Source organism: Pseudomonas sp. JV245A, assembly GCF_032424515.1.
Lineage (GTDB): Bacteria > Pseudomonadota > Gammaproteobacteria > Pseudomonadales > Pseudomonadaceae > Aquipseudomonas > Aquipseudomonas protegens.
Map to the genome: position 1 here is coordinate 1 of NZ_VYKE01000046.1, position 42,162 is coordinate 42,162.

The window sequence follows — 42,162 nt, forward strand, 5'->3', positions numbered from 1 at the left end:
GCAACTGCTCGGCACAGGCTTCACGCTGCTCGGCGGGCATGCCGCCGATGGCGTCCAGGGCCTTGGTCAGCGGGGCGCTGGCGTCCCTGCGCAGGTGCTCGATCAGTTGCTCAAGGGCCGCTTGCCAATAGGCCGAGCGCGGCAGGCGCTGCACATCCAGCGGCGCGCCATCACCGATCCGCGCCACCAGCGCCTGCAACTCCTCGGCCGCCACCGGCGAACGCTCGAATATCGCCTGTTGCGCCTCGGCCACCCGCGCGGCAAACCGCAGGTAGTCGGCCTGCTCGTGACCTTCGGCCAGTTGGCGCAGGCGCGCTGCGCGCCGGCTGAAGTGCTGGCGCAGGTCCGGCAGCAACAAGGCGCTGATTTCTTCCACGCCGCCACTGGTGGGCTCCAGTGGGGTTAGCTTGATGCTGCTCATTTCTTCTCACTCTTGGAAATCTGCTGGTACCAGCGGTCATGGTGCGAGCGGGCCCAACTGCGCGATACGTAGCCGGTGACCATGCCGCGGATCGAACCCTTGACCCAGAACGCCAGGTAGGCGTGACCGATGATCAGCAGCATCAGCGAGATCCCGGCCAGGGCATGGGTGAGCAGGGCGATGCGAATCAGGGGAATGCTGAAGTACTGGGCGAACCACGGCCGCCAGATCACCACGCCGCTGAGCAGCAACAGGCTGATCAGGCCCATGATTCCCCAGAACAGGATCTTCTGCCCGGCGTTGTACTTGCCAATCTGCAGCGGTTGGCTGTGGTCCCCCGAGAGCACCGTCTTGAGGTTGCGAAACCAGATCGCGTCCTGGCGTTCCGGCAGGTTGTGCTTCACAAAACGCACGAACAGGAACATCAGCAGCAGGAACACCACCGTTCCCAGAAACGGGTGCAGGATGCGCGCCAGCTGCGGTGTGCCGAACACGCCGTTGAGCCAGTTCAGCGACGGGAAGAACCACGACAGCCCCGACAACGCCACCATGAAGAAGCAGATGACCATGAACCAGTGGCTGGCGCGCTCGATAAAGCGGGTACGCAGGATCAGCTTGTTCTTGTTCATCACGGGTTCTCCTTGAGGTCTTCTTCGACTTCGTTCGGGCCGACGCCGATGTAGTGGAATACCGTACCGGCCAAGGTGGCGAAGAAAGCCACGGCGGCCGCCGGCTTGAGCCAGCCTTTCCAGCCTTCGATCGCGCTGCTGATGCGCGGGTCAGGGTTGAGCTTGTGGTACAGCTGCGGCTGGTCGGCGTGTTGCAGCACGTAGAACACATGGGTTCCGCCCACCGCTTGCGGGTCGTAGATCCCCGCGCCGGCAAAGCCGCGGCCCTGCAGTTCGGTGACCCGTTCTGCGGCCTGCACCAGCATGTCGGCCTTGCTGCCGAAGTTGATCGCCCCGGTGGGGCAGGTCTTCACGCAAGCCGGCTCCTGGCCCACCGTGACCCGGTCAACGCACAGGGTGCACTTGTAAGCCTTGTTGTCCTTCTTGCTGATGCGCGGCACGTCGAACGGGCAGCCGGCGACGCAGTAGCCGCAACCTATGCAGTGCTCGGACTGGAAGTCGACGATGCCGTTGGCGTACTGGATGATCGCTCCCGGTTGCGGGCAGGCTTTCAGGCAGCCAGGGTCGGCACAGTGCATGCAGCCGTCCTTGCGGATCAGCCATTCGAGCTTGCCGGCTTCGTTCTCGTGCTCGTCGAAACGCATCAGGGTCCAGGTGTCGGCGCTGAGGTCGGCGGGGTTGTCGTAGACCCCGACGTTGTGGCCGACTTCGTCGCGCAGGTCGTTCCATTCGTTGCACGCCACCTGGCACGCCTTGCAGCCGATGCAGATGCTGACGTCGATCAGCTTGGCCACTTCGGCCTGGTGATCGCGGGCCCGCGGCGCCGGGGTGAAGGCGTTGGTGGCCGAACGGCGGATGATGTCTTGGGATTGCATGGACATGTCAGTTGCTCCGTCAGGCCTTTTCCACGTTCACCAGGAACGCTTTGTATTCCGGGGTGTTGGTGTTGGAATCGCCGACGCCCGGGGTCAGGGTATTGGCCAGGAAGCCCTTGCGGGTTGCACCTTCGTAGCCCCAGTGGCAAGGAATGCCGATGGTATCGACCGGCTGGCCGTCGATCTGCAGGCGGCGGATGCGTTTGGTCACCACCGCCTTGGCCTTGATGTAGCCGCGCTTGGTGCTGACGCGCACCAGGTCGCCCTGGACGATGCCTTTTTCCTGGGCCAGCACTTCGCCAATCTCGATGAACTGTTCCGGCTGGATAATCGCGTTGAGCCGGGAGTGCTTGGTCCAGTGGCGGAACAGTTCAGTGATCGAATAGGTAGTGGCCACGTAGGGGAATTCCTCGCGGCTGCCCATGCGCGTTCGGTCACTGTCGTACAGCCGCGCCGTGGGGCTCTTGCTGACGTTGGGGTGCAGCGGGTTGTGCGCCAGCGGGCTTTCGGTGGGCTCGTAGTGCTCGGGAAACGGGCCGTCGTTCATGGCGCCCACCGAGAACAGCCGGCCCAGGCCCTCGGGGAGCATGATGAACGGGTTGGCCTGGGTGCCCGGCGCCAGGTTGACCGGGAAGTCCGGCACATCGATGCCGCTCCAGCGACTGCCGTCCCAGCCGATGATCTTGCGTTGCGCATCCCAGGGGTTGCCTTGCGGGTCGGCCGATGCGCGGTTGTAGAGAATCCGCCGGTTCTGCGGCCAGGCCCAGGCCCAGCCCGGGGTGCAGCCCAGGCCGCTGTCGGCGTTGTCGCGACGGGCCATCTGGTTGCCGGCCTCGGTCCAGGAACCGGCGAATATCCAGTTGAAGCAGGCGGTGCTGCCGTCGTCGCGCAGTTGGCCGAAGTTGTCCAGCAACTGGCCCTTGCGCAGGATCAGGTTGCCCTGGTCATCACGCACGTCGGCCAGGGCGTAGCCGTTGGATTGCTTGGCCACTTCCTCGGGAGCGGGGTCGTAGGGGTCGCGGTAGTCCCAGGCCATATTCAGCACCTGCTCGGGGCAGGCGCCGCCTTCGCCGCGGTACAGCTCGCGTAGTTTCATGAACAGGTGGCCGAGGATCTTGCCGTCGTGCCAGGCCTCGCCGGGTGGCGCAGCGCCGGCCCAGTGCCACTGCAGCCAGCGCCCGGAGTTGACGATCGAGCCGTTTTCCTCGGCAAAGCAGCTCGAGGGCAGGCGGAACACTTCGGTCTGGATCTGCGCCGGGTCGACATCGTTGGACTCGCCGTGGTTCTGCCAGAAGCTCGAAGTCTCGGTGGCCAGCGGGTCGATGATCACCAGGAACTTGAGCTTGGCCAGCGCCGCGGCGGCCTTGTTCTTGTCCGGGAAGGCGGCAATCGGGTTGAAGCCCTGGGCGATGTAGCCGTTGACCTTGCCTTCATACATGCGGTTGGAGAAGTTCAGTACGTCGTAGCTCTCGTCCCACTTGGGCAGCCAGTCGAAGCCCCATTGATTGTCACGGGTGGCCTTGTCGCCGTACAGGCTCTTCATCAGGCTGATAAAGAACTTGGGGGTGTTCTGGTAGTAGTTGACCTGGCCGGGCAGTTGGGCGTTTGGGGTCGTTTCCTTGAGGTAGGTCGCCAGGCTGGCCTGGTTGTCGGACGGCAGGTTCATGTAGCCCGGCAGGCGCTGCGAGAGCAGGCCAAGGTCGGTGTAGCCCTGGATATTGGAGTGCCCGCGCAGGGCATTGACGCCGCCGCCAGCCATGCCGATGTTGCCCAGCAGCAGCTGGATCATGCCCGAGCCGCGGATCATCTGGGCGCCGGTGGTGTGGTGTGTCCAGCCCAGGGCATAGAGGAAGGTCGCGGTCTTGTCCGGCACGCTGGTGCTGGCCATGATCTCGCAAATCTCCAGGAAGTCGGCCTGGGGCGTGCCGCAGATCTGGCTGACCCGCTCCGGGGTGTAGCGGCTGACATGCTGCTTGAGCAGGTTGAGCACGCAGCGCGGGTGGCTCAGGCTCAGGTCGCGGCGGGCGTGACCTTGTTCGTCCAGCTCGTAGGCCCAGGAGCTGCGGTCGTATCGCCGAGCCTTGGCGTCGTAGCCGCTGAACAGGCCGTCATCGAAGCGGTAGTCGCTGCGCACGATCAACGAGGCGTTGGTGTAGGCGCGCACGTATTCATGCTGGATGCGATCGTTGCTGAGCAGGTAGTTGACCATGCCCATGAGGAAGGTCACGTCGGAACCGGCGCGCACCGGCGAGTAGATATCCGCCACCGCGGCGCTGCGGTTGAAGCGCGGATCCACCACGATGACCTTGGCGCCATTGCGGATCTTGGCCTCGATCACCCACTTGAACCCCACCGGATGCGCCTCGGCCGGGTTGCCGCCCATGATCAGCACCACGTTGGCGTTCTTGATGTCGACCCAGTTGTTGGTCATGGCGCCACGGCCGAAGGTCGGGGCCAGCGCCGAGACCGTCGGCGCGTGGCAGACCCGGGCCTGGCTGTCGGTGCCGAGGATGCCCAGGGCGCGGGTGAAGCGCTGGTCGAGCGAGCCGGTCTCGCTGCTGGCGGCCGACGAGCAGAGCATGCCGGTGGACAGCCAGCGATTGACCGTGACGCCCTTGGCGTTTTTCTCGATGAAGTTGGCGTCGCGGTCGTCCTTCATCAACCGCGCGATGCGTTCGATGGCGTAATCCCAGCTGACCCGCTGCCATTGGTCCGAGCCCGGGGCGCGGTACTCGGGGTACAGCAAGCGTTGCTCACTGTGGATGTAGTCGACCAGGCCGGCGCCTTTGGGGCACAGCGAGCCGCGGCTCACCGGGTGGTCAGGGTCGCCTTCGATATGGAAGATCCGCGCCTTGGCGTTCTTTGCGCCATCGCCCAGGCTGTACATCAGGATGCCGCAACCGACCGAGCAGTAGGTGCAGTTGTTGCGGGTTTCCCTGGCGCGCAGCAGTTTGTACTGGCGCGACTGGCTGGCATTGGCCGTGGTGGGCGCGAAGCCCAGGGATACGGCGGTGGTGGCCACGGCACCGGCTGTACAAAGTTTAAAGAACTGTCTTCTGCCAAGTGTCATGACGCATTCCTTATGCAGGCATTTTTCAATCACGGGTGATCAGGCAAGGTGGCAAGGGCCACTCTTTTAATGGGGGGCACAACGCGTGTGGAATAGAACGGCAAGTCTTGTGCTGATTCTGCTGTGTGCCGGCGATTTTATGGGCCGCTTGCGTAGGCGGCTAATAGGCTGGGTCGATGGCCTGATAGGTCTTGTCGATGAAGGTGCTGAACGCTTCGAATAACCCGTCGAAGTATTGATCTGGATCAAAAAATGGCCGCCAAAACATACTGTTGGCGTTACGCAATACGACCAAAGTCACTGCCGGGCACGACTAAAGTTTTCTCGGGGCGGGTGGTGAAAGGGCTCAAGGCGTGGGGGTGGCCGTCTGCAGACTCCTTGAGGGGCAGGGCAGGTGCGCGACCCTGCTGGGCAGGACAGGGCAGAGCATCTGTCCAAGGGTGTCCTACGTGGTACAGGGCCGCGGAGTCTGGGGGCGTTTCGGTAGATCAGTGAGCCGTTGGGGAAGGCTCAGAGGCTGTCGGGGTCGCCGAAGAACATCTGAATCCGCGAACGCAACCAGCGCTCCCCTGGATCGTTGTCCTGTGAGCCACGCCAGGCCATGTGCAGCTCAAAACTTCGCACCGGCAGTGGCGGATCTTCGGCGCGTACGCCGCCGGCGGCGGTGAGGGCGTCGGCGGTGTAGTCGGGCACGGTGGCAAGGATGTCGGTGCCGGCCAGCAGGGTGCTCAGGCCGTTGAATTGCGGTACGGCGAGCACGACGTGGCGCTTGCGTCCGAGCTTCTCCAGCTCCTCATCGATGAACCCGCTCAGGTCCCCGGCGAACGACACCAGGGCGTGGGGGCGGGCGCAGAAGTCGTCCAGGGTCAGGGGGCCGGGCACGGTGTCGGCCCGCAGTAGTTTGGGCAGGCTGCGGCGCAGGACCTTGCGCTTGGCGTTGGCCGGCAGGTCGGCGGTGTAGCTGACGCCGATGGAGATTTCGCCGGAGGCCAGCAGCGCGGGCATCAGCAGGTAGTTGGCGCGGCGTACCACCAGCACGATGCCCGGGGCTTCGGCGCGCAGGCGTTTGAGCAGCATCGGCAGCAGGGCGAATTCCACGTCGTCGGAAAGACCGATACGGAATACGGCGGTGCTGGTGGCCGGGTCGAATTCGGCGGCGCGGCTGACGGCGGTGGAGATCGAATCCAGGGCCGGCGAGAGCAGGGCGAAGATTTCCACTGCCCGGGCCGAGGGCTCCATGCTGCGCCCGGTACGCACGAACAGCGGATCGTCGAACAGGTTGCGCAGGCGCGACAGGGCTGCACTGATGGCCGGCTGGCCGAGGAACAGCTTCTCGGCGGCGCGGGTCACACTGCGTTCGTGCATCAGTGTTTCGAATACGATCAACAGATTCAGGTCGACACGACGCAGGTCATTACGATTCATCTGGAGTCCTGGCAGAGTCAGCGAGCTTGACGGGAGCGACCATATCGGAACAATGGCCGGCGTGAATCTTACGGGGAAAGGCTGGTACTCTGCATCGGCTAAATGTTGTTTGTTTGTAGCCGGGCAAGGTTCGAGCACGCTGTACGCCCCGATTTTCAAGGGCACGAAATCAATGCCAGGCATGTCGACTATTAATAGGCACTGATAGTCTTGCTTGCAAAGCCCGGATAAAGTTCGCGGCATTAGAGGTTAATTTGACGAGGTTTGCGATGTCCCGCACGATTCGTTTTCACAAGTTTGGACCGGCCGAGGTGCTCAAATGCGAAGAGCATGCGGCCTCGTTGCCTGCGCCAGGCGAAGTGCAGGTACGAGTCGAAGCCATCGGTATCAGCTGGTATGACGTGCTCTGGCGGCAGAACCTGGCGTCGTCCCATGCGCGCCTGCCCTCGGGCCTCGGGCACGAAATGGCCGGTGTGGTCACGGCCGTGGGCGAGGGCGTCGACGACCTGGCGGTAGGTGACAAGGTGGCGAGTTTTCCCGCCGAAAGCCCCAACGATTACCCGGTGTATGGCGAGCTGATCGTCCTGCCGCGTTCGGCCCTGACCCGTTATCCCGATGTTCTCAGCCCGATCGAGGCTGCTGTTCATTACACGCCGCTGCTGATCGCCTATTTCGCCTACGCCGACCTGGCGCGGGTCAAGCCGGGGCAGTTTGCCCTGGTCACGGACGCCAGCCATTGCGCCGGGCCGTCCTTTGTCCAGTTGGGCAAGGCCCTGGGTGTGCGGGTGATTGCCGCCACCAAGACCGCTGAAGAGCGTGAATACCTGCTGTCCCTGGGTGCCGAGAAGGTGATTGTCACCGAGGAACAGGACCTGCTGATGCAGATCAACAAGCTCACCGACAACCGCGGTGTCGACGTGGTGTTCGACGGCCTGGGCGGCCCGCAGATGTCCATGCTCGGCGATGTCCTGGCGCCCCGTGGCAGCCTGGTGCTCTATGGCCTGCAAGGCGGCAACCAGACGCCGTTCCCGGCCTGCGCGGCGTTCCAGAAGAACATCCAGTTCTTCGTCCATTGCATCGGCAACTTCACTGGCAAGCCGGAGTTGGGAATTGTCCAGGATCAGGTCGCGCTGCAGCGTGCGTTGCGCGACATCAACCAGCTCACCGCGGACCGGGTGCTGCTCCCCCTGAAGACCCGGGTATTCGCGTTCAACGAGTTTGTCGAGGCGCACCGCTACATGGATGAATGCCCATGCCGCGAACGGGTCGCGCTTCAGGTCGAACCGGTCTGATCCCAACGCCAGGCAAAGCCTGGCGTTTTTTATTGCCTCGATTTGCCGGCCCTTGCGCCGGCTTTTTAGTTTTTCCCCTGGCAGTCCTTTTACCGGCAAGCGGCTGCTGCATAAAAGGGCCTGGGCGCCGGGATAGATTCCATCGCGCTGCGGTCAAACTGCCAGTAAACTGCGGCCCATTTCCGAACCATCCTTTTCCAGAGGTTTTGCATGACTCTCAGTCCTTTTGCGGGCAAACCGGCACCGGCTGAATTGTTGGTCGACATCCCGCGACTGGTTACGGCTTATTACACCGGTCAGCCTGATGCATCGGTGTCTACCCAGCGTGTGGCCTTTGGCACCTCCGGGCACCGTGGCAGCTCGTTCGATCTGAGTTTCAACGAATGGCATGTGCTGGCCATCAGCCAGGCCATTTGCCTGTACCGCGAATCCCAGGGCATCGACGGCCCGCTGTTTGTCGGCATCGACACCCATGCCCTGTCGACCCCGGCCGGGGCCAGCGCCCTGGAAGTGCTGGCGGCCAATGGCGTGACCGTGATGATTGCTGCCGGCGACGAGTACACCCCGACCCCAGCGGTGTCCCACGCCATCCTCTGCTACAACCGTGGGCGTACATCGGGCCTGGCGGACGGCATCGTCATCACCCCGTCCCATAACCCGCCACAAAGCGGCGGCTACAAGTACAACCCGACCAACGGCGGCCCGGCCGACACCCACATCACCAAGTGGATCGAAGCCAAGGCCAATGAATTGCTGGCAGCCAAGCTGGCCGGGGTCAAGCGCATCAGTTACGAACAGGCGCTGAAGGCCGACACCACCCATCGCCACGATTACCTCAACACCTACGTCGCCGACCTGATCAACGTCATCGACCTGGACGCCATCCGCAACGCCAAGCTGCGCCTGGGCGTGGATCCGCTGGGCGGAGCAGGGGTGCGCTACTGGTCGGCGATCGCCGAGCACTACCGCCTGGACCTGGAGGTGGTGAACAAGCAAGTGGACGCCACTTTCCGCTTCATGTCGGTGGATTGGGACGGGCAGATCCGCATGGACCCGTCCTCCAGCTACGCCATGCAGGGCCTGATCGGCCTCAAGGAACGCTTCGACGTGGCTTTCGCCTGCGACCCCGATCACGATCGCCACGGCATCGTCACCCCGAGCGGCGGCCTGCTGGCGCCGAACAACTACTTGGCGGTGTCCATCGATTACCTGTTCCAGAATCGCCCGCAGTGGCGCGCTGATGCCGCGGTGGGCAAGACCGTGGTCAGCAGCGGCCTGATCGACCGGGTCGCTGCACGCCTGGGCCGCCGTCTGTATGAAGTGCCGGTGGGCTTCAAGTGGTTTGCCGATGGCCTGTTCGACGGCTCACTGGGCTTTGGCGGCGAAGAAAGCGCCGGTGCCTCTTTCCTGCGCCGTGACGGTGGCGTCTGGAGCACCGACAAGGACGGCCTGATCCCGTCCCTGCTGGCGGCGGAAATGACCGCGCGTACCGGTCGCGATCCGAGCCAGGCCTACCGCGCCCTGTGCGACGAGCAGGGTGAGCCGTTCTCGGTCCGCGTCGATGCCAAGGCCAACCCGCAGCAGAAGGCCCTGCTCAGCAAGCTGTCGCCACAGCAGGTGACTTCGACCCAACTGGCCGGCGAGCCGATCCAGCAGATCCTCAGCCATGCACCGGGCAACGACCAGGCCATTGGCGGCCTGAAAGTCATGACGGAGAACGGCTGGTTCGCCGCACGCCCGTCGGGTACTGAAGACATCTACAAGATCTACGCTGAAAGCTTCATCGGCGACGACCACCTCAAGCAGCTGGTGCAGGAAGCCCAGACCCTGGTGGACACCGCCATCAGCGGCAACTGAGCGGCGCTCCGGGCCCGTCAGACAAAAAAAGGGGCGGCCATCACGGTCGCCCCTTTTTATTGGCCGCTGTATTTCACGCCAGATCCACCAGCACGATCTCGCTGTCCTGCAGGGCCGTCACCCGCAGCACCGGCTCATTCTCAACCGCGACGCCGTCTCGAGCTTCGGCGCGCAAGCCGTTGACTTCAATCGCGCCGGTCGCCGGAACCAGGTAAGCCCGGCGCCCGTCGTCCAGGTGATACTCGGCCGTTTCCCCGGCCTTCAGGTTGGCCGCCACCAGCCGCGCATCGGCGCGAATCCGCAGGCTTTCCTCATCGCCAGCCTTGCCACTGGCCAGGGTCACGAAACCTTCACGCTGGCCCTTGGGAAAAGGCTTGGCACCCCAGGAAGGCGCAGAGCCTGCCTGGTTGGGGATGATCCAGATCTGGAAGATCTTGGTTGGCGTGGCTTCCAGGTTGTACTCGCTGTGGGCGATCCCGGTGCCGGCGCTCATCACCTGCACATCACCGGCTTCGGTGCGGCCCTTGTTGCCCAGGTTGTCCTGGTGGCTGATGGCCCCTTCGCGAACGTAGGTGATGATTTCCATGTCCCGGTGCGGGTGCTGGGGGAAGCCGGTGCCAGGGGCGATCACATCATCGTTCCAGACCCGCAGGTTGCCCCAGTGCATGCGCTTGGGGTCATGGTACTCGGCGAAGGAAAAATGGTGGTGGGCATCCAGCCAGCCATGGTGCGCGCCGCCCAGGGAGCTGAAAGGTCTGAGTTCAAGCATGATCTTCTCCTCATTAAGGGCTCGTCATGGCACGTTGTACCCGGGCCAGAAAACGATAACCGTTGGTTGATGGCGAGCATCTTCCATCAGCTATAGATCGATAAAAAGCGCAAAAAATGCCGTAATCCAATCGTAAAATTAGATGATTATTTTGTCGCAAAGCTGGTGTTAAACCTTCGGTTCATCGCTTAAGTTAATGACCTGCAAGCAATTGGCTGGATACCGTGGAACAATCCGCCGAAGATTACCGCTCAGCCTCACACCCTGGAGTCCGCGTGTCGCAACACACCCCCGATCTGCCCCCCGAGCTTTTGCCCCTGGCCCAGATGCCCTTGTTGAAACGCCTCGCGGCGCGCTTCTTCGGCCATGGCCTGAACCGCCTGCGGGCCCAGCATCGGGCTTCCTGGCTGCATGGTCAGGCCGATGGCTTTCGCAGTGGCCACACTGCCGGCGTGGAATACGGCTACCAGGAAGGCCGGCTCGAGGGGCTGGAGGAAGGCCGCCAGGTGCTGTTGATCCGCGACAGCCGCAACACCGAGCACCGCCCGCCCGGGGTGGATGACCGGCTGTTCGATGACTGGCGCCTGCCGTTGAGCGCCGAGCTGAAAAAGCGCTTCAAGGCCGATGTCGCCCGCCTGCTTCCCGCCGCGGCGCAACCCAGCGCCGCGCAGTGGAAGATGATTTTCAGCGACACACCCGCCACCGCGGTGATCGCCGGGGCCGGCGCCGGCAAGTCGACCTCGCTGGTGCTGCGCCTGCTGCTGTTGCATCACTATCTGGGCTTCGAACTGGACGCCATGACCGTGGTGACCTTCACCCGGGAGTCGCGCAAGGACTTCATCACCAAGCTCACGCAAGTCTTTGCCCTGTGGGGGCGGCAACTGGGCGCCAGGGAAGCCCGGGAGCTGGTGCGAACCTTCCACTCGCGGATTCTGCCCATGGTCCGCAGCCTGCCGGGCTTCGAGCGCCTGCAGGCCTTCGAGAACCTCAGCGATCGGCTCCAGGGCGGCGAAGACGAGGTGGACAGCAACCCATTCGATCTGCGCATCAACGACGCCCAGCGTCGGCACCTGAATGCCTGCTACCAGGCACTGTACCGCGATGACCCGCGCTTTCGCCTGGCGTTGCAGCCATTGGTACGCCACGCCCTGCAGCTCAAGGAACTGGAGCGCGATCACCCGGACGTGCAAAAGCGCATGGCGGTGACCGAACTGGCGGCCAAGCGCGATGAAGAACTCTGCGACACCGTGGAGGACCTGTGGTTTCGCGCGGGCGCCTGGCCGATCAAGGGCATCGAGCCGCAGCGCCAGCGGTTCGAAATCAACGGTGCGACCTTTCACAGCCATGGCTATTGTGCGGAGCTGGACGCCTGGGTGGTGCTGGGTTTCGACCCGCGCGAGAGCCCGCAGCTGACCCGGCCCGGGGCCAAGCTGACGGTGCGGGCGGAGTGGGCTGTAAAACGCACCCTGTTTCAAGCTTTTTGCCGTAAGCCATTGATTTGGCTTGATAGTTACGAAGCTTCAAAGCGTTCTGCCGGCGCCTTTTCGGCCCAGGTCAATGGCGGTCCGGGTTTCGATTACAAGGTCAAGGGCGAGCTGGCGTCGGCGCCGCTGCTCGATTGCTTTGTCGCCGCCGCAGGCTTTATCGAGAACCTGGGCTTGGAAGTGGGCGATGCCGTCGCGGGCATGAGTTTTGCCCAGGACGATCCGGACCGGTTTTTCTTCGAGGCCCTGAGCCTGTTCTGGCGAGCGCTGGAGGACCATCTGCTGGATCAGTCGCCGCCCATCATGAGCTACAACCGCATGTTCGCCCTGTTCAGCGAGCGCTCGCCGGAGAACTTCAAGTTGCTCAGCGATGCCTGCCTGCGCCCGATGTCACACCTGATGATCGACGAGTTCCAGGATGTTTCGCCGCAGATCGTTTCCTGGATCAGGGCCAGCCTTGCGGCGATCCGCAGCCGAGGCGCCGCCTTGCACATCGGGCGCGCCGCCCAGCATTCCTCGCTGCTCTGCGTCGGTGACGACTGGCAGTCGATCTACGGCTGGCGGGGCAGCTCGCCCAAGTACTTCATCGAGTTCAACAAGGAGTTCCCGTCCCCGGGCACCACCCGGGTCATGCTCAGCGAGAACTACCGCAGCCATCAGCATGTGATCGATGCCGCGGAGCATATTGTCCGCGCGGCGCCGGCCATTGCCGGAAAGAAGGCCAAGGCCAGCGGCGAAGCTACAGAGCTGTGGCCGGTGCAGGTGCTCGATCGCGATGATCAGGGCCTGGCCCAGCGTCTGGCTGAGCACTATGAGCAGGGTGATTCGATCTTGATGTTGTTTCGAAAAAGTAGTGATAAGTTATTGATTGAAAACGTTATTTCACAAATAGTTAATGTTGATTCTAACCTGCCTCCAGGGTCGCGACGCCTGAAACAGCTGACCTATCACAGCGCCAAGGGACTGCAGGCGGATGCGGTATTCCTGCTGGGCGACTGCCAGCATCTGAGCAGTTCGCCGTACAAGAACCAGGTCTATCGCATGGCCGGGTTGGGCAAGGACGGCGATGCCGAGCCCTACGACAGCGCACAGAAGGACGAGATCCTGCGGCTGGCCTATGTGGGCATCACCCGGGCCGCCAAGCATTGCTACTGGTATGTGGACCGCCAGGAAGGCCCCTCGGGCAATGCGCCCAAGGCTTCGGACCGGGTACCGCGAGACAAGCCGTACTTCCAGGACTTGCGCCAGGCGACATGAAAAAAGCCCGCTGGCGAGGCGGGCTTCGGGTGAGGCAGCGGGGCTTCAGGCCTTGAGTGCCAGGGACGGGGAAAAGGCCTCCAGTTCATCTTCCACCGCCTCGATTATTCGTTCGACATCCGCAGCGCTCATCACCGTGGCACAGGGAATGCCGGCGATGGCGATCATGGTTTCGCCGCTGGCGCGATCAAAGAGCCGGGCGATCATGCTGCCGGGCGCATCCATGCTGGCTTCGAAACCCATGGGATGAAAATGCCAGCGCATCAGCTGGCAGGCGTTGGGAAAGGTGACTTTACTGGCCCAGACTCTGTTCATCGGTGGCCCACCTTGATTCATTGAGCGCTTCCTTGTGCTCGCGGTAGGAACGACCGGATCGTCAATGACCCGATCGGTTGAGGTTTTAAAAATAGCATTGGCTTGTGACGGTTCGCAGTTTTTTTGCCCACCGTCCGGCGGTTCACTCACGGATTATTGATGCAAGTCATGTCATCTCCCAGGCACCCCCCGGCGGCTGCCGTATCTGGCCGGCGGCCGGTCGTTGAAGCCCTTGGCGAAGTTCGGCAAGCTGCGCCTTTTCCTGTTCGAGAAACCTATGTCTGCCCCCGATGACGGGCCGCTGCACACCCAGGCCACCGGTGAAACCGTGATGCGCTACCACCTGTGCTGGAAGCACCGGGACCTGGATGGAGTAATGGCGCTGTACCACCCGGACATCCAGTACAACGACTTTTTCCAGAACCGTACCCTGGGCCTGGAGGAACTGCGCGAATACGTGCGGGCCAGCATGCCCCGGGCTCCCGACGAGGCCCTGGAGCACAGCGATCGCATCCGCCTGGATGGCAATACCGCGTTTATCCAGTACCAGGTGACCCTGCGCGGCGGCCAGGGCCTGGTGTCATTTCGCTCCAGTGAAGCGATCACCGTGCGCGACGGGCTGATCTGGCGGGTCAACGAGTACGCCTCACTGGTCCGGGAGCCGGCACCGAGCAAGTCCTCCGCCAGACTGCGCCCGGCGGCCAGCCGGCTGGGGCTGTCGCCGCGCCAGTTGAGTTTCATGGCCGAGGACCTGCAGCAGTATTTCCAGCGCCAGCAGCCGTATCTGGACCCCGAGCTGGACCTGCAGCGGGTGTCCCGGGAATGCGGTTACAGCCGCAACCAGATTTCCTACCTGCTCAATCAGGTGCTGGGGCAGAGCTTCTACCGCTACGTCAACCAGGCGCGCCTGCAGCATCTGCTGGCAGCGCTGGACCAGGCCACGCCGCCGCTGCGCATCGACGAGCTGGCGTTTGCCGCAGGGTTCAACTCGCTGTCGGCCTTCTACAGCTGTTTTCGCCAGCACACCGGCCAGTCGCCCAAGGCCTACGCCAAGCAAATTTCTTTGCGTGCACGCGCGCAAGACAGCCCCTGAGGCCAGGCACTAGGATCGCCGCATTCGAAATTCGGGTTGCGGAGTGCTTGCATGCCAGCGTGGCGCAGTATCAGTTTGTGGATGGACCAGCTCGACGAGCCGCTATTGCCGCGGCCGCAGCTTGCGCAAGACCTGGACCTGGACGTGGCGATCATCGGCGCCGGCTATACCGGGCTGTGGACCGCCTATTACCTCAAGCGCCAGGCGCCGCAGTTGAATATTGCGGTGATCGAAGCGCAAACCGCCGGTTTTGGTGCCTCGGGCCGCAATGGTGGCTGGCTGATGGGCAACCTGCTGGGAGAGGACCGGCTGCTGGCCGCTCTGTCGCCGCAGCAGCGCCGGGCCTCCTTCGACCTGTTGCACGGCATCCCTGATGAAGTGGCCAATGTCATCGAACGTGAGGGCATCGACTGCGATTACCGCAAGGGCGGGGTGCTGTATTGCGCCGCCCGCTACCCGGAGCAGGAAACCAGCCTGCGCCACTATCTGGACAAGCTCTATGCCCAGGGCCTGAACCAGGACGACTACCGCTGGCTCAACCCCGAGCAACTGGCCCAGCAGATCCGCCTGGCCAAGCCCTATGGCGGTATCTATGCCCCGCATTGCGCCACCATCCAGCCTGCCAAGCTGGTGCGCGGCCTGGCCCGGGCGGTTGAGCGCCTGGGGGTGACCCTCTATGAAAACAGCCCGGTGACCCATTGGCAGTCCGGCAGCCTGCAGACGGCCCAGGCTTCGGTGCGCAGCCGTTGGATAGTGCCGGCAGTGGAAGGCTATTCGGTCACCTTGCCGCCCCTGGGCCGCTACCAGTTGCCGGTGCAAAGCCTGCTGGTGGCCACCGAGCCGCTGGCGGAGTCCGTCTGGGAAGAAATCGGCCTGAGCCAGGGCCAGGCCTTCAGCGAAAGCAGCCGACAGGTGACTTATGGCCAGCGCTCGATGGACAACCGGCTGGTGTTCGGTGCCCGGGGCGGCTATCAGTTCGCCAGCAAGCTGCGCCATGACTTCGACCTGACCCGTGACGAAGTGGAACTGCGCCGCTACCTGTTCGGCGAGCTGTTCCCGCAACTCAAGAACGTGCGCATCAGCCATTCCTGGGGCGGCAACCTGGGCATGTCCCGGCACTTCAAGCCGCACATGCTCTGCGACCGGCGCAAGGGCATCGCCCTGTCCGGCGGCTATGGCGGCGAGGGCGTGGGCGCCAGCAACCTCGGCGGCCGGACCCTGGCGGACCTGATCCTGGAACGCGACAGCCCTCTGGTACACCAGCCCTGGGTCATGCCCGAGTGTGGCCTGGAGGCCCTGCGGGCCTGGGAGCCGGAGCCGTGCCGCTGGCTGGGCTACAACGCGATCATTCGCAGCTTCGTCCACGAGGACCAGACCCTGGCCAACCCGGCCTCGGCTCCATGGCGGCGCAGGATGGCCAGCCGGATCGCCGGCTTCATGGAAGGTTTCATGCACTGAGCCGGCCTCTATGTACCGAACGCTGTCTGTTCGGATTTCCCGTCGAAAGGTAGAACCATGAGCATCACCCAATTCAAGCAAACCGCCACCGCCACCCTGGCCGAATCGGCACCAGTAGCGGTGCCCCTGGGCACTCCGGTGGCCGTGACCTCGGTGACCGCCGTCGAACGCAACGACGGGGTCGAGACCGGCATCTGGGAATGCACCCCGGGGCGCTGGCGGCGGCAGATCGTGGCCCAGGAGTTCTGCCACTTCATCCAGGGCCGTTGCACCTTCACCCCGGACAACGGCGAAACCCTGCACATAGAAGCCGGCGATGCACTGATGTTGCCGGCCAACAGCACTGGGATCTGGGATATCCAGGAAACGGTGCGCAAGACCTACGTCTTGATTTTCTGATCCCTTGATTGCCTGCCAACAACAAAACCAGCCACAGGTATCGACTCATGATCCGCAAGACTTGCGCGTTGCTATTGCTCAGCCCGTTGTTCCTGGCCACGTCCCTGGCCCAGGCCGATACGGTGAAGATCTACAACTGGTCGGACTACATCGCCCCGGACACCACCAAGGCCTTCCAGAAGGAAACCGGGATTGGTTTCACCTACGACGTCTATGACAGCAACGAGACCCTGGACGGCAAGTTGATGACCGGAAAATCCGGGTATGACGTGGTGTTTCCTTCCAACCACTTCATGGCCCGGCAGATTCAGGGCGGGGCACTGAAGAAGCTCGACAAGAGCCAGCTGCCCAACTGGAAGAACCTCAACCCGGTGCTGCTCAAGGCCCTGGAGGTCAACGACCCGGGCAACCAGCACGGCTTCCCCTACCTCTGGGGCAGCACCGGCATTGGCTACAACGTGGCCAAGATCAAGGAAGTGCTGGGCAACGATGCCCCACTGGATTCCTGGGACCTGATCTTCAAGCCCGAGTACATGCAGAAGCTGCAGAAGTGCGGGGTGGCGATCCTCGACAACGGCCCGGAACTGATCCCTACCGCTCTCAATTACCTCGGGCTGGCGCACCACAGCAAGAACCCGGCTGACTACAAGCAGGCCGAGGCGTTGCTGATGAAGGTCCGGCCTTATGTCAGCTACTTCCACTCGTCGAAGTACACCAGCGACCTGGCCAACGGCAATATCTGCGTGGCGGTGGGATTCTCCGGCGACATCCTGCAAGCGGAAAGCCGTGCCAGGGAGGCGAAGAACGGGGTGGAGATCGGCTACTCGATTCCCAAGGAAGGCTCGCCGATCTGGTTCGACATGGTGGCCATGCCAGTGGATGCCCCGGATGAGCAGGCCGGCTATGCCTTCATGAACTACCTGCTGCGCCCCGAAGTGATGGCCGGCGTGAGCAACTACGTGCACTACGCCAATGGCAACCTGCAGGCCGACAGCCTGATCGACCCGGCCATCAAGAACGACACCAAGGTCTATCCGAGCCCGGAAATGATGGACAAGCTGTTTGCCCTGGAGGCCATGCCGCTGGACATCGACCGCATCCGCACCCGCCTGTGGAACAAGATCCGCAGCGGCAGCTGACCTGGCCCCTTCGTAGGAGCCGGCTTGCCGGCGAAGAGGGCCTCAAGCCCTGTGTTGCGCTCGGGGTCGCCTTCGCTGGCAGGCCAGCTCCTACGCCCGTCGTTCTCCATGGAGGGCGCCAGCCGGTCCGCCTCTTAGGTGCCGGTGTGGGGGGCGGCAGTTTCTATAGCTGGGTGTTTTCCGGGAGCAGGGCGCCGCCATCCACCACCAGGGTCTGGCCGGTGATATAGCCCGCTTGCCGTGACGCCAGGAACAGCATGGCCCAGGCAATATCCTCGGCACTGCCCAGGCGCTTCAGGGGAATGCTCGAAGCCAGGGTCGAAGCGTCGCCGAGATTGTCCATGGCCTGGGTGGCAATCAGCCCGGGCTCCACGCCGTTGACCGTGATTGCATATTCCGCCAGCTCCAGCGCGGCAGCGCGGATAAAACCATTGACCCCGGCCTTGGAGGCCGCGTAGTGGGCGAGCCCGGGAATCGCCGTGCGCGGGCCGGTGACCGAGGAGGTGATGACGATCCTCGGCTGCTGGGACCGGCGCAACGCCGGCAAGGCGGCCCGGGTCAGCCAGAAGCAGCTTTTCAGGTTCACCGCCAGGGTGCTGTCCAGGGTTTCATCCTCCAGTTCGGCCAGCTTCTGCATCGGAAAGATCGCGGCATTGTGCAGCAGCAGGTCGAGGCCGCCGAAGGCCTCCAGGGTTGCCGCCACTGCCTGTTCGGCGGCATTGCGGGTGCCCAGGTCCACAGGCAGCAGTTCGGCGGTGCCGCCGGCTTGGCGAATCAGCCGCAGGGTTTCATCGCCTGATGCCGCGCTGCGGGTCGCCAGCATGACGCTGGCCCCCTGGGCGGCGAACAGTTGGGCGATGGCCCGGCCGATGCCCTGGCCGGAACCGGTGACCAGGGCGATGCGCCCACGCAGATCCTGGCTCATGAGCCGGCTCCTGGCAGAACCTGGGCCAGGCACTGGTCCAGCAGGCGGTTGTGCAGGTCGACCTGCGCCTCGCTGGCGGTCGGGCACAGCAGCGCCATGTTGTGGAACGGCGTCAGCAACACCCCGCGATTGAGCAGGTACAGGTGCAGATAGGCTTCGATCAGCCCATGGCGGGCATGATGGGCCTCACCGCCGTTGCGCGGAGGCTGCTGCATGAACAGGTATTCGACCCGGGCACCGATGCGGGTCACGTGCCAGGGCAGGCGGTGCTTGTGGATGATGGCTTCGACCCCGGCCCGCAGGCGCTCGGCGAGATGGAACATATGGGCGTAGCTGGCCTCGTTCATCACTTCGCTGAAGGTGGCGCGCATGGCCGCCATCTGCAGGGCGTTGCCGGCCAGAGTGCCGCCGAAGCCGAAATGGTTGATCGCCTGGCCCGGCTGGAAATGCGGCAGCACCTGCCAGATCCGTTTGGCCATGGCCTGGCTGGCGCCCCAGACCGCCGTGGGAATGCCACCGGCGATGGATTTGCCGAGAACGAAGAAGTCCGGCTGCAACCCGTGCTCGCCGCAATAGCCGCCGGGGCCGCAGGACAGGGTGTGGGTCTCGTCGATGATCAGCGGCACCTCGAAGCGCCGGGTCAGCTCCCGCAGGCCATCATGAAAGCCTGGGGCTGGCGGCACCATGCCGACGTTGGTCATGAAGGGTTCGGTGAGTACCGCGGCCACGTCGCCATGGGCCAGGGCCGCTTCCAGGGCCGGCAGGTCGTTGAACTCCACCAGCCGCGTGGTGGCCTGGTGCTGCAGGCCGTTGGCGTGCACGCCGTCCCGCGGGATCATCTGGCCCTGGGCGTCGAACTCCACCTGGGACTCGTCGACGCTGCCGTGGTAGTTGCAGTTGAACACCAGGACCTTCTGCCGCCCGGTGATCATCCGGCACAGGCGCAGGACAAAACGGTTGGCGTCGGTGGCCGAGGTGGTGACCTGCCAGTAGGGCAGGCCAAAGCGCCGGGTCAGTTCCTTGCCGACCCACAGGCTGTCGGCCGTGGGCAGCATCAGGGTCGAACCATGCAGTGCCTGTTCGGCGATGGCAGCGGCGACCGCCGGTTGGGCGTGGCCGAACATCGCTCCGGTGTCACCCAGGGCAAAGTCCACGTAGTGATGACCGTCGCAATCGGTGAGGGTCGCGCCCTGGGCGTCGGCCACCATGATCGGGTAGGAGCCGGGCCATTGCTGCATCCAGTGCAAGGGCGCGCCGTACAGCCAATGCTGGAGGTTTTCCTGGTAGAAAGCGCCGGAGCGCGGGTGTTTCTCGGCAAACAGTTGCAGTTCGGTCTGGTAGCAACTGGCGACGCGTTGCAGATCGAGGCCCAGAGTCATGGCAGTGTCCTGTGAGGAAGAGGGCTGGCTGGCCCAGGGGCCGGCCTGGGCCGGCAGCCTGGAGCCAGGGGGCGGGTATCAGCGGTGCCGGGTACGGTTGAGCACCTCTGCCAGGGCTCCCACCGGAAAGTTGGCGGCGCTGCTGAAGTCGGCACCCTGGTAGCCGAAGATCTTGCCGTCGCTGCGACCGGCCTTGAGGTCGATCAGCACCAGGCCCAGGGTCGGGACGATCTTTTCTCGCCAGACGAACAGGTACAGCTGCTCGGCGATCTTGTAGTAGTGGCAGCGGTCGGTATCCGCCAGCCCCTGTTCGACGCCCCGCAGGCATTGCCAGCTGTAGAAGTTGGCATTCAGGTAGATGTGCTCGTAGGCCTCGCTGGCGCTGTAGATGTACCGGTTGCGCAGGCCCACCAGTTCATCGGTGGGTTCATGGCGTGGCGTGCCGGCGGTGACCGGCGTGTCGATGGCACCGTGGAGAAACTGGGCCTTGACCGAGGTCAGCTCGCCACCGGCCAGGGCCCGGCTGAACAGGTCGACGCTGGATTCGGCCTGGCTGGGCATCTGCCCGATGACGGCGCTGAAGCATTGCTGCTCAAGGTCCAGGACCAGGCTCACCGAGTGGATCTGCCCCTGTTCGTGCTTGAGGAAGTCCACCAGGTAGATGCCGGGGCGCAGGCAGGTTGCGCGATAGGGCAACTCGGCGCCGGCCGCTTCCCCGACGTTGTTCCAGCGCAGGGTGTGGGCGGCGAAATGGTGTTCGATCTGCCAGTGGTTGTCGAAGTGCAGGCTCAGGCGGCGACCGGCCAGGTCGTCGACCGCCGGGAGGATGTGATTGTCTTCGGCAAAGCCGTCGGCGAGGGCTCCGACGGTGATCCATTCAGGTTGCGGGTTCATGGCAAGGCTCTTGTCAGCAAGGAGAGCTGCATGTTCGGCCGCCAGCCCCGGGTTGCCCATCAACCTTATGGTTGAAGTGCCCGGGCTTTACAGGAACAGCGCCCTGACCAGCTCCGTACGGTTACTGGCGCCGACCTTGCGGAACAGGTTGATCAAGTGGGTCTTGACCGTGGGCAGGCCCAGGTCCAGGCGCCGGGCGATGGTCTTGTTGTCTGCGCCGTCGCGCAGCAGCCAGGCGATTTCCCGCTCCCGGGGTGTCAGGCCCGACAGGCGCTCATCGACCTGGGACCAGGGCGCCAGGGCGGCAATCTCCAGCAGGCCTTGCAAGGCATGCAGGGTGCCCAGTTCCTCCACGCTGAAGTGCCCCAGCCCGACGTCGCGCAGCAGCGACAGGCCGGCGACCGGCCGTTCGCCATCGCAGGCCAGGATTTCCACCACATCCAGTACCCCATGGCGCTGCAGGAACCCCTGATAAACCTCGCTCTCGTGATGGCCCTGGTGGGCCATGCCCATGTGCAGAGACAGCACCGGGCGCCCCGCCGCGGCGCAGTGACGAGGTTGCAGGGGGTCGTAGTGGCGAAAGTGCTGCAGGTAGGCCTGGTGCATCTGCTCCGGCATGCGGTACAGCGAAAAATCCCGGGCCTGCAGTTGGGCATCGATGCGGTAGAAGGCGCAGAGGCTGGCGGGTACTACCCGGGTGAAAGCGGCGATGCAGCGGTGGCCCAGTTCATGAGGGCCGGGCAGGGAGGCGGGTGCGTTCATCGGATGGCTCCTGGCTGCACCTGGGGCAGTGGCTCGGTGAAAGGGGCGCAAGGACGTGGATTGATCCTGTCCGGAACCCGGACTGCCACAGTGAAACCCTGCTGGGCGTGCCTGGCAAGCCTCCAGCGCCGCAAGCTGCGATCGTGATTGCCTCGATCGCAGCTTGCTGCCGGGGTTAGCGGCGGGCCTTGCTCAAGCCTTCGGCCAGGGCGTCGACTATGGCATCGGCCTGTGCCTGCTGGATCACCAGGGGCGGCGAGAGAATGATCTTGGTGCCCACCGGGCGCACCATGACCCCGTTGTCCCGGGCGATCTGTGCCACCTGATTGGCGTAGCCGCTCATGGGGTCGATGGGTTCGCGGGTGGTCTTGTCCGCCACCAGGTCCAGGGCCAGCATCAGACCCTTGCCGCGCACTTCGCCGACGGTGTCGAAGCGCTCGACGAAGGGCAGCAGCTTGTCGAGCATGTAGTCGCCCATTTTCGCGGCGTTGGCCGGCAGGTCCTCCTTGACCACGATGTCCAGGCACGCCAGGGCGGCGGCGCAGGCTACCGGGTGCCCGGAGTAGGTGTAGCCATGCATGATGGCCCCGGTGAAGTTGGCGTTCTTCTCGAAGGCTTCCTCGATGCGCCGGTTGACCACCGTGGCGCCCAGTGGGATGTAGCCCGAGGTGATGCCCTTGGCCAGGCACATGATGTCGGGCTTGACGCCCCACAGGCGGCTGCCGAACATCGAGCCGCTGCGACCGAAGCCGGTGACCACTTCGTCGGCGATCAGCAATACGCCGTACTTGTCGCAGACTTCACGGATCAGCGGCCAGTAGTTGGCCGGTGGCACTATCACGCCGCCAGCGCCCTGGATCGGCTCGGCAATGAAGGCGGCGACGGTGTCCGGGCTCTGGAACTGGATTTCCCGCTCCAGCAGGTCGGCGCAGATCTTGCCCAGCTCTTCCGGGTCCTGGCTGTAGGGGTTGCGGTACAGCCAGGGGGTATCGATGTGGTAGCAGCCCGGCAGCAGCGGCTCGTAGTTGCGGCGGAACACCGTGTTGCCGTTGACCGAGGCGCCGCCGAAGTGGGTGCCGTGGTAGCCCTGGCGCAGGGAAATGAACTTGGTGCGGTCGGCCTGGCCTTCGAGCTTCCAGTACTGGCGGGCCAGCTTCAAAGCGCTTTCGATGGCGTCCGAGCCGCCGGAGCTGAAGGCCACCCGGCGCATGTCCTCGGGTTCCAGCAGGTTCATCACCACTCGCGACAGTTCTTCAGCCCGGGGATGGCTGACCCCGTCGAACAGCTGGAAGTATTCCAGTTCATCAAGTTGCGCGGTGATCGCCGCCTTCACTTCCTTGCGGTTGTGGCCGACGTTGACGTTCCACAACCCGGCAACGCCATCCACCAGCTGGTGGCCCTTGTCGTCATACACATAGCAGCCGTCGCCACGGACGATGCGGATCGGCTCGCGTTGCTTCATTTCGTTGGGGTGCAGCATGGGGTGCCAGAAACGGCTTGGTTCGCTCACGTTGAGTCTCCTGATAACGCACGGACAGCGTGGAGATATTAGTGCGTCATTTATGCGCCCCTGGCTTGCCTCTGTGTGCCAGGGCACTTGACCCAGGCTGCCAGTGGCGGGTTTGCGGGCCTGTTCGCCGGCCAATGGCGCGCACCTGCAGGGGCTGGCTTGCCAGCGAAGGCCCTGGCGGGGCTGGCAGCCAGGGCCAAGTTTCGCGGCAGCCAGGGTCAAGACGGCGTGCGCCTTTGCGCTCAAAGTCCATCTCGAACTAGGTCTACCTGCGAGGATTCAAGATGAGCGTTGCCATCGACCCACGTGTCGCTGCATTCATAGACAGTCAGCATGGCCTGCTGATCGACGGTCACAGCCAGCCGGCCCTCAGCGGTGCGCGGATGGCGGTGTACAACCCCGCCAGTGGCGAACAATTGGCCGAGGTCGCGGCAGCTGCCCAGGCCGATATCGACCTGGCGGTGAACGCCGCACGTCGGGCCTTCGAGGGGAGCTGGAAGGCGCAGCGCCCCGCCGACCGCGAGCGCCTGCTGCTGAAGCTGGCGGACCTGCTGGAAGCCAATGGCGAGGAACTGGCGCAGTTGGAAACCCTCAACAACGGCCAGTCGATCCACCTGGCCCGGGCCCTGGAGGTGGGAGCGGCCGCAGAGTTCACCCGCTACATGGCCGGCTGGGCCACCAAGATCGAGGGCAAGAGCCTGGATGTTTCCATCGCCGCAGTGCCCGGGGCGCAGTACCGGGCCTACACCGTGCCGGAGCCGGTGGGCGTGGTGGGAGCCATCGTGCCCTGGAACTTCCCGCTGCTGATGGCCATCTGGAAAATCGTTCCGGCCCTGGCCTGTGGCTGCACCGTGGTGCTCAAGCCGGCGGACGAAACCCCGCTGACCGCGTTGCGCCTGGGCCAGTTGTGCCTGGAAGCGGGGATCGCCCCCGGGGTGGTCAACGTGGTCACCGGCAGTGGCGCCCAGGCCGGCGCGGCCCTGGCCGCCCATTCGGGAATCGACAAGCTGGCGTTCACCGGCTCGACCCAGGTGGGCAAGCTGATCGGCCATGCCGCGGTGGACAACATGACCCGTTTTTCCCTGGAGCTGGGCGGCAAATCGCCGGTGATCGTGCTTGACGACTGCGACCCGCAGACCGCTGCCGCCGGCGCCGCCGGGGCGATCTTCTTCAACCAGGGGCAGGTGTGCACGGCGGGTTCGCGGCTGTACATCCAGCGCCGCATCTATAACGAGGTGCTGGAGCGCCTGGTGGCCATTGCCGGGTCCCTGAGCATCGGGCCGGGGCTGGACGAGCAGGCACAGATCAATCCGCTGATTTCCGCCAAGCAGCAGAAGCGCGTGCTGCAGATGGTCCAGCGCGGAGTCGAAGAGGGCGCCCGGCTGCTCTGTGGCGGTGTCGCCCATGGCGAGCGGGGCTTCTATGTGCGCCCGACGGTGGTGGCCGATGTGCACGCCGACCAGCAACTGGTGCGCGAGGAGATCTTCGGCCCGGTGGTGGTGGCCACGCCGTTCGACACCCTGGACGAAGTGGTGGGCCTGGCCAATGACAACCAGTACGGGCTGGGGGCGAGCATCTGGTCCAACGACCTGGGGCGGGTCATGCAGCTGATTCCGCAGATCAAGGCCGGCACTGTCTGGGTCAACACCCACAACATGCTGGACCCGTCGATGCCCTTCGGTGGCTACAAGCAGTCGGGCATCGGTCGCGAGATGGGCCATGCGGCCATCGAGGCCTACACCGAGAACAAGTCGGTGTGCATCGCTTATTGAGCCGAACGCCTTCGCCGGCCAGCCGGCCCCTGCGGGGGCAGGGCCAACCGGTTTACTGTAGGAGCCGGCTGGCCGACGAAGAGGCCCCTGGATTGGGCGGTGATCTTGCCGACGCCTTCGTGGCGAGCCAGCGCCTACAGGGTGTGAACATGAAGACAGCTGCGTCAGACAGCCAAGCACTCCGCCATCAGGCGTGCCCTTGAAATGCCTAGAACAACAATCATCAACCCATGCTTTCGAGGTTTACCACCATGTCGCTCAACGACAGACTCAGCCGCCACCTGGATCAAGGTGTAGTCGGCTTTCCCACGGCCCTGGCCAGTGCCGTGGGCTTGATCATGGCCAGCCCGGTGATCCTCACGGCCACCACGGGCTTTGGTATCGGCGGTGGCGCCTTTGCCATGGCGATGGTGATCGCCCTGGTGATGATGCTGGCGCAATCGACCACCTTCGCCGAAGCGGCCTGCCTGCTGCCCACCAACGGTTCGGTCTATGACTATCTGGCCTGTGGCCTGGGGCGTTTTTTCGCCATCACCGGGACCTTGTCCGCCTACCTGATCGTGCACGTGTTCGCCGGCACCGCGGAGACCATTCTCAGTGGAGTCATGGCCCTGGTTAACTTCGAGTCCCTCAACACCCTGCTGGAGCAGAGCGGCAGTGCCTGGCTGGTGGGGGTGGGGCTGGTGCTGTTCTTCGGTGCGCTGAACGCCGTGGGCATCACCGCCTTCAGCCGTGCCGAGGTGATCCTGACCTTCGGCATGTGGACCACCCTGATCATCTTTGGCGTGCTCGGGGTGCTCAAGGCACCGGCGGTGCAGCTCGATGGCTGGTTCGGCGCCTCGATGGTGGGTACCGACCTGCCGACCATCCTGTCCCTGGTGGGCATGGCCATGTTCATGTTCGTCGGCTGTGAATTCGTCACGCCCCTGACGCCGGATGTGCGCAAGGCCGCCAAGACCATTCCTCGGGCCATGGCCCTGGGGCTGGTGGGGGTAGCGGTGTGCATGTTCATCTATGGCGCGGCGATGAAGCGCCAGGTGGAAAACATCGCCCTGAGCGAGGATGGCAGCGTGCACCTGCTGGATACGCCCATGGCCATTCCGCATTTTGCCGAGCAGATCATGGGGCCCTTCGGCCGTATCTGGCTGGGCATCGGCCTGCTGTTCGCCGGCGCCGCCACCATCAACACGCTGATGGCCGGCTTGCCGCGGATCCTTTACGGCATGGCTCTGGATGGGGCGTTGCCGAAGGTCTTCACTTACCTGCACCCGCGCTTCAAGACGCCGTTGCTGTGCATTGCCGTAGCCGTGCTGATTCCCTGCCTGCATGCCTGGTGGCTGGGGGGCAGCACCGACAGCATCATGCACCTGGTGCTGGCGGCGGTCTGTGCCTGGAGCACTGCCTATCTGCTGGTCACCCTGTCAGTGGTGATGCTGCGCATTCGCCGGCCGGACCTGCCCCGGGCCTACAAGTCGCCGTGGTTTCCGCTGCCGCAGATCCTGTCTTCGGTGGGCATCCTGCTGGGCATGTGGTTCATCACGCCGCCGGGCATGAATCCGCGGGACATCTATGTGCCTTTCGGCAGCATGCTGGGCCTGACCGCGATCTATGCGCTGGTCTGGACCCTGCTGGTGCAGAAGGTCAATCCGTTTCGCCCGGTGCCGGTGGAGGAGGTGCTGGAACAGGCGCTGGGCCTGAACCCGGATACCGCCCATAACCTACGGGAGAGCGTGCCTGATGAATCTTTCAAGCTGGCGGCAAAACCTCTTTGAACTGTGGAACCGCGCGCCATCGGGCTATCGCCCGGGGCTGACCCTGGGGCAGTTGCGTCGGGATCTGGCGGGGCTCGATTTCACTCCACAGAGCCAGGTGCAGGGCGGTTTTCATTGCCCGCAAAACGGTTTGAGGTTCGTGGTGCAAGAGCGCGCCCAGGCGCAGTTCCTGATGCACATCGTGGCCTGTGAGTGGCGCCTGCCGGTGCCTTGCGACACGGCCCGGCAGGCGCGGATCCGTCTGCGTCACACTGGCGCGATCCGCCGCCAGGGCGTCGCAGCTCGGCTGCTCACGGGGGAGGACGCTGAATGGGCGCCGCTGCTGCAGCGCCTGTGCAGTGACCAGCGCTTGCTGGAGCACCTGTTGCCCCTGGATTTCAAACACCTGGAATTGCGGCGCGATGCCCAGGGCTGGCAGGTGCACCTGGAGCATTTCGGCGCCAGCGAAGTGGTCAACCGCCTGCCCGGGTTCCGCCGCTATATCCGCTTGAGCGCTGAACAGCGGGCGGCGCTACTGGGCAGCTTCACTGAGTTGTACAAGCTACTGCGAGATTTCTGAGGGACATAACCGTAAGCGCTGGCATACAGCCTGCTTAAGCCATAACAGACTATCCATGCTGTCAGGCGCCTTGCCTGGCAAATAGATAACATGTTAATGATATCGCCATAACAACAAAGGCGGTTGGAACCGGCTTCTGGAGGTGCACAGTGCTTGCTTCGCATAGTTTCAGTTCCTGGGTGGGCGCCCTGCAGGGCGTCTGCGGTCGATTCGATGCCCGTCCGGCGCGCAATCCCGCCTTGTTCATTGGTGAAGTGGGCATGCAGGATTACGCCGGGCTGGAGGTGGCGCAGATCCGCACCAACGCCGGGCTGATCTCCCGCCAGAGCACCAAGGTCGATCATGAGGACGATCGCCATTGCTTCCTCATCATCCAGCGCAGCGGCCATGCGCGCTTGAGCCAGGGCGGCGAAAGTGTCGAACTGGCCCCGGGGGACATGGCGCTGCTGGACTCCGCCGGAGCCTGCGAGATCGTGCCCCATGGCCTGATCGAGCATGCTTCGTTCCATCTGTGCCGGGAGGAGGTCTACCGTCACCTGCCGGCCCAGCAGCGCAAGTTCGGCAAGCTGTCGCAAAATTGCGCCAGCGGGCGCCTGATGCGTTTGCTGGTGGAGCAGATCTGCGCCGGCGAATTGCAGGGTTGTGCGGCCCAGCAGGAAGGGCAGGCCTTGCAGGAAGCCCTGATTGCTCTGCTCGGTCCGACCTTGCGCCAGACCGTCAACAGCCTGGACGGCTTTGACGAGGGCCTGCATGGCGGATGCCTGCGTGATCAGGCGCGGCAGTTGATCAGCCAGTCCCTCAATGAGCCGGGCCTGACTCCGGTATCACTGGCCGGCCAGCTGAATATCTCGGTGCGCCAGCTGTACCGGTTGTTCGAGGAGCAGGGGGACAGCGTTTGCCGCTTCATCCAGCGCTCGCGGCTCAAGCGCAGCGCCGCGGACCTGAGCAATCCGCACCTGCGCAACGAATCCATCACCGACATTGCCTTCAAATGGGGCTTCACCGATTCGGCGCATTTCAGCCGCACCTTCAAGAAGCATTTCGAACAATCGCCCCGGGATTTCCGCGCCCGGTCCCTGAACGCCTGACGGCATGGCCCTTGCGGCCGCCGTCGTTGCCGGTGGCCGCACCGCAAGGCATGCGTCGAACTTGAGGGCGCCTTCGCTGGCAAGCCAGCTCCTACCGATAGCAGATAGCAGATAGCGGATAGCAGATAGCGGATGACGGGCGGTGGATGGCTGCTGGCAGACCGGCAATCACGGATTTTCCAGGTCGTGCCCCAGGGATTGGATAAACAGCGAGAACAGCTCCGGCTGGCTGGAGATATCCAGCTTGGCGTAGAGGTGGCGGCGGTGGACCTTGATGGTGTCCGGCGAGATCTTCAGCCGTTCCGCCATGGCCTTTGAAGAAAATCCCCGGAGGATCAGGCGGGCTATCTCCAGCTCCCGCTCCGAAAGTACGGCGCTGCCGAAATGGCTCAGGGCGTCGCGGATCTGGCTGGCCATTTCCTGGGGCGCAGGGCCTTGGGGGCGGGCCTGGCTGTGTTGCCAGTGCTGCTCCATCAGCGGCAGTACCCAGGCTGAAAAGGTGGTGAGCAGGCCGATCTCGTCGTGGCTGAAGACGCGCTGGCTGCCCAGGGAAAGCGACAGGGTGCCAGCCTCGGGCAGTTGCAGAATCAACTGCACTTCGTCTTCCAGGACGTTGTCGTGGAAGTAGCTGAGAAAGTATTCGCTCTGGCGAAAATGGTCCGGGGCCACTTCTTCCAGGCGGTACAGGCCGCTGGGGTAGCCTTCGCGACAGGCCTGGAAGAAGGGGTCCAGCAGGTACAGGCCGTTGAGGTAGGTGAGCATGGACGCCGGCTTGCTGCTGGGTTCGGCGTCATATTCCTCCAGGGCCCGGGGCGGGCCGTCCAGCGGGTAGAAGATCGCCAGGGCGTTGTCGAACGGCGTAGCCTGGTGCAGCAGCAGGATCAGCTGTTTCCAGAAGCGTGGATTGCCGATCAATGTGAGGGTGCGGCCCAGGCCGGCATGCAGGCCCACTTCCCTGAACAGGTTACTCAAAGGCGTTGCTCCGTTGATCCGCTGAAATGTCGTGGCCCGGTTTCGTCGATTTAACCGCCGTCGTCAAGGGGAGTACTCCAATAGGGGAATTGGGTGATGGTCTGCATCTGCCTAGAGTAGCTCCCAGCAAGTGCGCCCCAGAACGCACCCGCCCGATGAATTTCGTTTCTGCCTCAGACCAACAATAAACACGAGGATAACGATATGAGCTCTCCCTCTGCGCCCGACGGTGCGCTGAAACCTACCTTGAGTGTGTTCGATGTGGTGGCCATCACCGTGTCCGGTGTGACCCCCGCCAGTTCAGTGTTCGTGATCGCCCCCTTCGCCATCCATCAGGCCGGTAGCGGGGTGTTCCTGGCCTTCGTCATGGCCGGGTTGCTGGCCCTGATGTTCGCCTTTTGCTACGCCGAGCTGGGCCGCGCCCACAACAGCGCCGGCGGCGAGTATGTATACGCCAAGCGAGTGTTCGGCGGCATGGCCGGTTATGCCACCTTCCTCACGGTGCTGGTGATGCTGCTGTTCATTCCGCCGGTGCTGGCCACTGGTGCCGCCACCTACCTGAACAATGCCCTGGGCACGAACTTCGATTCCCAGACCGTGGCCCTGGTGATCGTGGTCTGCAGTTATCTGCTGGGCATCCTCAATATCAAGCTCAATGCCTGGATCACCGGCACGTGCCTGCTGCTGGAAGTGGCGGCCTTGCTGGTGATCGTCTGGCTCGGCTTCGGCAATGCCTCGCAGCCGGTGAGCATTCTGCTGCAACCGCAGATCGTCGATCACGGCGCCTTGCAACTGGCGCCCTGGGCACTGGTGATCGGCGCGGTGGGCATCGGCCTGTTTTCCTACAACGGCTACGGCCCGGCGGTGCTGCTGGCCGAAGACATGAAATGCAAGGGCCGCGGGGTGCACAAGGCGGTGCTGTGGTCCCTGGTGCTGGTGGTGATCATCGAACTGGTGCCGCTCACCGCGCTGCTGATCGGCGCGCCGTCCTTGAGCGCGATGCTCGCCAGCCCCGACCCCATCGGTTACCTGCTCACCAGCCATGGCAACGAGACCCTGGCCCGGGTGGTCAGCGGCGGGATTTTCCTTTCGGTGTTCAATGCCATTGTCGCCATCGTCATCCAGATCGGTCGGGTGGTGTTCAGCAGTGGCCGCGATGCGCTGTGGACGCCCACTATCAATCGCCTGTTCACCCGCATTCACCCGCGCTGGGATTCACCCTGGCTGGCGACCCTGTTCCTGGCCATTCCCTCGGCGGTGCTGAGCTTCAGCTCGAACCTGGCGGACCTGACGTCCTTCAGCGTGCTGCTGATCATGCTGGTGTACCTGATCGTCGCCCTCAGCGCGCTGATGAGCCGGGTATTGCTGCGCGACCGCGAGCATCCCTACCGCATGCCGCTGTGGCCGCTGCCGGCCTTGCTGGCGGTGCTCGGCGCGGGTTACCTGCTGGTCAATCTGTTCCTCGAAGCGTCCCTGCGGGACATCATGGTCATCATCGGGCTGCTGGCGCTGTCGGTGATCCTCTATGGCACCAACGGCCGGTACAGTCCGGCGTTTCAGAAACTGTAAGGAGTGGTTATGCGAGCACGTCAATTGGGCATCCACCTGGGCCTGGGGACGCCAGGCCCGTTCAATGCGATCACCGATGTTCCCGGGGTGCGGGTCGGCCACAGCACCTTGAATACCAGCGTGGACGGCAAGCAGGTGCGCACTGGGGTTACCCTGGTCCAGCCCCGGGCCGGGCACGCCCGCCAGCAGCCGTGCTTTGCCGGTTGCCATGTGCTCAACGGCAATGGCGATGCCACGGGCCTGGAGTGGATTCGCGAGGCCGGCACCCTGACCACGCCGCTGGCGATCACCAACACCCACAGTGTGGGCGTGGTGCGCGATGCCTTGATCGCCCTGGAGCGCGAGGCATTGCAAGACCCGGCGGTGTACTGGTGCATGCCAGTGGTGATGGAAACCTACGACGGCCTGTTGAATGACATCTGGGGCCAGCATGTGGGTGTGCAGCAGGTGCGCGAAGCCATGGCCTGCGCCGAGTCCGGGCCGGTGGCCGAGGGCGCGGTCGGCGGCGGCACCGGGATGATCTGCCATGAGTTCAAGGGCGGCATCGGTACGGCGTCGCGGCGGCTGACGGCCGAGCAGGGCGGCTACACCGTCGGTGCCCTGGTCCAGGCCAACCACGGCAAGCGCGAGGAACTGCGGGTCGATGGCTATCCAGTGGGGCGCCGGCTGGGGCATATCCCTTCGCCGTTTGCCGAGCGCGGGACCCCGGGCATGGGCTCGATCGTGGTGATACTGGCCACCGATGCGCCGCTGTTGCCGCACCAGTGCCAGCGCCTGGCCCAGCGCGCATCCATCGGCATCGCCCGCACCGGCGGAGGCACCGAGGATTCCAGCGGCGATATCTTCCTGGCCTTTGCCACGGGAAACCGGGACTTGCCGACGGCGGACTACGGGCGCAAGGGCCTGGGTTTCAGCACACCGCTGGCGATGCTCAACAACGATCACATCTCGCCCTTGTTCAGCGCAGCCGCCGAAGCGGTGGAGGAAGCCATCATCAACGCCCTGCTGGCGGGGGTGCCCATGACCAGCGCCGACGGCGTGCAAGTGCCGGCCCTGACTGCGCAAGTGTTGCTGGAAACATTGGAACTAACTGGTTGGAACAGAAGTTAACGGACTAAGAAGTGCGACGCGGTCGACATAACTGTTTATATGGATATTTAATAATTAAATTGTAGATTGTCGGACAATGACTGCCGTTAATCAGTTGGAAAAGAATCTTTCGACTGTACAGTCATTGTTTGCTGGAGTTCGCTGGAACAGTGAGATTTGACGTCAAAAAAGTAGTGGACGCCTGATTTCAAATTGTGTCAGTTTTCTTGCGCCTGCTTAGGGCGAGTGATAGGACGATCTCGCCAGGGATTGTCGCTATCTGACAAAAACTGTTCCATTGATTACAAGGAAGTGTGTTTATGTCGAAAGTAACAGAGAACGCTATTGCATCTGCCGAACAACAACTGGTGCCTTTGGCCGCAGCAAGTTCGGCGTATAACCAGATCAATAGCTTCAGCCACCAATACGATCGTGGCGGCAATCTCACGGTCAATGGCAAACCTTCGTTCTCGGTCGATCAGGCCGCCACGCAACTGCTGCGTGACGGCGCTGCCTATAAGGACCTGAACGGTAACGGCAAGATCGATCTGACCTATACCTTCCTGACCTCGGCTTCCTCGAGCACCATGTATAAGCATGGCATCTCCGGGTTCAGCCAGTTCAGCGCCCAGCAGAAGGCCCAGGCAGTCCTGGCCATGCAGTCCTGGGCTGACGTGGCCAACGTCGTGTTTACCGAGAAAGCCTCGGGTGGCGACGCCCACATGACCTTCGGCAACTACAGCGGTGGCCAGGATGGCGCGGCGGCATTTGCCTACCTGCCAGGTACCGGCGCCGGCTACGACGGCACCTCGTGGTACCTGATCAACAGCAGCTACACCCAGAACAAGAACCCCGACCTGAACAACTATGGCCGTCAGACCCTGACCCATGAGATCGGTCACACCCTGGGCCTGGCTCACCCTGGCGACTACAACGCCGGCGAAGGCAACCCCAGCTACAAGGACGCCAGCTACGGCCAGGACACCCGTGGCTACAGCGTCATGAGCTACTGGAGTGAAAGCAATACCAGCCAGAACTTCAGTAAGGGCGGGGTCGAAGCCTATTCGTCCGGCCCGCTGATGGACGATATCGCGGCTATCCAGAAACTCTACGGTGCCAACTACAGCACCCGTGCCGGCGATACCACCTACGGCTTCAACTCCAACACCGGGCGTGATTTCTACAGCGCCAGCTCGTCTTCCGACAAGCTGGTGTTCTCGGTGTGGGACGGTGGCGGCAACGATACCCTGGATTTCTCCGGTTTCACCCAGAACCAGAAGATCAACCTCAATGAAGCCTCGTTCTCCGACGTTGGCGGCATGGTGGGTAACGTTTCCATCGCTCAGGGCGTGACCGTGGAGAACGCCATCGGCGGTTCGGGCAACGACCTGTTGATCGGCAACAACGCCGCCAACGTGCTCAAGGGTGGTGCCGGCAACGACATCATCTACGGCGCCGGCGGTGCAGATCAGCTGTGGGGCGGCTCGGGCTCGGACACCTTCGTGTTCGCCGCCAGCACCGACTCCAAGCCGGGTGCGGCCGACCAGATCATGGATTTTGTCAGCGGCCTGGACAAGATCGATCTGACCGGGATCACCAAGGGCGCCGGCCTGCACTTCGTCAACGCCTTCACCGGCGCGGCGGGTGACGCGATCCTCACCACCTCCGGGGGTGTGAGCACCTTGTCCGTGGACTTCTCCGGGCATGGCGTGGCGGACTTCCTGGTCAGCACCGTGGGCCAGGCAGCGGTCAGCGACATCGTCGCCTGAGTGAAATGAGCACAGGGCCGCGCAGTCGAGCGGCTCTGCGTTCTTGCTTTGGGCCCTGGCCTGAGCGAGTCTACCGGGCGAACGGAGCACCCTATGACCCTGCATATTTCCTGTTGCCGGGCGGCCCGATGGCTGCTGGCGACACTGATGATCTTTTATGGAGCAATCACCATGGCAAGCAGCCTGCGCTTGGCGGACCCCTCGGAACTGGTTGGACACTGGCAGCTGCAACAGGCAGCCGCACCCGCTGAAGGTTGCACCCTGGACCTGTTGCACAACGCCGCCCTGGGCGACGGCGCCGACTGCCTGTCGAAATGGCTCGGGGAAGCCGCGGTGGGCTGGTTCCCGGAGCCCGATGGCATTGCCATTACCGGCCGCGAAGGCTCGAAAATCATTTTCTTCAGTCGCCAGAAAGAGGGCCTCTACGAAGCCCGCCTGAAAGCCGACGGTCTGATTGTGTTACAACGCGCCGCTAATTAAGCGATGAGTGTGTTCGTCTAATAAACGACGGCCATTATATCGCCACTCTCTTGGCCGGCAGGAACATGTTCGGGCTGCTGTTGGATACAGCTGTCCGAATTATTCGTGTCCGCAGGATTCAGCAACTAAGTAGTGCGGGTTGTTAGTTGTAGGCTACATTGGTTCCACGCTAGCGGGCGCGGATTAACAGCTCAGGGAAAATGTTAGAAATGGTGAAGAACAATCATCCTGCACCACTGTTCAAGGCACTGGGCGAATATAAGGGCATCCTCATCAGTGTCGGTTGTTTCACTGCGTTGATTAACGTGCTGATGCTGGTGCCTTCCATCTATATGTTGCAGGTCTACGACCGGGTACTGTCGTCGCAGAATGAAACCACCCTGGTGATGCTGTCGTTGATGGTGGTGGGCTTCTTCGTCTTTATCGGTCTTCTGGAAGTGCTGCGCAGCTTTATCGTGATCCGCATCGGCAGCCAGCTGGAGCGCCGCTTCAACCTGCGGGTCTACCAGGCCGCGTTCGAGCGCAACCTGTCCCGGGGCGAGGGTCATGCGGGGCAGTCCCTGGGAGATTTGACCCATATTCGCCAGTTCCTCACCGGGCCGGCACTGTTCGCCTTCTTCGATGCACCCTGGTTCCCCATCTACCTGCTGGTGATCTACGCCTTCAACGTCTGGCTCGGAGTGTTCGCCACTGTAGGCGCGTTGTTGCTGATTGCCCTGGCGTACCTCAACGAAGCGATGACCAAGAAGGACCTGGCCGAGGCCAGCGGTTTTTCGCAGCGTTCCACCCAGCTGGCCACCAGCCACCTGCACAACGCCGAAACCATCCAGGCCATGGGCATGCTCGGCGCCTTGCGCAAACGCTGGTTCGCCGTGCACTCGCGCTTTCTCGGCCTGCAGAACCAGGCCAGCGATACCGGCTCGGTGATCAGCTCCCTGAGCAAGACCTTGCGTCTGTGCCTGCAATCCCTGGTGCTGGGCCTGGGTGCCTTGCTGGTGATCAAGGGCGACATGACCGCCGGGATGATGATTGCCGGTTCGATCCTCATGGGCCGGGTGCTGAGCCCCATCGACCAGTTGATCGCGGTGTGGAAACAATGGAGTTCGGCCAAGCTGGCCTACGGCCGCCTGGATGCACTGCTGCGCGAGTTCCCGCCCAGCGATACGGCGATGTCCTTGCCGGCGCCCAAGGGCCAGGTGAGCTTCGAGCAGGTCAGCGCCGGCCCACCCGGACGGCGGATGGCGACCCTGCAACAGTTGAACTTCAGCATCAATGCCGGCGAAGTGCTTGGCGTGCTGGGGGCTTCCGGTTCCGGCAAGTCGACCCTGGCCCGGGTACTGGTGGGCGTATGGCCGACCCTGGGCGGTACCGTGCGCCTGGACGGGGCCGATATCCATCGCTGGAACCGCGACGAACTGGGGCCCTACATCGGCTATCTGCCCCAGGATATCGAGCTGTTTACCGGCAGCATCGCCGAGAACATCGCACGCTTTCGCCAGGCCGACCCGGAGCAGGTGGTCCAGGCCGCGCAGATGGCCGGGGTGCATGAGCTGATCCTGCGCCTGCCCCAGGGCTACGACACCGTGCTCGGCGATGACGGCAGCGGCCTGTCCGGTGGCCAGAAGCAGCGGGTGGCCCTGGCCCGGGCGCTGTATGGCAGCCCGAGCCTGGTGGTGCTGGACGAACCCAATTCCAACCTCGATACCGTGGGCGAAAGTGCCCTGGCGGCGGCCATTGCCCAGCTCAAGGCCCGGGGCACCAGCGTGGTGCTGGTGACCCACCGTTCCTCGGTGCTGGCCCTGGCCGACAAACTGCTGGTACTCAACGAAGGCCGCTTGCAGGCCTTCGGCCCGAGCCAGGAAGTGCTCAAGGCCCTGGCCGGCGGCCAGCAAGCCCAGGCCCAGGAGGCGCCCAAGCCCGTTGCAGCGGCGCCCGGCGGCCTCAGCATGAGCCGGCAATACCAGGCTCCGACACGGAATTCAGGCGCATGAGCAAGGACAGCAACATGATGATCGAAGAGGGTTACGCGCCGGAACGGGTCGAGCGTGACGCGGGCTTTTTCGCCCGCATGGGCTGGATCCTGGCCCTGGTGGGGGCGGGCAGTTTCTTCGTCTGGGCGGCGCTGGCGCCCCTGGACCAGGGCATTCCGGTGCAAGGCACGGTGGTGGTGTCCGGCAAGCGCAAGGCGGTGCAGTCCATGAGCAGCGGGGTGGTCAGCCGGATCCTGGTGCGCGAGGGCGAAAGCGTGAAGCAGGGCCAGCCGCTGTTTCGCTTGGACCAGACCCAGGTGGCGGCGGACGTGCAATCGCTGCAAGCCCAGTACCGCATGGCCATGGCCAGCCTGGCGCGCTGGCGCAGCGAGCGCGACAACCTCAAGCAGGTGGATTTCCCCGCGCCCCTGAGCGACAGCGACGATCCGCGCCTGGCCCTGGTGCTGGAGGGCCAGCGCCAGTTGTTCAGCAGCCGGCGCGAGGCATTCTCCCGGGAGCAGGCGGGCATCCGTGCCAATATCGAAGGCGCCACCGCGCAACTGGCCGGCATGCGCCGGGCCCGCACCGACCTCGGTAGCCAGGCCGAATCCCTGCGCCAGCAACTGAGCAACCTGCAACCTTTGGCGGACAACGGCTACATCCCGCGCAATCGCCTGCTGGAATATCAGCGCCAACTGTCCCAGGTGCAGCAGGAACTGGCGCAGAACACCGGGGAAAGCGGGCGAGTGGAGCAGGGCATCCTCGAATCCCGGCTCAAGCTGCAACAGCACAGCGAGGAGTACCAGAAAGAGGTGCGCAGCCAGTTGGCCGAAGCCCAGCTCAAGACCCAGACCCTGGAGCAGCAACTGACCTCTGCCGGTTTCGACCTGCAGCACAGCGAGATCATCGCCACCGCCGACGGCATCGCGGTCAACCTCGGGGTGCACACCGAGGGCGCGGTGGTGCGCCAGGGCGAGACCCTGCTGGAAATCGTGCCCCAGGGCACTCACCTGGAGGTGGAAGGGCGGCTGCCGGTGAACCTGGTGGACAAGGTCGGCACCCACTTGCCGGTGGACATCCTGTTCACCGCCTTCAACCAGAGCCGCACGCCACGCGTGCCGGGCGAAGTCAGCCTGATTTCCGCCGACCAGATGCTCGACGAGAAAACCGGCATGCCCTACTACGTGCTGCGCAGCAGTGTCAGCGACCAGGCCATGGAGAAGCTCAACGGCCTAGTGATCAAGCCCGGCATGCCGGCGGAAATGTTCGTGCGCACTGGCGAGCGTTCCCTGCTCAATTACCTGTTCAAGCCACTGCTCGACCGGGCAGGTTCTGCACTGACCGAAGAATAAGGATGTCGCGTCGTATGAGTAAGCTTTCCATTCTCGCGGCGGCTCTGGCGCTGTTGGCCTGCCAGACGGCCCAGGCGGTGGGCCCGTTCCAGATCTACGAACAGGCCCTGCGCAACGACCCGGTGTTCCTCGGCGCCATCAAGGAACGCGACGCCGGCCTTGAAAACCGCGCCATCGGCCGTGCCGGGCTGCTGCCCAAGGTCGGCTACAGCTACAACAAGGGCCATAACAACTCCAAGGTCAGCTACCTGGATACGGTGCGCGGCACCATTACCGAAAAACGCAACTACGACAGCTACGGTTCGTCCCTGACCCTGCAGCAGCCGCTGATCGACTACGAGGCCTACGCCAATTACCGCAAGGGCGTGGCCCAGGCGCTGTTTGCCGACGAGAACTTTCGCGGCAAGAGCCAGGAGTTGCTGGTGCGGGTGCTGAGCTACTACACCAAGGCGCTGTTCGCCCAGGACCAGATCGACATCGCCCTGGCCAAGAAAAAGGCCTTCGAGCAGCAGTTCCAGCAGAACCGGCACATGTTCCAGCAGGGCGAGGGCACCCGCACCGACATCCTCGAAGCCGAGTCGCGCTACGAATTGGCCACCGCCGAAGAGATCGAAGCCCGGGACGAGCAGGACGCGGCCTTGCGCGAGCTGGCGGCCCTGACCGGCGAGCCGAACCTCGATGTGCGGGATCTGGACCCCTTGCAGGAAGACTTCCAGTCCTTCTCCCTGACCCCGGCCAACTACGACACCTGGCACGAGATGGCCCTGAGCAACAACCCGGTGCTGGCTTCCCAGCGCCAGCGGGTCGAGGTCGCGCGCTACGAGGTGGAACGCAACCGCGCCGGGCACCTGCCCAAGCTCAGCGCCTACGCCACCCTGCGCCAGAACGAATCGGAAAGCGGCAACACCTACAACCAGCGCTACGACACCAACACCATCGGTATCGAAGTCAGCGTGCCGTTGTATGCCGGGGGCGGGGTCTCGGCCTCGACCCGCCAGGCCAGCCGCTCCATGGAACAGGCCGAGTACGAACTGGACGGCAAGACCCGGGAAACCCTGATTGAACTCCGACGCCAATTCAGTGCCTGTCTATCGGGGGTGAGCAAGTTGCGGGCCTACCAGAAAGCCCTGACTTCGGCCGAGGCCCTGGTGGTCTCGACCAAGCAGAGCATCCTGGGGGGCGAACGGGTCAACCTCGATGCACTGAACGCCGAACAGCAGCTCTACACCACCCGCCGCGACCTGGCCCAGGCGCGCTATGACTACTTGATGGCCTGGACCAAGCTGCACTACTACGCAGGCACTCTGCGGGAAGAGGATCTGGCCAGGGTCGACGAGGCTTTCGGCCAGCGCGCGCAGCCTTAGGAGGCCTTGCCGACCGCAGGCTCAGGGACAATAAAAAAAGAGGAATGAGCATGAGTATCTTCGATTACAAGACCGCCCTTGGCGGTGACGGCAAGGCCCTCTACAGCGAAGCCATTACTCTGGCGCTGTACGCCTCCACACCCACCGGCGAGGCGCTGCCGGGCACCGCCTGGCGCCCCATCAGCGCCAGCCAGCTGGGCTACCAGGGCAACGTCAGCGCCCAGGGTACGATTTCCGGCGAGCAGGCGATTGTCAGCGACGCCCAGGTCGAGGTGCTGGGCAAATACGACGCGGCCGGGCAACTGCTGTCCATCGGCATCAGCTTTCGCGGCACCGACAGCCTCAAGGACGGTATCAACGACTTGCAGGCGGCCTTTGTGTCGGGCTTTGCCGACAACTACAGCCGCCTGGCCTTCGACAACCTGCTGGGCAAGGTGGCGGCCTTTGCTGCGGCCCAGGGCTTGAGCGGCAGCGATGTGCTGGTCACCGGCCACAGCCTGGGCGGCCTTGGGGTCAACAGCCTGGCGGCCATGAGCAGCGATCACTGGGGCGGCTTCTACCAGGACGCCAGCTACGTGGCCTTCGCTTCGCCGACCCAGAGCGCCAACAGCTCGCAGGTGCTGAACATCGGTTATGAAAACGACCCGGTGTTCCGCGCCCTGGACGGCACTCATTTCAACGCCTCGTCCCTGGGCACCCACGACAAGCCCCAGGAATCGGCGACCAACAACATCGTCAGCTTCACCGATCACTATTCATCGTTCCTGGGCAAGTTGATTCCCCAGAGCATCCTCAATCCGCAGTCCTGGTCGGCCCATAATGCGGTGGACTACGCCGGCGGCCTCAACCGCCTGATCAACTCGGATTTCTATGACCTGACCAGCCGCGACTCCACCGTGGTTATTTCCAACCTGTCCGAGGGCAAGCGCGATCAGGTCTGGGTCAAGGACCTCAACCTGTACGCGGAAAAACACACCGGCAGCACCTTCATCATCGGCACCCAGAGCAACGACCTGCTGCACGGCGGCAAGGGCAACGACTACCTGGATGGCGGGGCCGGCGATGATCGCTTCCGCGATGACGGCGGCTACAACATCATCCATGGCGGGCAGGGCCATAACGTGCTGGAACTGCAACAGCCGCTGAAGAACTTTTCCATCGCCAATGACGGCGACGGCACCCTGTATATCCGTGATGCCTACGGCGGCATCAGCATGACCCGGGACGTCGGCGCCCTGGTCAGCCACGAGACCGGAAGCTGGTGGCAACTGTTCGGCAAGGACGTGAGCCACAGCGTCACCGCCGACGGCTTGCAGAACGGCAACCAGTGGACCGCCTACAACCATTCCCTCAACGGCGATGCCTACGGCAATGCGCTGGTAGCCAGCGTCGATGGCGACTGGCTGTTCGGCCATGGCGGCGATGACCTGCTGAGCAGCGACAAGGCCAACGTGACCTTCGTCGGCGGCACCGGCAACGACGTCATGCACTCCAGCGGTGGCGGGGGCAATACCTTCCTGTTCAGCGGCAACTTCGGCTTCGACCTGATCCACGGCTACCAGAACACCGACAAGCTGGTGTTCATGGGCGTGCCCGGGGTCGACGCCCATTACGACTACAGCCAGCATTTGTCGCAGAACGGCAACGACACCCTGCTCAGTGTCGGCGAGTTCTCGGTGACCCTGGTGGGGGTCGGCATGGACAGCCTTTCGGGCTCGGGCCTGGTCTTCGCCTGACCCTCACCGATATCCAGCGCTAGAGGCCCCGCAGCCCCCTGAAAAGGGCTGCGGCGGCGACAGCTTTGCCCGCAGCAGGCGCCCCTGGGCGTGGGGCGCGACCCCTCAAGGAGCCAGTCCCATGAAGTAAGCCGTGGTTGCTGATCGGTTACGGAAAGTCGATCCCAGAACAACAAGAGAAGTCATCAACATGGATGTGAATGTTCATCAGCTCAATGTGCTGGCGGCCGGGGTGTTCCTGGCGTTTGCCGTGAACCTGCCGGTTGGGGCCCAGGCGGCCTACCAGGAAACCGGTCGCCCCGGTGATGCCGCCAGCTGGCGCTCCGCCGAATACCTGCAGGACTGGGGCCTGGACCGGATGCAGGCGAACCAGGCCTACGCCGCCGGCCTTACCGGTAGCGGGGTCAAGATCGGTGCCCTGGATTCGGGCTTCGATGCGGCCCATGCCGAAGCCTCGTCCCTGCGCTTTCACCCGGTGATCGCCAGCGGCAGCTACCAGGACGGCAGCGGGTTCCAGGTCTCCGGGGTGCTCAACGCCAACAACGACACCCACGGCACTCACGTCACCGGCACCATGGGCGCCGCCCGCGACGGCAATGGCATGCACGGGGTGGCCTTCAATGCCCAGGTCTACGTCGGCAACACCAACGGCAATGACAGCATGCTCTTCGGCCCGGGCCCCGACCCGCGCTATTTCCAGGCGGTGTACGGTGCCCTGGCCGACGCCGGGGTGCGGGTCATCAACAACAGCTGGGGCAGCCAGCCCAAGGACGTCAGCTACCAGACCCTCCAGGGCCTGCACGCCGCCTATGCCCAGCACTTCGGCCAGGACACCTGGCTCGACGCGGCGGCGCAGGTCTCGCGCCAGGGGGTGATCAACGTCTTCAGCGCCGGCAACAGCGGCTATGCCAATGCCAGCGTGCGATCGGCACTGCCGTATTTTCAGCCGGAGCTGGAAGGGCACTGGCTGGCGGTCTCGGGCCTGGACAAGAACAACCAGCAGAAATACAACCAGTGCGGGATCGCCAAGTACTGGTGCCTGGCCACGCCCGGCGCGGCCATCACCAGCACTGTGCCCGGGGGCGGCTACGCCACCTACAACGGCACTTCGATGGCCGCGCCCCATGCCACCGGGGCCCTGGCCCTGGTGATGGAGCGCTACCCCTATCTGGACAACCAGCAGGCCCTGCAGGTGCTGCTGACCACCGCCCGCCAGCTCGATGGCTCGCTGACCCAGGCCCCTGGCAGCCTGGTGGGCTGGGGCGTGCCGGACCTGGGCCGGGCATTGCACGGGCCCGGGCAGTTGCTGGGGGAATTCAAGGTCAACCTGGAGGCCGGGCAGGGCGATGTGTGGAGCAACGGCATCTCCGACCAGGCCCTGGCCCAGCGCCAGGTGGAGGATGCCGCCGAGCACCAGGCCTGGCAACAGACTCTCAAGGATCGTGGCTGGGAGCAGGGCCCGGGGGCCCAGGCCAGCCAGCAGGAACTGACCGACTACGCGGTCGGCATGGCCCGGGATGCGGCGGCCGCGCAGCGCCTGTACCAGGGCAGCCTGGTCAAGTCCGGGGCCGGCTGGCTGTTGCTCAGCGGTGACAGTAGCTATCGCGGGCCGACCACGGTCGATGGCGGGCTGCTGGTGGTCAATGGCAGCCTGGCATCCGCGGTCACGGTCAACAGTGGCGCGAGCCTGGGTGGCAGCGGGCAGGTCGCGGCGCTG

At 63.9% G+C, this 42,162-nt stretch carries 33 protein-coding genes; 20 read left to right on the forward strand and 13 right to left on the reverse strand.

Features of this window, described 5'->3' with window-relative positions; all coding sequences use genetic code 11:
- The 5 genes from fdhE to F6S12_RS14955 form a co-directional block, all read right to left on the reverse strand.
- Positions 1 to 421, reverse strand: a 421-nt coding sequence (gene fdhE / locus F6S12_RS14935) for a formate dehydrogenase accessory protein FdhE (protein ID WP_315869038.1), incomplete at its 3' end; no start/stop codon positions are given.
- Positions 418 to 1,050, reverse strand: coding sequence for a formate dehydrogenase subunit gamma (locus F6S12_RS14940; RefSeq protein ID WP_015635778.1), 633 nt, complete (start codon positions 1,048 to 1,050; stop codon positions 418 to 420). The genes F6S12_RS14940 and fdhE, both read right to left, overlap by 4 nt.
- Positions 1,050 to 1,931, reverse strand: a complete 882-nt coding sequence (gene fdxH / locus F6S12_RS14945) for a formate dehydrogenase subunit beta (RefSeq protein WP_015635777.1) — start codon at positions 1,929 to 1,931, stop codon at positions 1,050 to 1,052. Before fdxH ends, F6S12_RS14940 begins: the two co-directional genes overlap by 1 nt.
- 13 nt (positions 1,932 to 1,944) lie before the next feature.
- Positions 1,945 to 4,995, reverse strand: a complete 3,051-nt coding sequence (gene fdnG, locus F6S12_RS14950) for a formate dehydrogenase-N subunit alpha (protein ID WP_015635776.1) — start codon at positions 4,993 to 4,995, stop codon at positions 1,945 to 1,947.
- A 510-nt stretch (positions 4,996 to 5,505) separates the two neighbouring features.
- Positions 5,506 to 6,420 (reverse strand): LysR family transcriptional regulator, encoded by a 915-nt coding sequence (locus F6S12_RS14955; RefSeq protein WP_011061517.1) that lies wholly within the window; start codon positions 6,418 to 6,420, stop codon positions 5,506 to 5,508.
- A 269-nt stretch (positions 6,421 to 6,689) separates the two neighbouring features.
- Between F6S12_RS14955 and F6S12_RS14960 the strand changes: the two genes are divergently transcribed.
- A complete protein-coding gene (locus F6S12_RS14960) occupies positions 6,690 to 7,712 on the forward strand; it encodes a zinc-dependent alcohol dehydrogenase family protein (protein ID WP_011061516.1) in 1,023 nt (340 codons plus the stop codon).
- 210 nt (positions 7,713 to 7,922) lie between these two features.
- The gene (gene pgm / locus F6S12_RS14965; RefSeq protein ID WP_152686236.1) at positions 7,923 to 9,569 is read left to right on the forward strand and encodes a phosphoglucomutase (alpha-D-glucose-1,6-bisphosphate-dependent); all 1,647 of its coding nucleotides are present in this window, start codon (positions 7,923 to 7,925) and stop codon (positions 9,567 to 9,569) included.
- A gap of 73 nt (positions 9,570 to 9,642) precedes the next feature.
- Here pgm and F6S12_RS14970 read toward each other — a convergent pair whose 3' ends face one another.
- Entirely contained in the window at positions 9,643 to 10,338 is a 696-nt protein-coding gene (locus tag F6S12_RS14970; RefSeq protein WP_011061514.1) for a pirin family protein, read from the reverse strand.
- Between the two features lie 275 nt (positions 10,339 to 10,613).
- Between F6S12_RS14970 and F6S12_RS14975 the strand changes: the two genes are divergently transcribed.
- Positions 10,614 to 13,079, forward strand: coding sequence for a UvrD-helicase domain-containing protein (locus F6S12_RS14975; protein WP_161466285.1), 2,466 nt, complete (start codon positions 10,614 to 10,616; stop codon positions 13,077 to 13,079).
- Between the two features lie 45 nt (positions 13,080 to 13,124).
- Here F6S12_RS14975 and F6S12_RS14980 read toward each other — a convergent pair whose 3' ends face one another.
- Entirely contained in the window at positions 13,125 to 13,394 is a 270-nt protein-coding gene (locus tag F6S12_RS14980) for a DUF1652 domain-containing protein (protein WP_011061512.1), read from the reverse strand.
- Between the two features lie 277 nt (positions 13,395 to 13,671).
- Here F6S12_RS14980 and F6S12_RS14985 point away from each other — a divergent pair, with 277 nt between their 5' ends.
- From F6S12_RS14985 to F6S12_RS15000, 4 genes are read left to right on the forward strand one after another with little or no spacing between them, the layout of a single operon-like run.
- Positions 13,672 to 14,487 (forward strand): helix-turn-helix domain-containing protein, encoded by an 816-nt coding sequence (locus F6S12_RS14985; protein WP_011061511.1) that lies wholly within the window; start codon positions 13,672 to 13,674, stop codon positions 14,485 to 14,487.
- A 51-nt stretch (positions 14,488 to 14,538) separates the two neighbouring features.
- Positions 14,539 to 15,945 carry an NAD(P)/FAD-dependent oxidoreductase gene (locus F6S12_RS14990; RefSeq protein ID WP_015635771.1) on the forward strand — a complete coding sequence of 469 codons (1,407 nt, stop codon included), beginning with the start codon at positions 14,539 to 14,541 and terminating at the stop codon, positions 15,943 to 15,945.
- Between the two features lie 57 nt (positions 15,946 to 16,002).
- A complete protein-coding gene (locus F6S12_RS14995) occupies positions 16,003 to 16,344 on the forward strand; it encodes a cupin domain-containing protein (protein ID WP_019095326.1) in 342 nt (113 codons plus the stop codon).
- A 47-nt stretch (positions 16,345 to 16,391) separates the two neighbouring features.
- Entirely contained in the window at positions 16,392 to 17,483 is a 1,092-nt protein-coding gene (locus F6S12_RS15000; RefSeq protein ID WP_011061508.1) for a polyamine ABC transporter substrate-binding protein, read from the forward strand.
- Between the two features lie 163 nt (positions 17,484 to 17,646).
- Here F6S12_RS15000 and F6S12_RS15005 read toward each other — a convergent pair whose 3' ends face one another.
- The 5 genes from F6S12_RS15005 to F6S12_RS15025 form a co-directional block, all read right to left on the reverse strand.
- A complete protein-coding gene (locus tag F6S12_RS15005; RefSeq protein WP_011061507.1) occupies positions 17,647 to 18,408 on the reverse strand; it encodes an SDR family oxidoreductase in 762 nt (253 codons plus the stop codon).
- Complete coding sequence (locus F6S12_RS15010) at positions 18,405 to 19,787, reverse strand: aspartate aminotransferase family protein (RefSeq protein WP_019095323.1); 1,383 nt, start codon at positions 19,785 to 19,787, stop codon at positions 18,405 to 18,407. Before F6S12_RS15010 ends, F6S12_RS15005 begins: the two co-directional genes overlap by 4 nt.
- 78 nt (positions 19,788 to 19,865) lie before the next feature.
- Positions 19,866 to 20,681, reverse strand: coding sequence for a molybdenum cofactor biosynthesis F family protein (locus tag F6S12_RS15015; protein WP_053158753.1), 816 nt, complete (start codon positions 20,679 to 20,681; stop codon positions 19,866 to 19,868).
- An 87-nt stretch (positions 20,682 to 20,768) separates the two neighbouring features.
- The gene (locus F6S12_RS15020; protein ID WP_011061504.1) at positions 20,769 to 21,443 is read right to left on the reverse strand and encodes a helix-turn-helix transcriptional regulator; all 675 of its coding nucleotides are present in this window, start codon (positions 21,441 to 21,443) and stop codon (positions 20,769 to 20,771) included.
- A 175-nt stretch (positions 21,444 to 21,618) separates the two neighbouring features.
- Positions 21,619 to 22,953 carry an aspartate aminotransferase family protein gene (locus F6S12_RS15025; RefSeq protein ID WP_011061503.1) on the reverse strand — a complete coding sequence of 445 codons (1,335 nt, stop codon included), beginning with the start codon at positions 22,951 to 22,953 and terminating at the stop codon, positions 21,619 to 21,621.
- Between the two features lie 284 nt (positions 22,954 to 23,237).
- Here F6S12_RS15025 and F6S12_RS15030 point away from each other — a divergent pair, with 284 nt between their 5' ends.
- From F6S12_RS15030 to feaR, 4 genes are all read left to right on the forward strand, one after another.
- A complete protein-coding gene (locus F6S12_RS15030) occupies positions 23,238 to 24,725 on the forward strand; it encodes an aldehyde dehydrogenase family protein (protein WP_011061501.1) in 1,488 nt (495 codons plus the stop codon).
- Positions 24,726 to 24,976: 251 nt separating this feature from the next.
- Positions 24,977 to 26,497, forward strand: coding sequence for an APC family permease (locus F6S12_RS15035; RefSeq protein WP_077934195.1), 1,521 nt, complete (start codon positions 24,977 to 24,979; stop codon positions 26,495 to 26,497).
- Positions 26,463 to 27,056 (forward strand): DUF3156 family protein, encoded by a 594-nt coding sequence (locus F6S12_RS15040; protein WP_077934194.1) that lies wholly within the window; start codon positions 26,463 to 26,465, stop codon positions 27,054 to 27,056. Before F6S12_RS15035 ends, F6S12_RS15040 begins: the two co-directional genes overlap by 35 nt.
- Before the next feature lie 149 nt (positions 27,057 to 27,205).
- Positions 27,206 to 28,144: a transcriptional regulator FeaR gene (gene feaR / locus F6S12_RS15045; protein WP_019095317.1), complete on the forward strand. Its 939-nt coding sequence runs from the start codon at positions 27,206 to 27,208 to the stop codon at positions 28,142 to 28,144.
- Positions 28,145 to 28,312: 168 nt separating this feature from the next.
- On the opposite strand, the gene F6S12_RS15050 is transcribed toward feaR, so the two are convergent.
- Positions 28,313 to 29,116 (reverse strand): helix-turn-helix transcriptional regulator, encoded by an 804-nt coding sequence (locus F6S12_RS15050; protein WP_015635760.1) that lies wholly within the window; start codon positions 29,114 to 29,116, stop codon positions 28,313 to 28,315.
- 204 nt (positions 29,117 to 29,320) lie between these two features.
- Between F6S12_RS15050 and F6S12_RS15055 the strand changes: the two genes are divergently transcribed.
- The 9 genes from F6S12_RS15055 to F6S12_RS15095 all read left to right on the forward strand — a co-directional run.
- Positions 29,321 to 30,685, forward strand: coding sequence for an APC family permease (locus F6S12_RS15055; RefSeq protein ID WP_011061496.1), 1,365 nt, complete (start codon positions 29,321 to 29,323; stop codon positions 30,683 to 30,685).
- Positions 30,686 to 30,694: 9 nt separating this feature from the next.
- Positions 30,695 to 31,795, forward strand: a complete 1,101-nt coding sequence (locus tag F6S12_RS15060) for a P1 family peptidase (protein ID WP_015635759.1) — start codon at positions 30,695 to 30,697, stop codon at positions 31,793 to 31,795.
- Positions 31,796 to 32,094: 299 nt separating this feature from the next.
- Complete coding sequence (locus F6S12_RS15065) at positions 32,095 to 33,543, forward strand: serralysin family metalloprotease (RefSeq protein WP_011061494.1); 1,449 nt, start codon at positions 32,095 to 32,097, stop codon at positions 33,541 to 33,543.
- Positions 33,544 to 33,636: 93 nt separating this feature from the next.
- The gene (locus tag F6S12_RS15070; protein ID WP_011061493.1) at positions 33,637 to 34,023 is read left to right on the forward strand and encodes an AprI/Inh family metalloprotease inhibitor; all 387 of its coding nucleotides are present in this window, start codon (positions 33,637 to 33,639) and stop codon (positions 34,021 to 34,023) included.
- Positions 34,024 to 34,232: 209 nt separating this feature from the next.
- A complete protein-coding gene (locus tag F6S12_RS15075; RefSeq protein ID WP_161466284.1) occupies positions 34,233 to 36,014 on the forward strand; it encodes a type I secretion system permease/ATPase in 1,782 nt (593 codons plus the stop codon).
- A gap of 14 nt (positions 36,015 to 36,028) precedes the next feature.
- Complete coding sequence (locus F6S12_RS15080) at positions 36,029 to 37,345, forward strand: HlyD family type I secretion periplasmic adaptor subunit (protein WP_370059505.1); 1,317 nt, start codon at positions 36,029 to 36,031, stop codon at positions 37,343 to 37,345.
- Positions 37,346 to 37,359: 14 nt separating this feature from the next.
- Positions 37,360 to 38,709 (forward strand): TolC family outer membrane protein, encoded by a 1,350-nt coding sequence (locus F6S12_RS15085; RefSeq protein ID WP_015635757.1) that lies wholly within the window; start codon positions 37,360 to 37,362, stop codon positions 38,707 to 38,709.
- Between the two features lie 50 nt (positions 38,710 to 38,759).
- Positions 38,760 to 40,445 (forward strand): polyurethanase, encoded by a 1,686-nt coding sequence (locus tag F6S12_RS15090; protein ID WP_161466283.1) that lies wholly within the window; start codon positions 38,760 to 38,762, stop codon positions 40,443 to 40,445.
- A gap of 190 nt (positions 40,446 to 40,635) precedes the next feature.
- On the forward strand, positions 40,636 to 42,162 hold a 1,527-nt coding region (locus tag F6S12_RS15095; RefSeq protein ID WP_315869039.1), incomplete at its 3' end, for a S8 family serine peptidase.

What these genes read in the sequence shown, in the direction of transcription:
- F6S12_RS14940 (WP_015635778.1), bottom strand. Translation starts at nt 1,050, where the DNA reads ATGAACAAGAACAAGCTGATCCTGCGTACCCGCTTTATCGAGCGCGCC.
- fdxH (WP_015635777.1), bottom strand. Translation starts at nt 1,931, where the DNA reads ATGTCCATGCAATCCCAAGACATCATCCGCCGTTCGGCCACCAACGCC.
- fdnG (WP_015635776.1), bottom strand. Translation starts at nt 4,995, where the DNA reads ATGACACTTGGCAGAAGACAGTTCTTTAAACTTTGTACAGCCGGTGCC.
- F6S12_RS14955 (WP_011061517.1), bottom strand. Translation starts at nt 6,420, where the DNA reads ATGAATCGTAATGACCTGCGTCGTGTCGACCTGAATCTGTTGATCGTA.
- F6S12_RS14960 (WP_011061516.1), top strand. Translation starts at nt 6,690, where the DNA reads ATGTCCCGCACGATTCGTTTTCACAAGTTTGGACCGGCCGAGGTGCTC.
- pgm (WP_152686236.1), top strand. Translation starts at nt 7,923, where the DNA reads ATGACTCTCAGTCCTTTTGCGGGCAAACCGGCACCGGCTGAATTGTTG.
- F6S12_RS14970 (WP_011061514.1), bottom strand. Translation starts at nt 10,338, where the DNA reads ATGCTTGAACTCAGACCTTTCAGCTCCCTGGGCGGCGCGCACCATGGC.
- F6S12_RS14980 (WP_011061512.1), bottom strand. Translation starts at nt 13,394, where the DNA reads ATGAACAGAGTCTGGGCCAGTAAAGTCACCTTTCCCAACGCCTGCCAG.
- F6S12_RS14985 (WP_011061511.1), top strand. Translation starts at nt 13,672, where the DNA reads ATGTCTGCCCCCGATGACGGGCCGCTGCACACCCAGGCCACCGGTGAA.
- F6S12_RS14990 (WP_015635771.1), top strand. Translation starts at nt 14,539, where the DNA reads ATGCCAGCGTGGCGCAGTATCAGTTTGTGGATGGACCAGCTCGACGAG.
- F6S12_RS14995 (WP_019095326.1), top strand. Translation starts at nt 16,003, where the DNA reads ATGAGCATCACCCAATTCAAGCAAACCGCCACCGCCACCCTGGCCGAA.
- F6S12_RS15000 (WP_011061508.1), top strand. Translation starts at nt 16,392, where the DNA reads ATGATCCGCAAGACTTGCGCGTTGCTATTGCTCAGCCCGTTGTTCCTG.
- F6S12_RS15005 (WP_011061507.1), bottom strand. Translation starts at nt 18,408, where the DNA reads ATGAGCCAGGATCTGCGTGGGCGCATCGCCCTGGTCACCGGTTCCGGC.
- F6S12_RS15010 (WP_019095323.1), bottom strand. Translation starts at nt 19,787, where the DNA reads ATGACTCTGGGCCTCGATCTGCAACGCGTCGCCAGTTGCTACCAGACC.
- F6S12_RS15015 (WP_053158753.1), bottom strand. Translation starts at nt 20,681, where the DNA reads ATGAACCCGCAACCTGAATGGATCACCGTCGGAGCCCTCGCCGACGGC.
- F6S12_RS15020 (WP_011061504.1), bottom strand. Translation starts at nt 21,443, where the DNA reads ATGAACGCACCCGCCTCCCTGCCCGGCCCTCATGAACTGGGCCACCGC.
- F6S12_RS15030 (WP_011061501.1), top strand. Translation starts at nt 23,238, where the DNA reads ATGAGCGTTGCCATCGACCCACGTGTCGCTGCATTCATAGACAGTCAG.
- F6S12_RS15035 (WP_077934195.1), top strand. Translation starts at nt 24,977, where the DNA reads ATGTCGCTCAACGACAGACTCAGCCGCCACCTGGATCAAGGTGTAGTC.
- F6S12_RS15040 (WP_077934194.1), top strand. Translation starts at nt 26,463, where the DNA reads ATGAATCTTTCAAGCTGGCGGCAAAACCTCTTTGAACTGTGGAACCGC.
- F6S12_RS15055 (WP_011061496.1), top strand. Translation starts at nt 29,321, where the DNA reads ATGAGCTCTCCCTCTGCGCCCGACGGTGCGCTGAAACCTACCTTGAGT.
- F6S12_RS15060 (WP_015635759.1), top strand. Translation starts at nt 30,695, where the DNA reads ATGCGAGCACGTCAATTGGGCATCCACCTGGGCCTGGGGACGCCAGGC.
- F6S12_RS15065 (WP_011061494.1), top strand. Translation starts at nt 32,095, where the DNA reads ATGTCGAAAGTAACAGAGAACGCTATTGCATCTGCCGAACAACAACTG.
- F6S12_RS15070 (WP_011061493.1), top strand. Translation starts at nt 33,637, where the DNA reads ATGACCCTGCATATTTCCTGTTGCCGGGCGGCCCGATGGCTGCTGGCG.
- F6S12_RS15075 (WP_161466284.1), top strand. Translation starts at nt 34,233, where the DNA reads ATGGTGAAGAACAATCATCCTGCACCACTGTTCAAGGCACTGGGCGAA.
- F6S12_RS15080 (WP_370059505.1), top strand. Translation starts at nt 36,029, where the DNA reads ATGATGATCGAAGAGGGTTACGCGCCGGAACGGGTCGAGCGTGACGCG.
- F6S12_RS15085 (WP_015635757.1), top strand. Translation starts at nt 37,360, where the DNA reads ATGAGTAAGCTTTCCATTCTCGCGGCGGCTCTGGCGCTGTTGGCCTGC.
- F6S12_RS15090 (WP_161466283.1), top strand. Translation starts at nt 38,760, where the DNA reads ATGAGTATCTTCGATTACAAGACCGCCCTTGGCGGTGACGGCAAGGCC.